This window comes from Micromonospora sp. NPDC005174, from assembly GCF_040608495.1.
Classification (GTDB): Bacteria; Actinomycetota; Actinomycetes; order Mycobacteriales; family Micromonosporaceae; genus Micromonospora.
On the sequence record NZ_JBEXIJ010000004.1, the window covers coordinates 283,439 to 340,697 of the forward strand.

At 70.4% G+C, this 57,259-nt stretch carries 51 protein-coding genes and 1 pseudogene (1 of these 52 only partly in view); 26 read left to right on the forward strand and 26 right to left on the reverse strand.

What is annotated here, in order from left to right:
- Positions 1 to 340 carry the final stretch of a hypothetical protein gene (locus tag ABZU91_RS07785; protein WP_355235546.1) on the forward strand. It extends 467 nt beyond the left edge of the window, so the window shows 340 of its 807 coding nt (coding positions 468-807); its start codon lies beyond the left edge, outside the window; its stop codon occupies positions 338 to 340.
- 565 nt (positions 341 to 905) lie between these two features.
- Here the strand turns inward: ABZU91_RS07785 and ABZU91_RS07790 are convergent.
- Positions 906 to 1,448, reverse strand: coding sequence for a kinase (locus tag ABZU91_RS07790; RefSeq protein WP_355235549.1), 543 nt, complete (start codon positions 1,446 to 1,448; stop codon positions 906 to 908).
- Positions 1,448 to 2,263: an AAA family ATPase gene (locus ABZU91_RS07795; protein WP_355235552.1), complete on the reverse strand. Its 816-nt coding sequence runs from the start codon at positions 2,261 to 2,263 to the stop codon at positions 1,448 to 1,450. The genes ABZU91_RS07790 and ABZU91_RS07795 overlap by 1 nt, the downstream gene beginning before the upstream one ends.
- 239 nt (positions 2,264 to 2,502) lie before the next feature.
- Between ABZU91_RS07795 and ABZU91_RS07800 the strand changes: the two genes are divergently transcribed.
- The 13 genes from ABZU91_RS07800 (at position 2,503) to ABZU91_RS07860 (ending at position 11,858) form a co-directional block, all read left to right on the forward strand.
- A complete protein-coding gene (locus tag ABZU91_RS07800) occupies positions 2,503 to 2,823 on the forward strand; it encodes a hypothetical protein (protein ID WP_112681382.1) in 321 nt (106 codons plus the stop codon).
- A 237-nt stretch (positions 2,824 to 3,060) separates the two neighbouring features.
- The gene (locus ABZU91_RS07805; protein ID WP_355235554.1) at positions 3,061 to 3,984 is read left to right on the forward strand and encodes a hypothetical protein; all 924 of its coding nucleotides are present in this window, start codon (positions 3,061 to 3,063) and stop codon (positions 3,982 to 3,984) included.
- Positions 3,985 to 4,068: 84 nt separating this feature from the next.
- The gene (locus ABZU91_RS07810; RefSeq protein WP_355235557.1) at positions 4,069 to 4,932 is read left to right on the forward strand and encodes an FtsK/SpoIIIE domain-containing protein; all 864 of its coding nucleotides are present in this window, start codon (positions 4,069 to 4,071) and stop codon (positions 4,930 to 4,932) included.
- Complete coding sequence (locus ABZU91_RS07815) at positions 4,929 to 5,138, forward strand: hypothetical protein (protein ID WP_355235560.1); 210 nt, start codon at positions 4,929 to 4,931, stop codon at positions 5,136 to 5,138. The genes ABZU91_RS07810 and ABZU91_RS07815 overlap by 4 nt, the downstream gene beginning before the upstream one ends.
- 83 nt (positions 5,139 to 5,221) lie before the next feature.
- Positions 5,222 to 5,662: a hypothetical protein gene (locus tag ABZU91_RS07820; protein ID WP_355235561.1), complete on the forward strand. Its 441-nt coding sequence runs from the start codon at positions 5,222 to 5,224 to the stop codon at positions 5,660 to 5,662.
- Positions 5,659 to 5,961 (forward strand): hypothetical protein, encoded by a 303-nt coding sequence (locus ABZU91_RS07825; RefSeq protein ID WP_355235564.1) that lies wholly within the window; start codon positions 5,659 to 5,661, stop codon positions 5,959 to 5,961. Before ABZU91_RS07820 ends, ABZU91_RS07825 begins: the two co-directional genes overlap by 4 nt.
- Positions 5,958 to 6,362 carry an RRQRL motif-containing zinc-binding protein gene (locus tag ABZU91_RS07830; protein WP_355235566.1) on the forward strand — a complete coding sequence of 135 codons (405 nt, stop codon included), beginning with the start codon at positions 5,958 to 5,960 and terminating at the stop codon, positions 6,360 to 6,362. Before ABZU91_RS07825 ends, ABZU91_RS07830 begins: the two co-directional genes overlap by 4 nt.
- The gene (locus tag ABZU91_RS07835; protein ID WP_355235567.1) at positions 6,362 to 7,069 is read left to right on the forward strand and encodes a hypothetical protein; all 708 of its coding nucleotides are present in this window, start codon (positions 6,362 to 6,364) and stop codon (positions 7,067 to 7,069) included. The genes ABZU91_RS07830 and ABZU91_RS07835 overlap by 1 nt, the downstream gene beginning before the upstream one ends.
- Complete coding sequence (locus ABZU91_RS07840; RefSeq protein WP_355235570.1) at positions 7,066 to 7,332, forward strand: hypothetical protein; 267 nt, start codon at positions 7,066 to 7,068, stop codon at positions 7,330 to 7,332. Before ABZU91_RS07835 ends, ABZU91_RS07840 begins: the two co-directional genes overlap by 4 nt.
- Entirely contained in the window at positions 7,332 to 9,131 is a 1,800-nt protein-coding gene (locus tag ABZU91_RS07845) for a replication initiator (protein WP_355235573.1), read from the forward strand. The genes ABZU91_RS07840 and ABZU91_RS07845 overlap by 1 nt, the downstream gene beginning before the upstream one ends.
- Before the next feature lie 29 nt (positions 9,132 to 9,160).
- Positions 9,161 to 9,433, forward strand: coding sequence for a helix-turn-helix domain-containing protein (locus ABZU91_RS07850; protein WP_355235575.1), 273 nt, complete (start codon positions 9,161 to 9,163; stop codon positions 9,431 to 9,433).
- Positions 9,433 to 10,704 (forward strand): site-specific integrase, encoded by a 1,272-nt coding sequence (locus tag ABZU91_RS07855; protein WP_355235577.1) that lies wholly within the window; start codon positions 9,433 to 9,435, stop codon positions 10,702 to 10,704. Before ABZU91_RS07850 ends, ABZU91_RS07855 begins: the two co-directional genes overlap by 1 nt.
- A gap of 350 nt (positions 10,705 to 11,054) precedes the next feature.
- Positions 11,055 to 11,858, forward strand: a complete 804-nt coding sequence (locus ABZU91_RS07860) for an HAD-IB family hydrolase (RefSeq protein WP_355235580.1) — start codon at positions 11,055 to 11,057, stop codon at positions 11,856 to 11,858.
- A gap of 61 nt (positions 11,859 to 11,919) precedes the next feature.
- Here the strand turns inward: ABZU91_RS07860 and ABZU91_RS07865 are convergent, their stop codons facing one another.
- Positions 11,920 to 12,666 carry an oxidoreductase gene (locus ABZU91_RS07865; protein ID WP_355235582.1) on the reverse strand — a complete coding sequence of 249 codons (747 nt, stop codon included), beginning with the start codon at positions 12,664 to 12,666 and terminating at the stop codon, positions 11,920 to 11,922.
- A 292-nt stretch (positions 12,667 to 12,958) separates the two neighbouring features.
- Between ABZU91_RS07865 and acs the strand changes: the two genes are divergently transcribed.
- The 5 genes from acs to ABZU91_RS07890 all read left to right on the forward strand — a co-directional run bounded on the left by acs (position 12,959) and on the right by ABZU91_RS07890 (position 22,358).
- Positions 12,959 to 14,923, forward strand: a complete 1,965-nt coding sequence (gene acs, locus ABZU91_RS07870) for an acetate--CoA ligase (protein WP_355235585.1) — start codon at positions 12,959 to 12,961, stop codon at positions 14,921 to 14,923.
- A 244-nt stretch (positions 14,924 to 15,167) separates the two neighbouring features.
- A complete protein-coding gene (locus tag ABZU91_RS07875) occupies positions 15,168 to 17,960 on the forward strand; it encodes an immune inhibitor A domain-containing protein (RefSeq protein WP_355235588.1) in 2,793 nt (930 codons plus the stop codon).
- Between the two features lie 333 nt (positions 17,961 to 18,293).
- Positions 18,294 to 20,726: an immune inhibitor A domain-containing protein gene (locus tag ABZU91_RS07880; RefSeq protein WP_355235775.1), complete on the forward strand. Its 2,433-nt coding sequence runs from the start codon at positions 18,294 to 18,296 to the stop codon at positions 20,724 to 20,726.
- Positions 20,727 to 20,931: 205 nt separating this feature from the next.
- Positions 20,932 to 21,357: a hypothetical protein gene (locus ABZU91_RS07885; RefSeq protein ID WP_355235591.1), complete on the forward strand. Its 426-nt coding sequence runs from the start codon at positions 20,932 to 20,934 to the stop codon at positions 21,355 to 21,357.
- Between the two features lie 68 nt (positions 21,358 to 21,425).
- Positions 21,426 to 22,358: an alpha/beta hydrolase gene (locus ABZU91_RS07890; protein ID WP_355235594.1), complete on the forward strand. Its 933-nt coding sequence runs from the start codon at positions 21,426 to 21,428 to the stop codon at positions 22,356 to 22,358.
- Between the two features lie 4 nt (positions 22,359 to 22,362).
- Here ABZU91_RS07890 and ABZU91_RS07895 read toward each other — a convergent pair whose 3' ends face one another.
- Together ABZU91_RS07895 and ABZU91_RS07900 are read right to left on the reverse strand one after the other, a co-directional pair.
- Entirely contained in the window at positions 22,363 to 22,728 is a 366-nt protein-coding gene (locus ABZU91_RS07895) for a hypothetical protein (RefSeq protein WP_355235597.1), read from the reverse strand.
- Positions 22,725 to 25,586: an SseB family protein gene (locus ABZU91_RS07900; RefSeq protein WP_355235600.1), complete on the reverse strand. Its 2,862-nt coding sequence runs from the start codon at positions 25,584 to 25,586 to the stop codon at positions 22,725 to 22,727. The genes ABZU91_RS07895 and ABZU91_RS07900 overlap by 4 nt, the downstream gene beginning before the upstream one ends.
- A 152-nt stretch (positions 25,587 to 25,738) precedes the next feature.
- Between ABZU91_RS07900 and mycP the strand changes: the two genes are divergently transcribed.
- Complete coding sequence (gene mycP, locus ABZU91_RS07905) at positions 25,739 to 26,962, forward strand: type VII secretion-associated serine protease mycosin (RefSeq protein WP_355235603.1); 1,224 nt, start codon at positions 25,739 to 25,741, stop codon at positions 26,960 to 26,962.
- 85 nt (positions 26,963 to 27,047) lie between these two features.
- Here the strand turns inward: mycP and ABZU91_RS07910 are convergent, their stop codons facing one another.
- On the reverse strand, positions 27,048 to 27,341 hold the full coding sequence (locus ABZU91_RS07910) for a WXG100 family type VII secretion target (protein WP_355235606.1): 294 nt from the start codon (positions 27,339 to 27,341) through the stop codon (positions 27,048 to 27,050).
- Positions 27,342 to 27,361: 20 nt separating this feature from the next.
- Positions 27,362 to 27,682: a WXG100 family type VII secretion target gene (locus ABZU91_RS07915; RefSeq protein WP_355235608.1), complete on the reverse strand. Its 321-nt coding sequence runs from the start codon at positions 27,680 to 27,682 to the stop codon at positions 27,362 to 27,364.
- A gap of 535 nt (positions 27,683 to 28,217) precedes the next feature.
- Between ABZU91_RS07915 and eccE the strand changes: the two genes are divergently transcribed.
- The 4 genes from eccE to rarD all read left to right on the forward strand — a co-directional run bounded on the left by eccE (position 28,218) and on the right by rarD (position 31,931).
- Entirely contained in the window at positions 28,218 to 29,933 is a 1,716-nt protein-coding gene (gene eccE / locus ABZU91_RS07920; RefSeq protein WP_355235778.1) for a type VII secretion protein EccE, read from the forward strand.
- Between the two features lie 88 nt (positions 29,934 to 30,021).
- A complete protein-coding gene (locus ABZU91_RS07925; RefSeq protein WP_355235611.1) occupies positions 30,022 to 30,408 on the forward strand; it encodes a phage holin family protein in 387 nt (128 codons plus the stop codon).
- A 111-nt stretch (positions 30,409 to 30,519) separates the two neighbouring features.
- A complete protein-coding gene (locus tag ABZU91_RS07930) occupies positions 30,520 to 30,996 on the forward strand; it encodes a GNAT family N-acetyltransferase (RefSeq protein WP_355235614.1) in 477 nt (158 codons plus the stop codon).
- Positions 30,997 to 31,013: 17 nt separating this feature from the next.
- A complete protein-coding gene (rarD, locus tag ABZU91_RS07935) occupies positions 31,014 to 31,931 on the forward strand; it encodes an EamA family transporter RarD (RefSeq protein WP_355235617.1) in 918 nt (305 codons plus the stop codon).
- A gap of 179 nt (positions 31,932 to 32,110) precedes the next feature.
- Here the strand turns inward: rarD and ABZU91_RS07940 are convergent, their stop codons facing one another.
- Together ABZU91_RS07940 and ABZU91_RS07945 are read right to left on the reverse strand one after the other, a co-directional pair.
- Entirely contained in the window at positions 32,111 to 32,833 is a 723-nt protein-coding gene (locus ABZU91_RS07940) for a zf-HC2 domain-containing protein (RefSeq protein ID WP_355235620.1), read from the reverse strand.
- On the reverse strand, positions 32,830 to 33,345 hold the full coding sequence (locus ABZU91_RS07945) for a sigma-70 family RNA polymerase sigma factor (RefSeq protein ID WP_355235781.1): 516 nt from the start codon (positions 33,343 to 33,345) through the stop codon (positions 32,830 to 32,832). The genes ABZU91_RS07940 and ABZU91_RS07945 overlap by 4 nt, the downstream gene beginning before the upstream one ends.
- A 215-nt stretch (positions 33,346 to 33,560) precedes the next feature.
- Between ABZU91_RS07945 and ABZU91_RS07950 the strand changes: the two genes are divergently transcribed.
- Positions 33,561 to 35,687 (forward strand): PhoX family phosphatase, encoded by a 2,127-nt coding sequence (locus ABZU91_RS07950; protein WP_355235622.1) that lies wholly within the window; start codon positions 33,561 to 33,563, stop codon positions 35,685 to 35,687.
- A 111-nt stretch (positions 35,688 to 35,798) separates the two neighbouring features.
- Here ABZU91_RS07950 and ABZU91_RS07955 read toward each other — a convergent pair whose 3' ends face one another.
- Positions 35,799 to 36,581 (reverse strand): IclR family transcriptional regulator C-terminal domain-containing protein, encoded by a 783-nt coding sequence (locus ABZU91_RS07955; protein ID WP_355235625.1) that lies wholly within the window; start codon positions 36,579 to 36,581, stop codon positions 35,799 to 35,801.
- A gap of 154 nt (positions 36,582 to 36,735) precedes the next feature.
- Here ABZU91_RS07955 and ABZU91_RS07960 point away from each other — a divergent pair, with 154 nt between their 5' ends.
- Positions 36,736 to 37,920: an MFS transporter gene (locus tag ABZU91_RS07960; RefSeq protein WP_355235627.1), complete on the forward strand. Its 1,185-nt coding sequence runs from the start codon at positions 36,736 to 36,738 to the stop codon at positions 37,918 to 37,920.
- Between the two features lie 246 nt (positions 37,921 to 38,166).
- Here the strand turns inward: ABZU91_RS07960 and ABZU91_RS07965 are convergent, their stop codons facing one another.
- From ABZU91_RS07965 to ABZU91_RS08040, 16 genes and pseudogenes are all read right to left on the reverse strand, one after another.
- Positions 38,167 to 39,252 (reverse strand): polyprenyl synthetase family protein, encoded by a 1,086-nt coding sequence (locus ABZU91_RS07965; RefSeq protein ID WP_355235630.1) that lies wholly within the window; start codon positions 39,250 to 39,252, stop codon positions 38,167 to 38,169.
- A gap of 90 nt (positions 39,253 to 39,342) precedes the next feature.
- Complete coding sequence (gene nuoN / locus ABZU91_RS07970) at positions 39,343 to 40,896, reverse strand: NADH-quinone oxidoreductase subunit NuoN (RefSeq protein WP_355235633.1); 1,554 nt, start codon at positions 40,894 to 40,896, stop codon at positions 39,343 to 39,345.
- A gap of 115 nt (positions 40,897 to 41,011) precedes the next feature.
- Positions 41,012 to 42,547 (reverse strand): NADH-quinone oxidoreductase subunit M, encoded by a 1,536-nt coding sequence (locus tag ABZU91_RS07975; protein WP_355235636.1) that lies wholly within the window; start codon positions 42,545 to 42,547, stop codon positions 41,012 to 41,014.
- A gap of 64 nt (positions 42,548 to 42,611) precedes the next feature.
- Complete coding sequence (nuoL, locus tag ABZU91_RS07980; RefSeq protein ID WP_355235639.1) at positions 42,612 to 44,537, reverse strand: NADH-quinone oxidoreductase subunit L; 1,926 nt, start codon at positions 44,535 to 44,537, stop codon at positions 42,612 to 42,614.
- Positions 44,538 to 44,548: 11 nt separating this feature from the next.
- Positions 44,549 to 44,848 carry an NADH-quinone oxidoreductase subunit NuoK gene (gene nuoK / locus ABZU91_RS07985; RefSeq protein ID WP_030486270.1) on the reverse strand — a complete coding sequence of 100 codons (300 nt, stop codon included), beginning with the start codon at positions 44,846 to 44,848 and terminating at the stop codon, positions 44,549 to 44,551.
- A 58-nt stretch (positions 44,849 to 44,906) separates the two neighbouring features.
- Positions 44,907 to 45,680: an NADH-quinone oxidoreductase subunit J gene (locus ABZU91_RS07990; protein ID WP_355235642.1), complete on the reverse strand. Its 774-nt coding sequence runs from the start codon at positions 45,678 to 45,680 to the stop codon at positions 44,907 to 44,909.
- Positions 45,677 to 46,318, reverse strand: a complete 642-nt coding sequence (gene nuoI, locus ABZU91_RS07995; protein ID WP_007454597.1) for an NADH-quinone oxidoreductase subunit NuoI — start codon at positions 46,316 to 46,318, stop codon at positions 45,677 to 45,679. Before nuoI ends, ABZU91_RS07990 begins: the two co-directional genes overlap by 4 nt.
- Position 46,319: 1 nt before the next feature.
- Positions 46,320 to 47,672, reverse strand: coding sequence for an NADH-quinone oxidoreductase subunit NuoH (gene nuoH, locus ABZU91_RS08000; RefSeq protein ID WP_355235644.1), 1,353 nt, complete (start codon positions 47,670 to 47,672; stop codon positions 46,320 to 46,322).
- Positions 47,669 to 50,161 carry an NADH-quinone oxidoreductase subunit G gene (locus ABZU91_RS08005; RefSeq protein WP_355235647.1) on the reverse strand — a complete coding sequence of 831 codons (2,493 nt, stop codon included), beginning with the start codon at positions 50,159 to 50,161 and terminating at the stop codon, positions 47,669 to 47,671. Before ABZU91_RS08005 ends, nuoH begins: the two co-directional genes overlap by 4 nt.
- Positions 50,161 to 51,477, reverse strand: coding sequence for an NADH-quinone oxidoreductase subunit NuoF (gene nuoF / locus ABZU91_RS08010; protein ID WP_355235650.1), 1,317 nt, complete (start codon positions 51,475 to 51,477; stop codon positions 50,161 to 50,163). The genes ABZU91_RS08005 and nuoF overlap by 1 nt, the downstream gene beginning before the upstream one ends.
- Positions 51,478 to 51,884: 407 nt before the next feature.
- Positions 51,885 to 52,667 (reverse strand): annotated as a pseudogene (gene nuoE / locus ABZU91_RS08015) (NADH-quinone oxidoreductase subunit NuoE); the annotation flags it as partial.
- Positions 52,664 to 53,989 carry an NADH-quinone oxidoreductase subunit D gene (locus ABZU91_RS08020; RefSeq protein WP_355235652.1) on the reverse strand — a complete coding sequence of 442 codons (1,326 nt, stop codon included), beginning with the start codon at positions 53,987 to 53,989 and terminating at the stop codon, positions 52,664 to 52,666. The gene ABZU91_RS08020 and the pseudogene nuoE, both read right to left, overlap by 4 nt.
- Positions 53,986 to 54,723, reverse strand: coding sequence for an NADH-quinone oxidoreductase subunit C (locus tag ABZU91_RS08025; RefSeq protein WP_355235655.1), 738 nt, complete (start codon positions 54,721 to 54,723; stop codon positions 53,986 to 53,988). The genes ABZU91_RS08020 and ABZU91_RS08025 overlap by 4 nt, the downstream gene beginning before the upstream one ends.
- A complete protein-coding gene (locus ABZU91_RS08030; RefSeq protein WP_030486262.1) occupies positions 54,720 to 55,397 on the reverse strand; it encodes an NADH-quinone oxidoreductase subunit B in 678 nt (225 codons plus the stop codon). Before ABZU91_RS08030 ends, ABZU91_RS08025 begins: the two co-directional genes overlap by 4 nt.
- Positions 55,398 to 55,411: 14 nt before the next feature.
- Positions 55,412 to 55,777, reverse strand: a complete 366-nt coding sequence (locus ABZU91_RS08035; RefSeq protein WP_074316036.1) for an NADH-quinone oxidoreductase subunit A — start codon at positions 55,775 to 55,777, stop codon at positions 55,412 to 55,414.
- Positions 55,778 to 55,912: 135 nt separating this feature from the next.
- The gene (locus ABZU91_RS08040) at positions 55,913 to 57,190 is read right to left on the reverse strand and encodes a geranylgeranyl reductase family protein (RefSeq protein ID WP_355235659.1); all 1,278 of its coding nucleotides are present in this window, start codon (positions 57,188 to 57,190) and stop codon (positions 55,913 to 55,915) included.
- Positions 57,191 to 57,259: the final 69 nt, after the last annotated feature.

Here is a 57,259-nt window from a genome sequence, read left to right on the forward strand (position 1 = left end):
CACGCGGTTTGCGCCACGCGTTGCCGATCTAGTGGAGTCCTGCGCATCGCCCTTCGCCGAAGCGGAGCTAGCCGAGGAATGGAACACTCAACTACTGATACGCAATGACCAGCTCGATCCCCTCAACCGGGATGAGATTCTTCTTCGCGCTGCTAAAGAGTTCGATGAGGTTCTGAGCGAGCTTCGGCGGGCACCGTCCGCAAATGGGAAGAAGCAGATGCAATACAGGTTGCGGGACGATCTGGGTCTCCCAAAAAAGAGGCCAGGGGTGCGACGAGAAATCACGAGGATCATTAAGCAGCGACAAGCCGAAGATGATCAAAAAACTACGCAGCGATAGAGGATTTCCGCTTCAGGGATGCTGCCCATCCCGTCTGCCGTCGGCCCGCCCTCCTGGGGAGCAGGCCGCCGCCCGACCCGCCACGTCAAGCGGACCTTGACGGCTCGTACGCACGCTGGCGGGTCGGGCGGTGGTCTGCTCGGCTTGCCCGGGTCGATGGCAGACGGGATGGCCTACCGCAACCACCCACGGACCGTGACGCGCCGACGGTGCCCGGCCATCCTGGAGCCGGAGCGCCCCCGCCGGAGGCGTAGTAAGTGCAGCCCCGCAACCACCGCCAGCTCGCCAACGCAGCCGGCGTGCGCTCTCCTACGCCGCGCGGGCTCGTGACCGCGCGGCCCGGCCGGCTGCCGGCCCACCACCACCCGGTCTGCCGCCTGTCGTTCTGCGGCGGCCCCTTGGGCTTCCAGCTTCCGCGCCAGCCGCCGGGCGTGTTGCGTGGACGGAGTCGGAGCGCCAGCGGAGCGACGGACGCGCGCCCAGGCGGCGGCGCGTGCGGCCCGTTCAGGGCCGCCTTGAAGACGTACAGAAACTTTGAACAACCATGCCGGCAGTCGGCCGGTCGCTACCCCGCTGCTGCCTGGCTGTGTCGGACCGCTTGGTCGACCAACCTAGCGGCGACATCGGGGGAAGACCTGGACGTGTCGATGGTCAGATCGACGGTAGCGACCGTCTCTGTCTCGTCCCATACCCTGAGGCGTTCCGCCGAGTCGCCGGTCTGGCGTTCAACGATGCGTCGTTCCGCCACGTCTCTGGGGCAGGTAAGAGCAACCACGATCCACCGAACGTCGGGGAAGGCCTGGCGGACAGCATCAACCGCGTTGACCTGGCCAACGTGCACCACGGGGATTTGTCGGTGGAACTGCTGACGTAGCCCGGGTGCGTCGATGACGTACACCGAGCCATACCGTCGGTTCTCCCACACCACGCCGCCCGAGGCGCGCAGTGTCGCCAGTTCGGCATCGGTGCTCATTCGGTAGCCTGCGGTACGCCCACGTCCGACTTTCAGGCGTCGGAACTGCTGGTACTGGCTGTGAAGCTGATGTAGGGCTGCGGTCACCGTGTCCTTGCCAGATGCCGGCGCACCGTAAAGGATCACACCCTGCATCAGTCGAGTTCCAGCCCCATCAACGACTTCACAAGTGCTTCGGCCTGGTCCTGTAGCGGCCTGGCCGAGGTGCAGTTGTTGATGACGACGTGCTCGACCAGCGGGCGAGAATCAGGGGCGATGCGCCCGAGGTAGCCAGCCCAGTCCGCCAACTTCGCCGCATCTCGGGCCGCTCCTCGCCTGCGGATGTAGAGGTTCATCGTGTCCGGGTCGCAGTACACCCACACCACGCTCACGGATGCGCCCATGTCGGCGAACCGGGCTCTGGTCCGATCCAACCACTGAGCATCCTGGAACTCCGCGATGAACGGGGCCGTCACGATCGCGCTGTTCCCGCACTGCACGTTCTCTTCTGCCGCGCTACTCAACGCCTCGTACTCTCGGGGCCGTACGACCTTCATGTAGGTCTCTGACTCCCGGTCGTTCGGAGACTGGCCCAGGATTTCTAGTGCTGCCTCAACGATGGGCCGCGTCAAGGTGTCCTTGTCGAGCATCGGCCAGCCGGTGGCCCGTGCCAGGATTCGGCCCAGCTCGGTCTTGCCGCTGCCGGCGTATCCACCGATGAGGACGACGCGCGGCTTGGGCAGCCGTACAGGTCCGCGCCGTTCCTGGTTCGGCACCCGCACAACCCGCTTTGAGCGGGACTTGCTCTCGATGAACCCTTCCGCCTCCAGCACCTTCATTGCCGAGGTGATGGTGAACGCACTTGTATCCCACTCCGCTGCCATCTCGCGGCTGGACGGGAGGACGTCGCCGTCTCGGCGGATCCCCGCTGCGATCTCGGTGCGGATGTGCCGCGCGATCTGCTGATGCATGGACTCACCCCGGGTCAACCGAGGTCGGGGCGATGACATGGGCATCCTCACGGTAGGCGTAGCCAACTACCAGATCCTACCAGTTGCCTAACAGCGACCCGTGCTCGTAACTGCACGTCAAGACCCTGTTTCAGATTGTGCACACCTATCAGTTGCTATGGATGCCAATCAACTGTTAGCGTCAGCACATCGAGCACACGTCCACAGGGGACGCGCTCAGATCCAGGAAGGACGCAGCTATGAAGCTGTATGTCGACACCCAGAGCAAGCAGGTTCAGGTGACGAAGGACCCGGAGCCGAAGAACGACCAGAACGGCAATCAGCGGTCGGAGAAGAACACTGGCCGGCTCATGTGGTCGACCCAGGTCTTCGTGCTCGACGAGACTGGCGGCGAGATCATCACCATCACCACGGCGGGTGAGAAGCCGGGCGTGACGGTGGGACAGCTCGTCGCTGTCGAGCAGTTGGAGGCCATTCCGTGGGCGACCAACGGGCGCAACGGCGTCGCGTTCCGTGCGATCACGCTGAAGCCGAAGGCTGGTAACTCGGCGGCGAAGTAGGTCCTCGCTCACCGCGCTGTGTGAGCCCTGGTGTCTGACGCACGAAGGCGGCCTGATGGTCCGCTGATCTGAGATCCAAGGTCCGGGAGTGGTTCCGACTCCTACATTCCCGGCCCGTCACCACCAGTGGTGGTGGCATCCCCGCAAGAGCTGGCGCGGGGTCGGTCCGACTCCTACATCTGCCGACCCCGTGCCCTCCAACTCATCCACCCCAACTCGCGATTGGGAGGACTCGTCGTGTCTAAGTCTAGCCCCCGCCGTCCCTTCGGCCGGAACACCGGAACGGTGACCGTCATCGAGGCCAAGGTCCACCGTTCCTCGGCCCGCAACGCCCGATTGGCGTTCGTCCTCACGGCGGTCATCGTCGGCCTTCTGTCGGCCGTGGTGGCCGCTTCGTCCGTTCACCCCATCCTGGGCCTGTTCATCGGCGCGGCCATCGGCATCCCTTGTGGTGCGCTGGCCTGGCTGCTGGTGCGGATCTGGCCGGTGATCCGGCTGCTGTGGTGGTGGAGCACCGAAATCGTGCTCTCGGTCCTGCTGCTCACCTTCTGGGTGCAGCTCGCCAACCACACCCCCACCGTGGTGACCCTGCTCGTGGTCGCCCTGGTCGTCGGCGTCCCCGCCGCCATCCCCGCCGCCCGCCGCCAGGTCATCGCCTGGACATGGTGCCTCGTCGTCCGGCACCGGCTGCGGGTCTGCTTCGCGCAGTTCATCATCGCCAACCAGTCCGGCAGCCTGCCGCTGATCCTGTGGGCACGCCCCACCCCGGTCGGTGAGCGGGTCTGGGTCTACCTGCGCCCCGGCCTGTCCATGGCCGACCTGGAAGGCCGCCTCGACAAGATCGCCGTCACCTGCCACGCCTCGACCGCCCTGGTCGAACGCGCCTCCGACGGCAACGCCGCCTACCTGCGGTTCGACATCAAACGCCGCGAAGTCCTCACCGCCCAGGTGAACTCGCCGCTGGTCGACGTCATCAACCCGGACACCCCCACCGCCGACCGACCCACCCCGGTCATCCCCACGGCGCTGGACCTGCCCGACGTCGACGCACCCACCATCACCCTGCCGGCCCAGCCCAAGAAGCCGGTCACCACCGCCAACGGCAGCAAGCCCGCGGCTTCCTCGGCACCTGACGCCGAAGACGTCTCCGACTGGATCTAACCCACCCCACTCCTGGACGCGGGGAGCCATTGCGGCTCGTTCGTGTGGCTCTCCGCGCCCACCTATCGCCCAAGGAGGGCACTCATGACCACCACGACACCCGCCGCTGTCGGCGCGGTTCCGGTGGGGCCTGGCCTGTCGATGTTCGACCCCATCTTCGTCGGCATCGACGAGTTCGGTCAGCCCGTCTACATCACCCTCGCCTACCGCAACCTCCTCGCCGGAGGCGAACCCGGCGGAGGCAAAAGCGGCCTGCTCAACGCCATCGCCGCCCACGCCGCGTTGTGCGTGGACTCCCGCCTCGTGCTGCTCGACGGCAAACTCGTCGAACTCGGCCAGTGGGAAGACTGCGCCGACGCCTTCATCGGCCCGGACATCATCGCCGCCCTGACCGTCCTTCGACGGCTCCAGCAGGTGATGAACAACCGCTACGCCTGGCTACGCGCCCACGGGCGCCGCAAACTCACCGCCGCCGACCGCCTGTCGGTCATCACCGTCCTGGTCGACGAGATCGCGTTCTACTCCGCGACCGTCGGCAGCAAGCAGGAGCAGGAAGAGTTCGTCGCGCTCCTGCGCGACCTGGTCGCCCGGGGCCGCGCCGCCGGCATCCCCGTCGTCGCCGCGACCCAGCGGCCGTCCTTCGACATCATCCCCACGTCGCTGCGGGACCTGTTCGGCTACCGGGCCGCGTTCCGGTGCACGACCCCGAACAGCTCGAACATCGTGCTGGGTCATGGGTGGGCTGAGCAGGGCTACTCCGCTACCGACATCTCGCCCAGCAACCAGGGTGCGGCGTACCTCATCGCCGAAGGCGGCGTCCCCCACCGCATCAAGGTCGCCTACCTGTCCGACGCCCAGATCGCGGGCATCGCGGACTACGCCGCCTGGATCCGCCGACCCGGCGGACTCACCATCCCCACGTCCACCGAGTGGGAGGCCGTGGCATGACTACCCGCGAACGCGCCTACGCCAAGGCCAACAACCAGCGCGCCGCCCAGTTCACCGAACTGTGGATCGTCGGCCGTCCCGAGGACATCGCGGTGATGGTCCGCGCCGCCTCGGCCAGCGGCCGACTCGTCTACCTGTCCCCGCCGACCCCAATGGGCGGCGACGACACCCGCCACCGCCGCTACCTGCGGCTACGCACCAACTGATCGGCCGACAGGACCGGATCTGCCTCGCAAGCTCGCCGGTCCTGCCGACCTCCACCAACAGCCCTCGAAAGGACGTGGTTGCCATGAAGGCTACCCAAAACCCACCCGCACAGGTCCAGGTCACACCTGCTGATCTGCTGCGGATGGCTGCCCTCTACCTGCGCCGGCACGGCTGGCACCAGGGCACCTACTACGCCAAAAACCCCGACACCCTCACCCCGCCGGCCTGCGCCGCCGGGGCCATCGGCATCGCCTGCGCCGGACACCGCGTCGAGCACTTCTCCCAACTCGACCCCGACGCCCTCGCCGACTACCTCGCCGCCCTCGGCGTGTTCGTCGACTACCTCGACACCACCGCACCCATCTTCTTCATCGACGAGGACGGCTACCTCCTCGACGAGCACACCTCCCCCTACTCCTGGAACGACGACCCCACCCGCACCGCCGAGCAGGTCACCCGCGCCCTTGAGGCCGCTGCCACCGAGTGGGACTCCCTGCGCACTGCCGGAGGTGAGATCGCATGAGCACCGTCAAGAAGCCCTTGACGCCCAACCTGCCCCGACAGCGGCGTCGGGACGTCGTCGAGAACGACGCCTTCGCCTCGTTCGCTCGGCGCATCATCCGCGCCCACGGCCGCCGCGTCGCCACCGGCGACGTCGAAGCCCTGCGCGACCTCATCGCCCTCTCCAGCGTCATCGACGACGCCATCGGAGAGGCCGTGATCGGCCTGCGCGCGTTCGGCTACTCCTGGGCCGAGATCGGCTCCCGCCTCGGCATCTCCCGCCAGGCCGCGCAGCAGCGCTGGGGCGGTGACAAGCCATGACTGACCTGCGTGCCGTCGACCTCGATGATCTGGCCGAGCGCACCGGTATCCGGGTCGAGTTCTACGACCCGCTCGGCACCCGCTACGGGTTCCCCACCTTCCCCTACCACTGCGCACCTACCGGCCTGGCCACCCTGCGGCAACTCCGCGCCGCCGGCCTTCGCCCCGGAGGACATGACCCGGTCGCGCAGATCTATTGGCGACACCGCAAAGACCGTCGGGTCGCCTACCTCTACCGAACCGACCTCGCCGCGCCCAAGCGCACCGCCACGCCCGCCCAGCGGAAGGCCATCGCCAAAGCCCTGCTCGCCCGGCGCACCTGTCGGCACTGCGAGCAGGTGAAGCCCTACTACATCCCCCGCCGCTACGGCTGCTGCCTCGACTGCCACGGAGGCCACTGATGCCTGCCAAAACCCCGACCACCGGCCCTCGCCTGGAGGGTGTCGCCCTGGTCCTCATCCTGCTCACCGTCGCCGGCTTCGCCGGAGCGGCCTCGTTCACCCACGTCAAAGACTGGACCCTCGCCAACTCTCCGACCGGCACGGGCGAGTGGTTCGGCTGGGCTAACGCCGTCATCTCTGAACTCGTCCCCATCGCGGCCCTGCTGACCATCCGCCGCCGTCAACGCGTCGGCGCGTCGATCACCTACCCGATGCTGCTGCTTATCGGCTCCGCCGGTCTCTCTCTCGCAGCGCAACTCGCGGTTGCCAAGCCTGGCCCGTCCGGGTGGCTCCTCTCGGCGGTTCCCGCGCTGGCGTTCATGGCCCTGGTCAAACTCGTCCTCGCCCCCGCTACCACCTCGGAGCACATCGCGCCGACTGCTGCGCCGGTCGAGCCGATCCGGGTTCAGGTGGCCGAGCAGGTCACCACCGAGCCGGCACTACCGGCAGCCATCACCCCGGCACCCGAGCCGGAGCCTGTCGCAGTGTCGGCCTCCGAGCCGGTCGACGTCCCCGCCCACCTGCTGCCCACCGCCCGCTTCGCGGCGATGCAGCACGAACAGGCCACCGGCCGACCCATCACCACCGCCGAGCTGGTCGACCGCCTCGACGTCACCCCGGCCATCGCCGGACAACTCCTCACCACCATCAACGGTGGTGCCCGATGACCATCGTCTTGGTCGACATCGAGCAGGTCACCCACACCTGCCCCGCCCACCCCGACGCCCACCCGTTCGACACCCGCCGAACCCTCATCAACGTCATCCCCGGCGGACCCTGCCGGACACCGGTCACCATCCGCTGCGGCGACACCACCGCCACCATTGCGTGCCGTCGGCACGAACCGGCCAAACGCCAATGCGGCGCCTGCCGAGTCATCGTCACCGAACACACCATCACCACCCATCACCTCACCGAGGTCGGCGGCTGATGGCCTCGACGCTGGACCTCACACCCCGAACCGCTCTGGCCCGGGGTGTGGGCTCGAACGCCGACACCATCCCCGTCCACGACTACACCGCCGAAGGCTCCGCCTTCACCCGCGCCACAAAGCCCGACTACTTCGGCTGGCTGGAACACGTCCGCGCCGCCGCCGGCTGCACCCGCCCCATCCGCCTCGCCGGCCAACTCCTCACCGTCGAACAGTCCACCGGCCGGATCCTCGATCAGCGGCACACCGACGCCATGCCCGACGCCGCGATCTACACCGCCTGCGGCAACCGCCGCGCCACCGTCTGCCCCGCCTGCGCCCACACCTACCAACGCGACGCCTACCAACTCCTGCGCGCCGGCCTCATCGGCGGCAAAGGCGTCCCCGACACCGTCACCCATCACCCGGCCGTGTTCGCAACCTTCACCGCACCCTCGTTCGGCAGCGTCCACACCCGCGCGGTCAAGCGGCACACCTGCGGCAACCGCAAACGCTGCGACTGCCGACCCGACCCGTGCCACGCCCGCCGCGCCACTGGTCTGTGCGAGCACGGCCAACCGGCCGTCTGCTGGGCACGACACGAGTCCGGGGACCAGGTGCTCGGGCATCCGTTGTGTCTGGACTGCTACGACCACACCCACCAAGTGGTGTGGAACCTGTTCTCCGGCGAACTGTGGCACCGCACCAAGCAAGCCGCGGAGCGCTGGCTCGCTAAACTCGCCCGCCGTCGAGGTGTCCCCCGCGTCCAGGTCGTCACCGCCTCGGGTCGCGTCCGCACCGTCCCGCCGGTCCGGATCTCGCACGGGAAGGTGGCCGAGTTTCAGGCACGCGGCGCGGTGCACTTCCACGCCCTGGTGCGCCTCGACGGTGTCCACCCCGACGACCCCACCGCCATCGTGCCACCACCGGCCGGGTTCACCGTCGCGGACCTGGACGAGGCGATCCGGGCCGCCGTCGAGCAGGTCGCCTTCACCACCCCCACGCACCCCGACCAGCCGGGCGGTTGGGCGATCGCCTGGGGTGACCCGGGCAAGGGCCTCGACATCCGCCCGATCAGCCTGACCGGAGGCGGTGAGGTCACTGACAGCATGGTCGCGGGTTACCTTGCCAAGTACGCCACCAAGAGCACCGAGGTAACTGGGCACCGCTCCGTCAGGCTCGACGCCGACTCGATCGGCGACTACGCCGACCCCGACGGCGACCACACCGCCCGCCTCATCGACGCCTGCTGGCACACCGGCCGACCGACCGGCACGCCCGTCCCGCTCTCGGAGCGGCCCCGGGACCACCGGCCCACACCCGGCTTCGTCGATCGCTGGGAGTGCCCCGACTGCGGCACCCACACCCGATACGCCGCCTGCCCCGTCTGCATCGCCCAGCGTCAAGCCGCCCTTGACACCGAACCGACGAAACCGGTGACAGCCAACCCCTACGCCCGGCTGCGCCGGTGGGCGCACATGCTCGGCTTCGGCGGCCACTTCCTCACCAAAGCCCGCCGCTACTCCGTCACCTTCCAACTCCTGCGCGACACCCGCGTCACCTTCCGACGCCACGAACACGAGCGACGGGCCGAGGAGCAGCCCGGCACCCTTCGCGCCGTCGACCACCTCGACGAAGACGACACCACGCTCATCGTCGGCACCCTCACCTTCGCCGGCGTCGGCTGGCACACCACCGGAGACGCGCTGCTCGCCAACACTGCCGCCGCCATGGCACGAGAGCGGCGGACGACCGGCCGCGAAGAACTCGCCCACGAACTCGGCACCACCCCGGCCGGCACCGTGTCGGCCGCTGCCTGACCCCGACAGACCTGAGGAGGTCGCCCGTCATGAGCACCATCGCCCGACCCAGCCCGGTTGTTCGGCTCGTCCCTCGCACCGGGGCAGTCGTCGTCGAGCCGGTCACTTACACCGTCCGGGAAGTCGCCAAGCTGCTCGGCCTCTCCCTTGGGAGCACCTACGCCCTCGTCCGCGACGGCACGATCCCCGCGACTCGCCTCGGCGGTCGTTGGCTCATCCCACGCAGCCGGTTTCACGCCTGGCTCGACGGCGTCACTGAGCAACCCGCCGCCACCGGTACCGAGCACGGGCGGAGGCACTGATGGGCTTCGTCCGCAAGACTCCGGCCGGCACCTTCCGCGCCTGCTGGCGTGACCCTGCCGGTGACCAGAAGTCCAAGAGCTTCCGCACCAAGCGGGAGGCCAATGCATTCCTGACCGAGGTCGAGAGCGGCCTGAACCGAGGCACCTACGTCAACCCACACGCCGGCCGTACCCGCTTCGGCGAGTTCGCCCAACAGTGGCTCGCGACTCGGACCGTCGAGGCGCGCACCAGCGAGCGCACCGTCTCCATGCTCCGTACGCACGTCCTACCGAAGTGGGGTGACTGGCCGCTCGGCAAGGTCGACTTCATGTCGGTACAGGAGTGGGTGACCGGCCTGGGTCGGGACCTCGCCCCCGCCACCGTGGCCAAGTGCTACCAACTGCTATCGATGATCCTCAAGACGGCGGTTCAGGCAAGACTGATCGCCACCAACCCGGCCGAAGGGGTGAAGCTGCCCCGTGACCGGTCCCGCGACGTCAAGCCGGTCACGATCAGCCGGGAGGACTTCCTCGGCCGGCTGCTGCCCGCCGTCCCACCTCGGCACCGGGGAATCGTCTCCGCCGCCGCTGGGGCCGGTCTGCGCTGGGGTGAGTGCGCCGGGCTGATGTGGTCGTCGGTCGACCTCGACCGGGCATCGCTGCGCGTGGTCCAGGTGGCCGAGGAGACGCACGCCGGGATCGTCCTGCGCCCGTACCCGAAGAGTCGCGCCGGAGTGCGGACCGTGCCGATGCCCGGCTTCCTCCTGGCCGCGCTCCGCGAGCTGCACACCGCCGCCGACGACCCGGACCCGCGCACGCTCGTCTTCCGCGACCGGGTAGGGCGCCCGCTGCGCCGGTCGAACTTCCGCCGCCGGATCTGGCTGCCCTCGCTGGTCCGCGCCGGGCTGCTCGGCCAGGTCGCCACCACCGGTCCGCACCGGTACCGGGCTACGTGGCCGGATCGGGAGGGCATCGAGTGGTCGGCAGAGTTCACCACTGAACGGGAGACCGTTGCCTGCGTTGCGGCCAAGGCTGCCGGCGGGATGCGGTTCCACGACCTGCGACACGCCTACGCCACCTGGCTGGTCACAGACGGCGTCCCGATCAACCTGGTGCAGCGGGTCATGGGCCACGAACAAGCGTCCACCACGCTCAACCGGTACACCCACACCCCGGACGACTACGCCGCCCGCGTCCTGGAGGCATTCGACGGTTCTGCTGCCTCCCTGCTGCCTCCGGTCGCAGAAACGCCGTCCCTGGACGGCCTGGACGGGCAGGAAGACGACCTATGACCTGCGGTGGCGCGCTCCCACGGGAAAGGGACGACCCCCGTCGGGGGGAGACGGGGGTCGTCTACGGTTCGGCTCCGGGGGGGTCGAGCCGAACCACTCAGCGGTCACGGGGGGTGCAACCGCCGAGGGTCTGTCTGTTTCGGGGATGTGAAAGCACGTCGTGCGGACAAGTCTGCCTGAGCGGACCCGTCACGTCGAGTGTTGTTCACTCCACTCTGCGCGAAAATCTCCTCGCGGAATGTGAGCACGGTCACGCTGAACGGTGGTGGGGGCACCCGTCCGCAGGTCCAAGGGGTGGCCTGACCCCGGGCACCCGCCGACGATAGACCATCCGGCTAGACTTTCGCGCCGTGGGCCGAAGTGCCGCTTTCTTCGATCTGGACAAGACCGTCATCGCCAAGTCGAGCGCCCTGGCGTTCGGTCGGCCGTTCTACCGGGACGGGCTGATCACTCGGCGTGACGTCGTCAAGTCGGCGTACGCGCAGCTGATGTTCCGGCTGGGCGGCACCGACGAGCAGACCATGGCCCGAACACGGGACTACCTGGCCACGCTCTGCAAGGGCTGGCAGGTGGAACAGGTCCGCCAGATCGTCGCGGAGACACTCCACGAGCTGATCAACCCCTACGTGTACGCCGAGGCCGCCGCCCTGATCGAGGAGCACCAGGCGGCCGGGCGGGACGTGGTGCTGGTGTCGGCGTCCGGCGAGGAGATGGTCCGGCCGATCGGCGAGCTGCTCGGGGTGACCGACGTGATCGCCACCCGGATGACGGTGCGGGACGGCCGCTACAGCGGTGAGGTCGAGTTCTACGCGGCCGGTCCGAGCAAGGTCGAGGCGGTCACCGAGTTGGCCGCCGCCCGCGATTACGACCTGGCCGACTCGTACGCCTACTCCGACTCGTACAGCGATCGTCCGCTGCTGGAGTGCGTGGGGCACCCGAGCGTGGTCAACCCGGACCGGCAGTTGCGCAAGCTGGCCTCCGAGAACGCCTGGCCGGTGCTGGAGTTCCGGCATCCGATCCCGCTGGGCCGCCGTTGGCGGGAGCGGCCCGCCGTCCCGGTGGCCGCGGCTGCTCTGGGGGTCGGTGTGGGCGTGGCCATCGGCATCGCCTGGTACGGCCGGCACCGTCGGACCCGCGCCGGCGCCACCGCCTGACCCGCGCCGCCAGCAGACCCGCGCCGGCGCCACCGCCTGATCCGCGCCGCCACGCAGCTGGTCAGGCGGCGGCGAGGATGTCGTCGCCGATCGTGGTGAGCTGGCCCGCGCCGACCTCGACGGCCGCCATGTAGTGACGTAGCCACGAGCGCAGCCCGTCCGGGGTGCCGGTGGCGAAGGCGCCGGCCGAGCCGACGTACTCGGGTTCGCGTTCGGCGTGCCCGAGGTCGACGCCGAGCAGGCCGCGCGGGTCGAGGCCGCTGGCGAGCAGCACCAGCCGGGCGGCGCCGCGCGCCACCACGCCGGACGGTCCGGCGAACGGGCGCAGGTTGAGCAGTTCCCCGTGTACGACGGCGGCCAGCACCAGCGGGGACACCTTCGTCCCGCCGGCCACGAGACCGGCGAGCCCGTCGAGGCGGGCGGCGACCACCGGGTCGGCGACCGGGCGACCCAGCTCGGCCTCCGGCACGATGTCGCGGGCGGCGAGGACGTGCAGCCGGGCGAGAGCCTGGCGGGGCGCCTTCGGCCAGAGTTCGCTCAGGCCGGGCAGGGCCCCGGCGACCCGTAGCGCCCCCTGGAGGACCGGCTCGGTGATGGTGCCGGCCCGGACCTCCTCGCGCTCGTGCACGACGCCTTCGAGCGCCGCGCTGGCCACCGCCGACCGGAGGCTGACCTCGGCCGCGACCTGGCCGCCGTTGCGACGCAGGGCGCGGTGCCCGAGCGCCTGGTCGAAGCGTTCGCGGGCCCGGTCGACGGCGGTGGCGATGTCGGCGAGCGCGAGCAGCGGGGCGAGCGGGTCGGTGGTCACCCCGCCACGCTAGCGAGCCGCCCGGGCCGGTCAGCCCACACCCGCCCGGAACGCGAGCCTGACCACCCGACCCAGCCGGGACACACGACTTCGCCGAAGTGGGGGCATAAAGCCGCTCGGATACCCCCACTTCGCCGATTCCGTGTCGATCAAGCAACGAGCGGTGGGCCGTCGGGCGCGTGGCGGGGGCCGCTCGGCGCGACGGGGTGGGCAGCGGTCGCCGGCCGCCGGACCCGCGACTACCCTCGTGCCCATCGAGACGCAGGTCACCCCGAGGACGAGGAGTCACGGCATGAGCGAGGCATTGGCCAATCTGCTGAACGAGACGCGCCAGTTCCCCCCGCCGGCCGAGCTCGCCGCGCACGCCAACGTCACCGTCGACGCGTACGCCGAGGCGCAGGCCGACCGGCTCGCCTTCTGGGCGAAGCAGGCCGACCGGCTGGTCTGGTCGAAGAAGTGGGACGAGGTGCTCGACTGGTCGAACCCGCCGTTCGCGAAGTGGTTCGTCGGTGGCCAACTCAACGTGGCGTACAACTGCCTGGACCGGCACGTCGAGGCGGGTCGGGGCGACAAGGTGGCGATCCACTGGGAGGGCGAGCCGGGCGACACGCGGACCATCACGTACGCCGAGTTGCACGCGCTGACCTGCCGCGCGGCGAACGCGCTCACCGACCTGGGCGTGACGGCCGGCGACCGGGTGGCGATCTACCTGCCGATGATCCCGGAGGCGGCGGTGGCGATGCTGGCCTGCGCCCGGATCGGCGCGGCGCACAGCGTGGTCTTCGGCGGATTCTCGGCCGACTCGTTGAGCAACCGCATCCAGGACGCCAGCGCCAAGGTGGTGATCACCGCCGACGGTGGTTACCGGCGGGGCAAGCCGTCGGCGTTGAAGCCGACCGTGGACGAGGCGGTGGCGAGCTGCCCGTCGGTGGAGCACGTGCTGGTCGTCCGGCGTACCGGTGAGGACGTGGCCTGGTCGGAGAAGGACCACTGGTGGCACGAGACGGTCGAGACCGCGTCGGCCGAGCACACGGCGCAGCCGTTCGACGCGGAGCACCCGCTGTTCATCCTCTACACCAGCGGCACGACGGCCCGCCCGAAGGGCATCCTGCACACCACGGGTGGCTACCTGACGCAGGCGTCGTACACGACGCACGCGGTCTTCGACCTGAAGCCGGAGACGGACGTCTACTGGTGCACCGCCGACATCGGCTGGGTCACCGGCCACTCCTACATCGTGTACGGCCCGCTCTCCAACGGCGCCACCCAGGTCATGTACGAGGGCACCCCGGACACCCCGCACAAGGGCCGGTTCTGGGAGATCGTCGACCGGTACAAGGTCAGCATCCTCTACACGGCTCCCACCCTGATCCGGACGATGATGAAGTGGGGCGAGGACATCCCGGCCGGCTTCGACCTGTCGTCGCTGCGGCTGCTGGGCAGTGTCGGCGAGCCGATCAACCCCGAGGCGTGGATGTGGTACCGGCAGCACGTCGGTCGGGGTGAGCTGCCCATCGTGGACACCTGGTGGCAGACCGAGACGGGCGGCATCATGATCTCGCCACTGCCGGGAGTGACGGCCACGAAGCCGGGCTCGGCGATGGCCCCACTGCCCGGCATCGTCGCCGACGTGGTCGACGACCAGGGCCAGTCGGTGCCGAACGGTGGTGGCGGTTACCTGGTGCTACGCGAGCCGTGGCCGTCGATGCTGCGCACCATCTGGGGTGACGACAACCGCTTCATCGAGACGTACTGGTCGCGGTTCGAAGGAATGTACTTCGCCGGCGACGGGGCGAAGAAGGACGACGACGGGCACATCTGGCTGCTCGGCCGCGTCGACGACGTGATGCTGGTGTCCGGGCACAACATCTCGACGACCGAGGTCGAGTCGGCGCTGGTGTCGCACCCGTCGGTGGCCGAGGCAGCGGTGGTCGGCGCGACCGATCCGACCACCGGCCAGGCGATCGTGGCGTTCGCCATCCCGCGCGGCAGCACGGACATCGCCGGCGAGGCGGGTGAGAAGCTCATCACCGACCTGCGCAACCACGTGGCGAAGACGCTCGGCCCGATCGCCAAGCCTCGGCAGATCATGCTGGTGGCCGAGCTGCCGAAGACCCGCTCCGGCAAGATCATGCGCCGGCTGCTGCGGGACGTGGCCGAGAACCGCTCGCTCGGTGACGTCACCACCCTGCAGGACTCCTCGGTGATGGAGCTGATCTCCTCCGGGATGAGTGGCGCGAAGTCCGACGAGGACTGACGACAGACGTACCTCATCGGTGGGTGATGGTCCGTTCGGACCGTCACCCACCGTCCTCTTTTGTGGACTTGCGACCGCCCCGGGCACCCATCGTCGACAGGTCGGACGGATAACGCCTGCATCACGGTCCTGTTGTTCAGCTGGATTCTCATTTAGTTTCACGATGGTCGGCTGACCTCGACGCGACGCTGCGTGCCCTGGAGTCTGCCGGCTTCCTCCGCCCATGCCCGAGAAACGGAGCGGCATGAACAGAAACTCCCATCAGGGGTCGCGCCGACGACTACTCGTCGCGCTGCCCGTCATCGCCCTCGCGGCCACATCACTGACCGTGAGTGGCAGTGCGGCGGCACAGCCGTCCACCACCCCTCGGGCGGTGATCGGGGCTGACGAGTACTACATGAACTACGCCGAGCCCGAGGTGCAGACTGACACCACCGGCCGTGAGGTCAAGGGCAAGAACGGCATCTACACCCCCGCGGTCGACTCCGCTCGCGCGTTCGACCAGAAGCACGCGCGGGGCAACCCGGTGACCGCGCGCCAGCTCGCGCAGATCGAAGCCAAGTCGATCAAGACGGGCAAGAGCCCGCGGCAGATCAAGCAGTCGCCCACCACGCAGACGGCGAAGCTGTTGACGCTGCTTGTCGAGTTCAACGACAAGGCGAACGACGACTTCACCAACGTGATGGTCCCGAAGACGGTGTTCGAGGACCGGACCTGCGTCCCCGGCACGGTGCAGAACGGGCCGAAGCACAACAAGATCCCGGACCCGTCGCGGCTGCCGCACGAGGACAACAACTCGTTCTGGGTGCCGAACTTCTCGCCGTCGCACTACGACAAGATGCTGTACAGCAAGAAGGGCATCACCGAGCGGGTTCGCAAGGACCTGAAGGGCCCGGACGGCAAGAAGGGTGTCGACATCTCCGGTCGCACCATGCACAACATGTACCTGGAGATGTCCAAGAACGCGTACACGGTGGACGGGCAGGCCAGCCCGTGGATCAGCGTGCCGCACTCCGAGGGCTGGTACGCGGCCAACCGCTGCACCCAGGACGAGGACGGCAACTGGGTTCCCGGCCGGGAGCAGTCGATGAACGGCCACCCGGACAACCCGGCCGGCGCGGGCCGACTGGCGACCGACGCGATCGACGCGCTCGCCGCCAAGGACCCCAACTTCCCGTGGGCCGAGTACGACAAGGAAGACCAGGCCGACCGCGACGGTGACGGCAACCTCTTCGAGCCGGACGGCGTGATCGACCACCTCGTGCTGGTGCACGCCGGCCAGGGCAAGTCGCGCGGCGGTGGCGACCAGGGCGTGTACGCCGTGTGGGCGCACTCCTCCTCGGTTCCGGGTGGCTACACCATTCCGGGCACCGGCCTGAAGGTGTCGAACTACATCGTTCAGCCGGAGGACGCCGGCGTCGGCGTCTTCGCCCACGAGTTCGGTCACGACCTCGGTCTGCCGGACCTCTACGACACGTCCGGCAACGCCGACTCCGACGTGGACTTCTGGGACCTGATGGCCTCCGGTTCGCACTCGGGTGAGGTCTTCCAGGCGCTGCCGACGCACATGGGTATCTGGGACAAGTGGGTGCTCGGCTGGGCCGACCCGCTGACCATCCGTCCCGGCTCCAACCCGCGTGAGGTGAAGCTCGGGCAGACCTCGCGTACGCCGATCGACTCCGAGGACGGCATCAAGGTCGACCTGCCGGACAAGGTGACGGTGCTGGCGACCCCGCACAGCGGCACGAAGATGTGGCACAGCAACAACGACCAGAGCTGGGCCGACGTCAAGCTGAGCCGTTCGGTCGACGTGCCCAACGCCGCGGACGCCAAGTTCTGGATGTGGAACAACTACATCATCGAAGAGGACTGGGACTTCGGCTTCGTCGAGCTGTCGACCGACGGCGGCACGACCTGGACCGAGCAGAAGGTGTACGCCGAGGGTGGCGCGGTGGTCACCACGCCGGACAACTACGGCGACCCGAACGGCCGGATGAACGACTTCGGCGGCAAGAAGTACGGCCTGACCGGCAGCACCGACGGTTGGCGTCACGACTACGTCGACCTGTCGGCGTACGCGGGCAAGACCGTCCAGGTGCGACTGCGCCTGGCCACCGATGAGGCGTTCGAGGAGCGCAACTGGTTCGTCGACGACTTCTCGGTCACCGGCGGCGGCGCGACCACGTGGAGCGACGACGTCGAGGGCGGCGACAACGGCTGGACGACCAGCGGCGGCACCTTCGTCGACACCACCGGCGCGGGCTGGAAGGTCTCCGGCGGCACCGAGGTCCACGCGCAGTACTACCTGGCCGAGTGGCGCAACTTCGACGGCTTCGACAAGGGCCTGAAGTACGCCTACGACACCATCTACTCGCACGAGGCGTGGAAGGTCGACCGGATCTCCTACAACGCCCCGGGCATGCTGGTGTGGTACCGGGACAGCGCGCTCGGCGACGTCAACCACGTCACCGGGCAGATGACCGCGCTGCCCAGCTACGGCGCGAAGGGCGGGCTGCTCATCGTCGACTCGCACTTCGACCCGCTGCGGCGTACCGGCACGGCGGCCGAGAAGGACCCGTCGGTGACGGACAACCTGCCGAGCCGTCCGCAGTCGTCGAACGCGGCCTTCACGCTCCAGAAGACGTACCCCTTCACGGAGTGCCTGGAGGCGGCGGACGAGCCGTACAGCGCGTACTGCACCAAGTTCAAGGCGCAGGCGCCGGTGAAGAGCTTCACCGACGCCAAGGGCTGGTACCCGGGCATCGAGATGCGTGACGGGGCTCCGTACGCGCGGGACAACGACGCCTCCGTCGTGGTGCCGTCGCGCGGCGGTGCGCCGTACACCACCCGGGTGACCAACCCGGACGGCAGCCCGGCACCGGAGTTCTACGGCGTCACGCTGGGCGGCGGCGCGATCGTGCTCGGCACCGGTAACCCGGGCGACGCGGGCGTGCAGAACGGCGTCTCGTTGACGATCCGGAAGACCGCGAAGGACAACTCGTCCGCCACGATCTACGTCACCCCGGCGAAGAAGTGACGGTTTAGCGGGTTCGGCAACTGATGGTGGGGCCGGTGGCGGGAACGCCACCGGCCCCACTGTCGTATCAGCTGATCTTATTGATCGAAATGCATCGCTGCGGACGATGCCGGCTGGTCCGCCCCGGTTCGAGCGCAGATGAAGCGCGGGGGTGTGACGGCGAAAAGCGTTCTCAACAAAATCTTGCAACAAATCGACGCGCACATCTTCCCACCCGTCGCAGCAGTGTCTATGTTCACCATTGGTCCCACTAGTGGGATCGATCTATCACCGGCCCCGACCCCCGTTGGGCCGGTTCCCTCACACCGGAGGTACCACGTGCGCAAAGTCGCAGTGGGTCTGCTCGGGCTTTCACTGACGGCGACGGGGCTGGCGTTCGGACCGTCCGCCAGTGCGGCGCCGCAGCCGAAGTTGCCGGCCGCTCCCTCGGTCGCCGAGCCCGCCCTTGCCGACCACGACCTGCCGAACCCGCTGGAGGACAAGCGGCGTGCGCTGCGCCAGGAGGGCCTCAGCAAGGTCCTGTCCGGCAAGGCCAAGGCCGAGAAGATCAACGGCAGCACGGTCGTCAAGGTCGGCAAGACCCAGTCCGACGGGGCCGCCGCTCGCACCGCCGGGGCGGGTACGGCGCAGACGGAGGACCAGTACGTCGAGCTCGCCCGTCAGCAGACCGACAAGATCTTCGTGATCCTTGCCGAGTTCGGCAACGAGCGGCACCCGAACTACCCGGACAAGAACATCGACCCCGACACCGCGGGGCCGACCAAGTTCGACGGGCCGCTGCACAACCAGATCCCGGCGCCCAACCGGGCGGTGGACAACTCCACCGTCTGGCAGCCGGACTACACCGCCGACCACTACCGGCAGCTCTACTTCGGCACCAACCCGGGCGACGAGTCGCTGAAGCAGTACTACGAGGCCCAGTCCTCGGGTCGCTACAGCGTCGAGGGCGAGGTCACCGACTGGGTCAAGGTCAAGTACAACGAGGCCCGGTACGGGCGCTCCGACGACCCGATCGCGGACGACGACACCGCCAACCCGGCTAACGACCCGGCCGTTTGCGACAGCAATGTCTGCGACAACACCTGGGATCTGGTCCGGGACGCCGCCAACCAGTGGGTCCTCGACCAGAAGGCCGCCGGTCGCACCGACGCGCAGATCGCCGCCGACGTCAAGTCGATGGACCAGTACGACCGGTACGACTACGACGGCGACGGCAACTTCAACGAGCCGGACGGCTACATCGACCACTTCCAGATCGTCCACTCCGGCGGCGACCAGGCCGACGGCGACCCGAACCAGGGTGAGGACGCCATCTGGAGCCACCGCTGGTACGCGTACGCCTCGGACCAGAACAGCACCGGTCCGGGCACCTTCCTCGGTGGTGGCACCCAGATCGGTAACACCGGCGTCTGGATCGGTGACTACACGATCCAGCCGGAGAACGGTGGCCGGAGCGTCTTCTACCACGAGTACGGCCACGACCTCGGTCTGCCGGACGACTACAACGTCATCAACGGTGGCGACAACAACAACGAGCACTGGACCCTGATGGCCCAGAGCCGGCTCGGCGCCAACAACGACGGTGGCATCGGCGAGCGCGGCGGTGACCTCGGCGCGTGGAACAAGCTCCAGCTCGGCTGGCTCGACTACGACACGCTCGGGCCGAACGAGAAGCGCGACGTGGTTCTCGGCCCGCAGGAGTACAACTCGCCAGAGGCGCAGGCCGCCGTGGTCAACCTGCCGCCACGCGAGTACACCTTCTCGAACGGCGCGCCGTTCGAGGGCAGCAAGCAGTTCTTCACCGGCAACGAGGACAACCTCAACAGCACGATGACCCGGACCCTGGACCTCACCGGGAAGTCGTCGGCTGCCCTGACCATGAAGGGCCGCTACAACATCGAGGCCGGGTTCGACTACCTGTTCTTCGAGGCCTCCACCGACGGTGGTAAGACCTGGGCGACCCTGCCCGGCACCGCCAACGGCAAGGCGTTGAAGGAGATCTCTCCCGGGCGCTTCGCCCTGGACGGCTCCAGCGGCGGCAAGTGGGTCGACGTCAACATCCCGATGAACTCCGCGGCGGGCAAGGTCGTGCAGTTCCGGCTGCGCTACCAGACCGACGGCGGCGTGTCCCGGGGCGGTTTCTACGGTGACGCGATCACCGTGACCGCCGACGGTCAGACCGTGTTTACCGACGGCGGCGAGAACGGTGCCAACGGCTGGACCTTCGGCGGGAAGTTCGAGATCGCCGAGGCCACCTACAAGAAGGCGTTCGCGAACTACTACATCGCGGGCACCCGGTCGTACACCTCGTACGACAAGTACCTCAAGACCGGCCCGTACTACTTCGGCTACCAGAACACCCGCCCGGACTACGTGGACCACTACGCGTACCAGGAGGGTCTGCTGATCTCGTACTGGAACCTGCGGTGGTCGGACAACGACACGTTCGCGCACCCGGGTGAGGGTCGGAACCTGATCATCGACGCGCACCCGCGGCCGCTGTACAACCTGACCGGCGCCCCCTGGCGGGCCCGAGTCCAGGTCTACGACGCGCCGTTCAGCCTGAAGAAGGCGGACTCGTTCACGCTGCACATCAACAGCCAGGCCCAGTACGTCCGTGGCCAGGCGGCGCAGCCGCTGTTCGACGACACCCAGCAGTACTGGTACCCGGAGCTGCCGAACCACGGCGTCAAGGTCCCGGCTACCGGCCGGAAGATCCAGGTTCTGTCGCAGGACGGCATCTACACCAACGTCCGCTTCTCCTGATCCTCGGTAACAGGCAACACCCGCACCTCCGCGATGCCCGGGCAGGTCACCTGCCCGGGCATCGCTCTTTCCGGGGAACGCCGACCGGGTGACGCGCGTCGGATCATCCGTGCAACCGCAAACCCGCACCACTTCGATTGGCGCCGCTCTGGCCGCCCTGCTGGCGCTCGCCGGCTGCGCCGAACCGCGACACGAAGGAGCGACCGTGTCCGCCGAGCAGACGCCCTCCGACATCCCCTCGACCGGCGCGCCGAGCGGTCCCGTCGAACCCACGCCGTCGCCCTCCGGCGCGCCGACCGGGCCCGTCGAACCCACGCCGTCGTCGCCGGCCGGCCGTCCGTCGCGCTCGCAGACCCCGCTACCCACCCTGCGCCCACCGACCGGCCCGCCGCGCAGGCCGACCGACGCCCGCCGGGCCAACGCACTCGCCGGGCGGATCACCCGGGGCGGCGACGGGCCCTGCTACGGCCTCGTCACCGACGACGGTCGGCAGTACGCGCTGCACGGCACCGGCAAGGGCACCTTCGCCGTCGGCACGACCGTCCGGGTGACCATCGGCCCGGCCGACCCGGCCGCCGACTGTAGCCCGGGCGTTCCGGCCACCATCGTCGACATCAGCCCGGTCGTCTGACCCTCCCTGCGCGTCACGGACGGGCCGGCGGAACGGTTGCCTGCTGACGGGGTCCTAGGCTGTCAACCATGACCGACCAGCGCGGCGGAGCCGTCGACGAGTCCTGCGTCCTCACCGAAGGGCCGTGGACGCACCGCTTCGTCGGCGCCAACGGCACCCGGTTCCACGTGGTCGAAGCCGGCGCCGGCCCGATGGTGCTCTTCCTGCACGGCTTCCCCGAGCACTGGTGGGCCTGGCACCAGATGCTTCCCGCAGTCGCCGACGCCGGCTTCCGCGCGGTCGCCGTGGACCTGCGCGGCTACGGTGCCAGCGACAAACCACCCCGGGGGTACGACGGCTACACCCTCGCCGCCGACATAGCCGGCCTGATCCGGGCTCTCGGTGAGCGCTCGGCGACGCTCGTCGGCAGCGGCGTCGGCGGCATGGTGGCCTGGACGGTGGCGTCGTTCCACCCTGCCCTGGTCCGCCGGCTGGTGGTCCTGGGAGCACCCCATCCGCTGCGGCTGCGCGCCGCCATCTTCGCCGACCCGCGCGGGCAGTTCGCCGCCTCCACCCCGGCGTTGAAGTTCCAGCTCCCCCGCTACGAACACGTGCTCACCAGGGACGGCGCGGCGGCCGTCGAAGAGATCCTGCGCCGCTGGGCCGGCCCGCGCTGGGCCGCCAGCGCGGACTTCGAGGCGTACGCCGATCGGTGCAGGGAGGCGATGCGCATCCCGCAGGCCGCCTTCTGCGCGTTGGAGGGCTATCGCTGGGCCTTCCGTTCCGCGCTGCGGCTACACGGCTACCGGTTCGTCCGCCTCATGCAGAAGCCGCTGGTCACCCCGACTCTGCAACTGCACGGCGCGGCCGACGTCGCCGCCCTGCCCCGGACCGCTCTGGGCTCCGGTCGGTACGTGGTGGCGCCCTACGAGTGGCGTCTACTCGACGGGGTGGGGCACTTCCCGCACCTGGAGGCCCCCGAGGTGGTGCTCGGCGAGATCCTGCGGTGGGCCAAGTCGTGACCCGTCAGACCCGCTTCTCGCGCAGGTCGCTGACCTCGGCGGCCGGTGCCCAACCCTGGTAGACGCCGAAATCGAAGACCTCCAGCCGCATCGCCTCGGCCACCGGCCAACGGCCACCGGTGTACTCGACGCGCAGCCAGGCATCGTGCTCGCCGAGCACGATGAACGGCTGACCCTTCCAGGTGCAGGTGGTCCGCACGTACGCCAGGTCCTCGATCTCACTCACCGGCAGCACCCGCACGTAGCGGCCCGCGCGGACCTCCTCGAAGCCCTCGCCCGGCTCGGGCTGGTAGAGGCGGATGTCGTCGCCGTCCGGACTGGCCTGGTACTCCCGGCCCTGCCAACGGGCCACGTAGCCGTCGCGCATCACTCCTCCGGAACCCGTCGCCAATTCACCGTGTCCGTGTCGAGCACCGCGACCACCCGCTCGCTGCCGTCCCCGCCGATGCGCCAGAGCTGCGCGCCGTGCGGGAGGCGGGCGCTGTCCACCTTGAACTCGGCCACCACGTCACTGCTCTCGCCCGGGGCGAAGCCGTTGCCCCGGAAGGGCGGACGCTCGATGACCCAGCCCTCCATGGCCCGCATCGCCGGCTCGTTCTGGCCCCCGTACGGAATCCGGTAGAGGCTGGGCCGGTGCGCCGGCCACCGCAGCACGTAGATCTCCTCGGCGTCCCGCTCGAACGGCGAACCGGGATAGTTGAGGCCCAGCGCGCCGTGCAGCTCGGCCGGCGTGGTCAGGTGTGCCAGCTCACCGGCCCGGTGCACGAAACCGGAGACCCGGTCGTACCCCCGCTCCAGGTAGTACGCGAGTTGGCTGGGCGCGACCGCCTTCTGCATGACTGTCGGCCGGGCCGGGTCGACCGCCGCCGGGGCGTATCGGGGACGGGCCGTGGGCTCGGCCTCGGCCGCCGGCTCCACCGGGTCGACCTCCAGATCGTCGCCGAGCCCCACCTCGGCGGCCCAGTTGGCCAACGCGACGATCTGGTCGCCGGGCAATTTCGCACCGACGGGAGTGCCCGGGTTGACGGCGAACGACCAGTCCTCGTCCGGCCAGCGCCGGATCAGCTGGGCGAACTTCACCCGGACGGTGTCGACGGCGCCCTCGACGTGGTCGGCGAGGCGTTCCGGGGACGTGTAGACCACCACGTACGTCTCACCGTCGATCTGGGCGGTACGCCAGACGAAGCCCGGGTCGCCGGGGCGACTGCCCCGCGCCGAGTTCGCCTCGGCCGGCAACAGCACGCGGGCCAGCAGCAGCGTGGACAGGAACGTGTCGGTGCTCCCGGCCCCGGCAGCGCCGAGCAGGTCCTCCTCGACGGTGTTCGCCGGCTGGAACTGCGGCGACGCCGGTTCGTCGGGCGCCGGAGGCTCGCTGTACACGAACGCGGGTTGCGCGTCGGGGTCGGTGCGCACCGGCTCGGGCTCGTAGCCCGCCGAAGATCGGGACAACCAACTGGCGTCACTGCCCAGGCCGGCGTCACTGCCCAGGCCGGCGTCACTGCCCAGGCCGGCGTCACTGCCCAGGCCGGCGTCACTGCCCATGACTGGGCCGGCCAGGAGGGGGTCGCTGTCCGGAGTGACGGCGGGCGGATCGAGCAGGCTCGCTCCACTGGTCGCCGCAGCGGGGACAGCGGGGTCGGGCATACCCGGATCGGGCACGGATGGGTCGGGCACGGCCGGGTCGGGCACGGCCGGGTCGGGCACGGATGGGCTGAACGGTGGCGGGGCGGTGGTGGTCGGGTCGGGCCGCCGCGTCGTGTCGAAGAAGGGGCCGACCTCGGTCGGATCGAGGAGGTCCCGGGATTCGATGATGGTGCCCTCGATGACGATGGGCGTGAAGCCGCGACGCGGCGCGGGCGGACCGGAGACCGGTTCCGCTACCGAGGGCGGCAGCTCCTCCACCGGTTCGAAGCGCCGCCGGTCACCGGGACGGCCACGCGGGATCGCCTGGGTCTCGTCCGCCGAGGGCACCGGCCCCCCAGTGCGGATCGGTGGCGGTTCACCGTTGACCGGACCGGGCACCCGGAACGCGTGGGTGGGTTCCTCGGCCAGCGGGTTGGGCCGACGCGGCGACAGCGGCTGCGTCGCCTCGTCGCCGGCCGAAGGGGCTCGTACCACCCGGGACGCGCCCAGGTCGCCTGCTGGCGGCCAGGGCCCTCGGCTGGCGTCCGGCGCGGGCATCGCGAAGGCCTGGGCGCTGTCGCCGCCCGGCGCGTCGGCGGGCCGCCGGCGCGGAAAGGGCTGGCTGCCCCGCCCGAACCGCGACGGTGGCACGGCCCGGTCGCCCGACCGACCATCGCCCGGGGGCAGGCCCGACTTACGACCGGACGTCGGTTCGAAGAAGGAGCGCCGACCGTCCTGGGTGCTGCCGTCGCCGGCGGCCGGGCCGTCACCGTCGCTGGCCGGTCGGCTCACGGATGGACGGCCCGCGCGGGCGACCGGCTGGTCGGCCGGGGCGGCGTTGGTGCGATCGGCGGCCAGGGGCACGTACCGGGACGGGGCGGTACGGCCCACACCCGGCACGGCACCGGCGCCCGGCTGGGCGCTGCGCGGCGGGTCGGTCAACTGTCGTGGGGCGGCGGCGGGCGTGCCCTGGGCGCCGGAGGACCGGTGCGGCGGGTCAGACGGGCCGGGCGAGCGCGGGGGGGTTGCAGGGGGCGGGCCCACCGGAGGCGTAGTGCCCCTCGGCCCAGGCCGAGCGGATGATGCCGGGTCCGATACCGGCGGTGCGGGCGGCACGAAACCGGCGGCGGGCGGGGCGTCCCGGCCGGTCGTACCCGCTCGGGACCGGGCCAGGGTCTCGGCCCGCTCCAGCCGGGCACGGGCGCCCATGGCGCGGCCCGGCAGCCGGACGTCCCCACGGGAGAGCTGGGACACGAACCAGGACGGCAGATACCCCTCGACGGGCAACCCGGGGTTGACCGCCAGCCACCACTCGTGGTTGGGCCAGCCGAGAGCGAGGTCGGTGAACGGGACACGCCGATTGGTGCCGGCGTGCTCGCCGAGGCAGGCCCGCAACGCCGAGGCGGAGGTGAAGGCCAGCACGTGCGTCCGGCCGCCGGTCGTCCAGGTGCCCCAGCCGGCGGCCTGACCGGGCGGCGCCGGAGTGGAGACGGGCAACAGCAGATCGGTACGGGACAGGAGACGGAAGTAGAGCTCCTGGTCGTTGGCGCGCAGCGCGTCCCGCATCGCCACCTCGGCCTCCGTGGCCGGCTCCCATTCGGTCACGGCCACCTCTCCTCCCGAGAACAGGCCACAGGTATCGCGTACAACCTACAAGGTGGCTTCAAGATCACAATGGCTGGCCGGCGGCGGTCCGCCGGGGCGGCGGCGAGGCGATAACATCCCGTTCCGGAGCCGACACGATACGGAGGCTGTCGATGTCCCGGTCGATTGCGCGCCCGGTCCTGGCCGGTCTGGCGGTCGCGCTGCTGACCGGCGCGACCGGTCCGGCCGTCACCGCCGGCGCCGCGCTCCGAGGAGCCCCGGCCTGCGCGGCCCCACTGGCGCCCGTCCGGCCGGTCCAGGCCACACCCTGGCCCCAGCAGCGGTACGACCCCGCGCGGCTCGCGTCCCTGACCACCGGGGCGGGGGTCACGGTCGCGGTGGTCGACTCCGGAGTCGACCGGGCGCACCCCCAGCTGGCCGGGCGGGTGCTGGCCGGTACCGACCTGCTCGAACCGGGCGGGGACGGCAGCCGGGACTGCGCCGGGCACGGCACCGGTGTGGCGAGCATCATCGCGGCGGCACCACGGCCCGACGTCGCCTTCCACGGGCTGGCACCGGCCGCCCGGATCCTGCCGGTACGAGTGAGTGAGCAGCAGGTGGTGCAGGGCCGGGAGTCGGGCCGCACGATCAGCGCCGGCGAGTTCGCCCGTGCCATCCGTTGGGCGGTCGACCACGACGCCGACGTGGTGAACCTCTCCGTGGTGCTGTACGCCGACGACCCGCAGGTCCGTTCGGCGGTGCGGTACGCCGTCGAGCGGGACGTGGTGCTGGTGGCCGCCGTGGGCAACCTGCACGACAGCGGCGACCCGCGCCCGTTCCCGGCCGCGTACGAGGGGGTGCTCGGGGTGGGTGCGATCGGGGCGGACGGGGCTCGGGCCACCTTTTCCCAGACCGGCCCGTACGTCGATCTGGTCGCCCCGGGCAGCGAGGTGCTGGTCGCCGCACCCGCTCAGGGTCACCAGCGCGTGGAGGGCACCAGTTACGCCGCGCCCTTCGTGGCCGCCACCGCGGCGCTGCTGCGCGCGTACCGGCCCGAGTTGACCGCCGTCGAGGTGATGGAACGGATCCTCGCCACGGCCGATCCGGCTCCCGGCCCGGGACGCGGCGGCGGGTACGGCGCCGGCGTGCTGAACCCCTATCGGGCCGTCACCGAGACCGGCGGTGGTCAATCTGGTGGTCCCCGGCCGGTTGCCGCGCTCGCCGACGACCGGGCCGATCCGGCGGCGCTCGCCCGACAGGCTCGCCGCGCCTCCGCCCGGAACCGGGCACTGGTGACCGGCGCGGTGATCGGCATGACAGCTGTCGCCGTGGTGGTGCTGGCCCTCGTGCTGCCCCGGGGCGCGCGCCGACGTTGGCGACCGGCCGAGCCGGCCTGACCCGACCCGGTCGCCTCGACGGCCCTCGTCAGAGGGTGGCCGGGACGCCGACGCGGGCATGGTCAGCGCTCCCGGCTCACCGACATCACTGGAACAGCCCGGTGTTCTTCTTTTCCGTGTCGAGATAGTCGGCGGCGGAGTCGTCCACCGCCAACTTGATGGCGCGCAGCATGGCCTGCAGGTCCTGCGAGGCGGACCGCCAGCGCGCCTGGCGCTGCTCGTACGCGACGCGGGCGTCACCGGCCCAGGCCGACACCAACGGCGCGGCGTCGCGTTCGAGTTGGCCGAGCTGCGAGTCGAGGGTGTTCAGCGCCCTCTGAATGTCCGCGCCGGCCTGTTGCAGCGCGGCGAAGTTGACGACGAGCACACCATTGTCCATCGGAACGCCCTCCCGGCAGGTCAGAGCGGCAGCTGGATGCCGCCGCGATTGGTGCCGGCAACCCGGCTGGCCGCCTCGTCGTCCGAGACGTCGTAGTGTCGGCCGGCGGTACGGATCGCCCCGGCGGTCTCCCGCAGGGCCCGGTGCAACGCCGCCTGATCGTCTGCCCACTGCCGCTTGACCTGCTCGAACGATCGCCCACCGGCGCCGCGCCAGGCCTGCTGCAGCACCTCCAACTCGGCCAGCAGGCCGGTCAGCATGGACTGCAACGACTGATCCACCTGCTCGAACTTTCCGGCGGTCTGCCTCATCACCGCCGCTTCTGCCTGGGTCTGGGACACCCGGACGTCACCTCGTCTCCTCGGTCGTGCCTGGCTGTCAGCGCGCCCGCGGTGGGAGCGCACCGCTCGCGATGCCCGGTCGACGAGCTTGGATCGGACGCGGGTCCGCGATGAACTTCGTGGCTGACGGTAGCGGTCCGGTAGCGGTTCTGCTACCCCACCGTCCTCCCCTGTGGACAACCACGGCAGCCATCGGTCGCCTACGATGTGCGGCAGTCCCGTCGCACCGCGTGACGGGCAACCGGGGCCGTCGGCCACCGGGCACGTCCACACTGGTCGAGGAGGCGCGGTGCCGCCGATCACCGCCGGAGACGCGCAACCGGCGAGCCACGCCGCGTGGGGCCCGACCGCCACCTCCCCGACGACCGGGCCGGGCGCCTCCGCCGCCACCTCGACAGGCGCCGCGCCGGGCATCGGCACCGGATCGACCACCGCCGACGGCAGCGCGCCGAGCACCCTCGGCCCCGCCGACGACGGCGTGCTCCGTCGACGATCCACCGGGCGCAGGGCCGCTGTCGGTCGGCTCGCCAGGGGGATGCGCGCGGGCCAACTGGTCACCGGACAGGTCGCCGTCGCGGTCGTTCTCGCCGGCCTCGGCCGGGGCACCCCGGTCACGATCGCCGCGCTGCTGGTCGCGGCGCTGCTCGTGGCGGTCGTCTGCGTCCGGGTCCGCGGCCGGTGGCTCTTCGAGTGGCTGGGCACCGCCGCCGGCCACGGGACACGGCGTCGCGGGCTGGGCGAGCGGACCGGCCCGGACGAACTGCTCGGCCTGGTCGCCCCCGGCACCGCGGTCCGCCCGATCGAGTTGTCCAGCGGGCCGGCGGCGGTGCTGGAGGACACCGGCGGGATGGTGGTGCTGCTGGAGCTGGGCGACCCCGGCGACGTGCTCGGCGACACGTCCCGGGCGATCCCCGCGCCGTCCGCGCTGCTGCCGACACCGGGGCCGGAGGTGCCACCGGTGCGGGTCCAACTCCTCCTCACCGGGACGCCGGCACCCGCGCCGGCGGCGGGCGGCACCGTCGGGACCTCGTACCGGCAGCTCACCGACGGACGCCTCATCGGGCGGGAGCGGGCGGTGCTGGCGGTCCGGGTGCTACGGGCGGACGGCTGGACGCAGGAGGCGCTGCGCAGGGCGCTCGCCGGCACGATTCGCCGGATCGTCCGCCGGCTCGGACCGCTGACCGCCCGGCCACTCGGCGTACCCGCGGCGCTGCGTGTCCTGGGCGAGCTGGCCCACCACGACGGCCAACCGGTACGCGAGTCGTGGCCGGCGCTGCGCACCGGCCCTCTGGTCCAGGCCACGTTCCGGCTGGTCCGCTGGCCGCAGGCGGCGGGCGGGCGGCGGCTGGTACCCCGGCTGCTGGCGTTGCCGGCGACCGCGACGACGGTGTCGCTCTGCGTGGGACCGCCACCGGGCGGTGGCACCGACGGGGCCGTGACCGAGCTGACCGTACGCGTGGCCGCCGCCTCGACGGCCGAACTGACCGTGGCAGTCGACGCGCTGCGCCGCCTCGTCGAGGGCGTGGGCGGGGAACTACGGCGGCTTGACGGGGCGCACCTGACCGGACTGGCCGGCACGCTGCCGCTGGCGCTCATCGCCGCCGGGCGACCGGAGGTGACGCTGGACGACTGGGAGTTGACCCTGGGCGAGGCGGGGATGATGGTCGGCACCAACCGGCACGGCGGCGCGGTCACCGTGCGGTTGTTCCGGCCGGAGAGCACGCGGGTGCTGCTGGTGGGCGGGGTACGCGCCGCTCAGCTCGTCGCGTTGCGGGCGATGGCCCTGGGAGCACTGGTGGTGGTGCAGACGGCGCGACCGCGTTCCTGGGAACCGTTCGTGCGGGGCGTGGGCGCGCCGGGCGGCACGATTCCGCTGATCCCGCCGGGTCGGCCGGTCGCCGAGTCGGTCGGCACCGCGCTACGGCCGTTGCTGCTGGTGGTCGACGCCGGCCCGGTGCCGGTCGAGACCGAACCCGGCCCGGCGTGGCGGTCCACCCTGGTCGTGCGAGACGAGCTGACGCCGGCCGACGTGGACACGTTGAGCCGTGCCGACCTGGCGGTGCTGCAACCGCTGCACCCGGCGGAGGCGGCACTGGCCGGCTCGGCGCTGGGCCTGGGCCCATCGGCCGACTGGCTCACCCGGAGCCGGGACGACATGGTGGCGGTGGTGAACCGCCGTGCGCTGCGGTGGGCGCTGCTCTCTCCGACTCCGATCGAGGCTCAGCTGATCGGCCGGCCGGCGCGGGCCTGAGGCGGCCCACACGCGCGGCGGGCTGGACCGTCCTCGGTGGTCACCCGCCGGGTTACGCCGGGAGATCGTCCGTGGCACGATCCCCGCCATGGGTTTTATGAAAGGGTTGTTGATTCGGCTAGCCACCACGGCACTGGCCTTCTGGTTGGCCACGCTGCTCATCCCGGGCATCGAGCTGGAGTCGACCTCGGCCGTCGAGACGGTCACCACGCTGATCCTGGTGGCGGCGATCTTCGGGGTCGTCAACGCGGTGCTCCAGCCGGTCATCAAGACCGTCGGCTGCGGCTTCTACCTACTCACGCTCGGCCTCATCGCGCTGGTGGTGAACGGGCTGCTGTTCCTGCTCACGAGCTGGATCGCCGACCAGGCCGGGCTGCCGTTCTCGGTGGACGGCTTCTGGCCGGCCGCCGTGCTCGGCGCCCTGTTCGTGAGCATCGTGACCTGGATCCTCGGGGCCGTCCTCGACCGGGACTGACCGACCACCACCGTCCCGGACCGCCCGACCCCGAACGGTCGGGCGGTCCGGTGACCAGAGTTCGGGAATTGGCCGGCTGACGCACCCCTCGGGCCGGTTAGCGTCGCCAGCGTGTTCTCACTGACGCGCGCCGACGGCCACCTGCTCAGCATCGATCCGGCCCGGCTCGACCTGGACCGGGTCCACCACTGGCTGTCCACCGACGCGTACTGGGCGCTCGGGCGCGATCGGGAGACCGTCGTGCGAGCGTTCGCGGGGTCGCTGCCCTTCGGCATCTACCGTCCCGGAGACGACCGCCAGGTCGCGGTGGCCCGGGTGGTCACCGACCGTGCCACCTTCGCCTGGCTCTGCGACGTGTACGTGGACCGGACCGCGCGGGGCCTCGGACTGGGCACCTGGCTGGCCGGCGCGGTCCGCGACCACCTGGCCGAGCTGGGCGTACGCAGGATCCTGCTGTCGACAGGCGACGCGCACGACGTGTACGCGCGGGTCGGCTTCACTCCGCTGGACGTACCCCAGCGGTGGATGCAGCTCGACCGGCGGCAGCCGGTGAGCCGGATCACTGGAAAGGAACAAAGCGGAGATTAACCCCTTACGGTGGAGTCGTGACGCCACTCCGCCTGGGCTACCTCTACGGCATCGGCGCGTACCTGCTCTGGGGTTTCTTTCCGCTCTACTTCAAGCTGCTGCGACCCACCGGCCCGCTGGAGATCCTGGCCCACCGGATCGTCTGGTCGGTGCTCTTCGTGGCCCTGCTGCTCGGCGCGCTGCGCAACATCGGCTTCCTACGGGCGCTGCTGCGCCGGCGCGGGGCGGTCGCCGGGATCGTCGCCGCAGCCGCGCTCATCGCCGTCAACTGGGGCACCTACATCTACGGGGTCAGCTCCGACCGGGTGGTCGAGACCGCGCTGGGCTACTTCATCAACCCCCTGGTCGTGGTGCTGCTCGGGGTGACGGTGCTGCGAGAGCGACTGCGGACCGCGCAGTGGGTGGCCCTGGGCATCGGCGCTGCCGCCGTCGCGGTGCTCGCCGTCGACTATGGCCGGCTGCCCTGGCTGGCCCTGACCTTGGCGTTCAGCTTCGCCGGCTACGGCCTGATCAAGAAGCGGCTCGGGTTGCCCGCCGCCGAAGGGCTCTTCGTCGAGTCGGCGGTGCTGGCACTGCCCGCGCTGGGCTACCTCGCCTGGTTGTCCCGGAACGGCGGGCTGACCTTCGGCCACGTCTCGGCCGGACACACCGCACTGCTGGTGCTGGCCGGCGTGGCCACCGCGATCCCGCTCCTACTCTTCGCCGGGGCCGCCAACCGACTGCCGCTGACCGGCCTCGGCATGATCCAGTACCTGGCGCCGATCCTCCAGCTCGCCTGCGGCGTACTGATCTTCCACGAGCCCATGCCACCGGCCCGGATCGCCGGCTTCGCGCTGGTCTGGCTGGCCCTGGTCGTCTTCACCGCCGACGCCATCCGCCAGGCCCGCCGGCCCCGCAGCACTTCCCGCCTCCCCACACCAGTCCCAACCCCCTAGACCCACCCGCGCACTCCAGCGCCCTCGCCCTACCCCAGCCCAACCCAGCCCAGCCCAGCCCGGCCCGGCGATCTTGCAGTTTCTGTCGCCGGTTTGTCGGCATGTACCCCGGTATGACGCAACAGAAAGTGCAAGATCGCGCGGAAGGGGGGCGCGCGGGGCGGGGCGGGGGACAGGGGTTAGGGGACCGCGTAGGTGAGCAGGGGGGTGCCGTCGGCTCGTTGGAGTTCCACGCTGACCAGTTCCGCGTCGGTGAAGCGGGTGACGCCGGTGAACACCAGGTCGTCGCCGGGCGCGGCGAGCCACGAGCCAATCTGCTCGCTGGTGCCGTTCGGGCCCCGCGCCACCAGGCGGAACGGGTACGCCTTGCCGTAGCTCGTGCGTGCGTCGTACCCGCAGTGCATGGTCACCTCGGTGCCCCACTTGCTGCCGGTCAACCCGATCTCGGCGTGCACCGGACCGGCGAGTGCCACCGGCCGCATGGTGACCATCGAGATCTGCGGGGCGGGCCGGGGCGTGCCCTGCGCGCCCGAGGTGCCCGGTGGGGCGGCCGGCCGGGGCAGCAGCGCTGCCGTGCCGACGCCGACCACCAGGGCCAGCGCTGCGGCGACCAGCGTCGTCAGGGCGTACCGCCGACGGGACGTGGCGCGCTCGCGGCGCCGGCGCGCCCGGGCCTCCTCGATCAGCGCGGGCGCCCGGGGCGGGGACGGTGGTGGCAGGAACTGTTCCAGACCGGCCGGGTCGAGGCGGCCGAGCAGTCCCGGCAGGACGGCGATCTCGGCGACGGCGTCCCGGCAGGAGGCGCAGCCGGTGAGGTGCCGCTCGTAGGCCGCCCGTTCGGCGGGGGCCAGGGCGCCCAGGACGTACGCGCCGTCGTCGTGCGCGAACTCGCACCGGGTCATCCCGTCACCCCCATCTCGGCCAGGACCAACCGTAGTGAGCGCAGCGCGTAGTGGGTGCGTGACTTGACGGTGCCCGGTGGCACGCCCAACCGCGACGCCGCCTCCGCGACCGACCGCCCCTGGTAGAAGCACTCCACCAGCACCTCACGATGGGTCGGGCTGAGCCGGTTCAACGCCTCGGCGACGGTCCACGCCTCCACGGCGCGCTCGGCCTCGTCGACGACGTCGGGCGGCTCGGGAATCTCGTCCGTGAACACCTCGCCGACCCGGGTCGAGCGTCGCCGCCAGGCGTCGATGGCCAGGTTGCGGGCGGTGGTGAAGAGCCAGGCCCGCACGGAGCCGCGTCGCGGGTCGAGGGACTCGGGGTGTCGCCAGGCCCTCAGCAGCGTCTCCTGCACCAGGTCCTCGGCCCGCTGCCGGTCACCGTTGACGAGCCGCAGGGCGTGGGCGTACAGCGCCTCCGCGTGCTCGTCGTGCAGCGCCCGCAGCAGTTGGGCGTCATGGTCGCTGATGGCGGTCTCCTCACTCCCGGCGCGTGTCCGGCGGTGCGTCCGCTCGGGAATACGTGCGGTTACGTCGAACGGTTCAGCCCGAGGTCAGACCGCTGGTGGTCGTGCAGGTGTTCACGACTGGTTCACACTGCGGCCGACGACCGCTCACCGCGTCCTCCTAGCGTCCGGCTGGTACGCCGCCTGTCGTGCCACCGACTTATCTGGAGGCCTCTGAAATGAGCGACCGTCCCCGGCTGCTCCCTCTGTTGACCGGCAACCGCCACGGCACCCGTGACGCCATGACCTGCCTGTACCGCTGCGGCAACGCCTGTGACCACCCGGTACCGAACACGTCCGACAACGCGTACTTCGGTGACGTGGTGGACGCGGAGGTCTCCCGGCGCGGCGTGGTCCGGGCCGGCGCGGTCGGTGCCCTGGTGCTCGGCTTCGGTGGCGCGGCGGCTGGCGCGCTGGCCGGCGCGGCGCCCGCCGTCGCGGCCCCCACCACCCCGGACGTGCCGGAGAGTTTCGGCTTCGGCCGTCCCACCACGGGAGTCGGCAGCGGCGCGTTGACCTTCAAGCCGATCCCGCCGAACAAGCTGGACACCCTGGTCGTCCCGAACGGCTACGACCACGCCGTGGTGATCAAGTGGGGTGACCCGGTGCTGCCGGGTGCGCCGGCGTTCGACCTGCACCACCAGAGCGCCGCCGCGCAGTCGAAGCAGTTCGGCTACAACAACGACTTCGTGGGCGTGCTGCCGCTGGACAAGCAGGGCAGGCGGGCGCTGCTCGTGGTCAACCACGAGTACACCAACGAGGACCTCATGTTCCCGGGCTTCCCCGGCCTGGACGGGCTCTCCGTGGAGCAGCTGCGCACCGCCATGGCCGCGCACGGCATGTCCGTGGTGGAGTTGGAGCGGGTCGGTGGCACCGGCCAGTGGAAGCCCGTGGGCACCGGACGTCGCCCGTACAACCGGCGGGTCACCGCGCTGAGCACCAAGTTCGACCTGACCGGCCCGGCCGCCGGATCCGCCTGGCTGAAGACCGCCGCCGACCCCAGGGGACGTACGGTCGTCGGCACGCTGAACAACTGCTCCGGTGGCGTCACCCCGTGGGGGACCGTGCTCTCCGGCGAGGAGAACTTCAACCAGTACTTCGTCGGCGCGGACGCGGCACCGGCCGAGCTGAAGGCGAAGCTGGACCGGTACGGCATCAGCACCGCCAGCCGCTATCCCAGCGGCAGCCGCAAGTGGGAACGCGCCGACGAGCGCTTCGACCTGGCCAGGCACCCCAACGAGGCGCACCGGTTCGGGTGGGTCGTCGAGATCGACCCGTTCGACCCGGAGAGCCGGCCGCGTAAGCACACCGCGATGGGCCGCTTCAAGCACGAGGGCGCGAACGTCATCGTCGCCAGGGACGGGCACGTGGTCGCGTACATGGGCGACGACGAGCGGTTCGACTACCTGTACAAGTTCGTCTCGGACAAGAAGTTCCTCAAGGGCAACTCCTGGGCCGCCCGTAAGCACAACCTCACCCTGCTGGAGTCCGGCACGCTCTACGTGGCGAAGCTCGACCAGACCAGCGCGGGCGAGATCGACGGCTCGGGCAACCTTCCCGCCGACGGCGCGTTCAACGGTCGGGGTCGCTGGATCAAGCTGGTCAGCGGCAACCGCTCGTTCGTGGACGGGATGACCGCCGCGGACGTGCTCACGTTCACCCGGCTCGCCGGCGACAAGGTCGGCGCGACCAAGATGGACCGTCCCGAGGACGTCGAGCCGAGCCTGCTCACCGGCAAGGTGTACGTGGCGTTGACCAACAACACCGACCGCGGCAAGGCCGGCAAGGCCGCGGCGGACGAGGCCAACCCGCGCAACGCCAACAAGCACGGGCAGATCCTCGAACTGGTCGAGGACCGCAACGACAACACGGCGGAGACCTTCGCCTGGTCGCTGCCGATCGTCTGCGGCGACCCGACCGACCCGTCGACCTTCTTCTCCGGGTACGACAGGACCAAGGTCTCCCCGATCTCGTGCCCGGACAACGTCGCCTTCGACGCCACCGGCAACCTGTGGATCTCCACCGACGGCAACGCGCTGGGCAGTAACGACGGCCTCTTCGCCACCGCCGTCAAGGGTCCGGAGAAGGGCCACCTCAGGCAGTTCCTGACCGTGCCGCTCGGCGCGGAGACCTGCGGCCCGTTCATCACCGGCGACAACCGCTCGGTGTTCGTCGCGGTGCAGCACCCGGGTGAGATCACCGGGGCCTCGGTGGAGAACCCGGCCTCGAACTGGCCGGACGGCGACTACGCCAAGCCGGGCGTGGTGGTCACCTGGCGACTCGACGGCGGCCCGGTGGGCAGCTGACGTTGCCCCCGCCGCCGGCAGGCCGCTGACGTTGCCCTGGCGGTTCGGCGCTGGACCGCCTCCAGAGGCCCTCTCCCAGCCCGGGAGAGGGCCTCTGGCGCGCCGGGCGGGTCAGTTGTCGGCGGCGATGCCGTCGGCGACCGTACGGGCGACGGTGAGCAGCTTGGCGCGTACGACACGAGCCGAGGTCATCATCTCGCTCGCCGGCAGGGCGCAGGCCAGCACGACCCGACGTTCCATGTCCTTGTCGGGCGCGACGAGCACCGCCGCACAGGCCACGCCCTGGCGGAACTGTCCCAACTCCAACTGCATCCCCCGGCGGTCGCCGGCGGCCAGGTCGGCCTCGAACGCCTCGGTGGTGGTCAGCGTGGAACTGGTGAACGGCCGCATGCCGTACTCGCGCAGATAGCGGAAACGCTGCTCGGTGGTCAGGGTGGCGAGCAGGGACTTGCCGAGAGCCGTCGCGTGCGCGCCCTCGTCGAAGCCGGGCACGAGGTCTTCCAGATAGGGCGACCGGTTCCCCTCGGCCACCGCCGTGATGGCGACCTGCCCGCCGACGAAGCGGCCCAGGAAATGGCTGTAGCCGGTGTCCACGGAGGCCCGTCGCAACGTCTCACCGACCACCGGCGGCCCCCGGAAAGCGGTCACCAACTCGCGGTAACGGTCGGCCACCTCAAGGCCCACGATGTACGTGCCGTCCTCGCGACGGATCACGTAACCCTCGTACGCGAGTGTGCGGACGAGGTGGTAGGTGGTGGCCACGGTCAGCTCACACCGTCGGGCGATCTGCTTGACGGTCAGGCCCTTGGGGGCGCGACCGACCGACTCGAGCACCCGCAGTGCTCGGGACACGCTGCGGATCAGGTCCGAGGGTTCTGCCAAGGGGTCGCGCACAACCACCTCCGCCGCCGGGGACTTACACCATATGAAAAACAGGCCGAGTGCGAAATGCCTGTTCGGGTCGAGGATGCCAGATCACCATCCACTCCTCGTACACCAGCGGTCACCAGGAGTTGCCCGAGAGTGACTCGCGTAGGTTTGCCGCACGATGACCGACACCGCCCTCATCCCCGCCCCCGACCGCGCCGGTGCCCGCCCGATCCGGGCCAGCGCCGGTGCCGTCGCCACCACCGTGGCCTGCGTCCTGCCCGTCTTCCTGCTCGGCGGCCTCGCCGTCCAGATGGGGACGGACCTCGGCTTCTCCCCCGCCGGGCTGGGCCTGGCCGTCTCCGTCTACTTCGGCGTGAGCGCGCTGGCCTCGGTGCCGTCGGGTCGGCTCGTCGAGCGGTTCGGGCCGGCCGTCGTGGCCCGTACCGGCATCGTGCTGGCCTCCGGGTCGATGCTGGCCGTGGCAACCCTCGCCCGCTCGTACCCGGTGCTGCTCGCCCTGCTGGCACTCAGCGCCGCCGCGAACGCCCTCGGCCAACTGGCCAGCAACGCCGCGCTGGCCGAGCACGTGCCGCCGCGCAGGCAGGGGCTGTCGTTCGGCGTCAAGCAGGCGGCGATCCCGATCTCCACCCTGCTGGCCGGCGCGGCGGTGCCCACCATCGCGCTCACCGCCGGGTGGCGCTGGGCGTTCGTGGTCGCGGCCGTGGCGGCGCTGACAACGCTGCCGGCCGTACCCCGGCAGGTGCCCGGTCGCACGCGTCGGGCCGACACGACCCGCGCGGGCCGGGCCACGACGGCCCTGGTGGTGGTCGGCGCGGCGGCGACATTGGCGGCGGGCGCGGCCAACGCGCTGGGCACCTTCCTGGTGGACTCGGCCGCCGCCCGAGGTCTCTCACCGGGTCTCGCGGGCCTCACTTTGACCCTGGGCAGCGCGGTCTGCGTCGCCGCCCGGGTGGGGGCCGGCGGTCTCGCCGACCGGCGCGCCAACGGTCACGTCGCGCTCATCGCGGCGATGCTGGTGATCGGGGCGGTCGGGCTGGGCCTGCTCGCGGTGACCGGCCCGGTGCCGCTGGTGGCGGGCGTGGTGCTCGGGTTCGGTCTGGGCTGGGCATGGCCCGGCCTCATGAACTTCGCGGTGGTCCGGCTGCACCCGCAGGCCCCGGCCGCCGCCACGTCGATCACGCAGACCGGGGTGTACGCGGGCGGCTGCCTCGGCCCGCTGAGCCTCGGCCCGCTCGCCGCCCACCTCGGCTATCCGGCGATGTGGGCCACGGCGTCAGTGGCGATGCTGCTGGCCGCAGCCCTGATGCTGGCCGGCAGCCGCCTCCTGCAAACCCACCCCTGACCCCGGCCCCGCACCTCGGCCCCGGCCGACCCCGGCCCCGGCCGCGCCTGACCCCGGCCCCGACCCCGACCCCGACCCGGTGATCATGAAGTTATTGCTCGATCACACGGCGTGTCGAGGCAACAACTTCATGATCAACGCCGCTGGGGGGGCCGGCGCCGCCGGGGGGCCGGCGCCGCTGGGGGCCGGCGCCGCTGGGGGCCGGCGCCGCTGGGGGCGCGCTGGAGGGGGGTGGTGCTGGTGGGGTCAGCTTGTGCGGTCGGCGATGTAGTCGCAGAGCGACTCCAGGGCCTGGCGTGACGGGCTTGCCGGGAGCGGGGCCAGGCAGGCGCGGGCGTCCTCGGCGTAGCTGCGCACGGTCTCCCGGGCACGCTTGAGCGCCGGGCTCTCCCGCAGCAGCCCCAGGGCCTCGGCGTGCAGCGCGTCGTCGGTCAACGGACCCGTCGCCAGGATCTCCCGCAGCCGCACCGAGGAGGCGTCGGAGTCGTCAGCCGCCCGGGCGTAGAGCACCGGCAGCGTCGGGACGCCCTCGCGCAGGTCCGTGCCGGGCGTCTTGCCCGACTGCACCGACTCGGACGCGATGTCCAGCAGGTCGTCGGAGAGCTGGAAGGCGACGCCGATCGTCTCGCCGTAGCCGGCGAGGGCCTCGACGTACTCCGCCGGGGCGCCGGCGAACATGCCGCCGAAACGGGCCGACGTGGCGATCAGGGAACCGGTCTTCTCGGCGATCACGTTCAGGTAGTGGGCGACCGGGTCGTCATCGGCACGCGGCCCCACCGTCTCGGCGATCTGACCGTGGACCAGCCGGGCGAAGGTGCGCGCCTGCAACCGCACGGCCTCCGGGCCCAGGTCGGCCGCGATGTCGGCGGCGCGGGCGAAGAGGTAGTCGCCGACCAGGATGGCGACCGAGTTGGTCCAGCGCGAGTTGGCGCTCGGCGCGCCTCGCCGCACGGCGGCCTCGTCCATCACGTCGTCGTGGTAGAGCGTGGCCAGGTGCGTGAGCTCCATCACCACGGCGGCCGGTACCACCTGCGCGCCCGTGGGATCACCGAACTGGGCGCCGAGCGCCACCAGCAGCGGCCGGAACCGCTTGCCGCCGGCGTCGAGGAGGTGCCGGGCCGCCTCGGAGACGAACGGGTCGGCGCTGGCCACACTGGCACCCAGCTCGACCTCGACCGCTTCCAGCAGGCCCAGCACGGATGCCTCGACGCGAGGATCGGCGAGATGAAGGCCGAGCGCGCCGAACTGACTCATGCTCGCCCGGCCCCGGCGACCGCCGGAACCGGTGGCACCTGAACGCTCGCCAGCCGGAATCACCACACCATCAACCATGCCACACCCGTTCTACCTGCTCCGGGTCGGGGATACGCAGCGAGGGCCGGCACGCCGTCGCGCGCCGACCCCCGATGGTCGAGCCATGTGTCACCGCACGAATTCGGCGGCTCCGTTGGCCAGGTCGAGCAGCGGCGCCGGGGCGACACCCAGCGCCAGGGTGGCCAGCACGCCGATCATCAGCGCGGCGGAGGTGAGCCCACCCGGCACGGTGACGGTCGGCGTGGACTCGCCCGGCTCGGACAGCCACATCATCACCACGACCCGCAGGTACGGGAAGGCCAGCACCATGCTGGTCAGCACACCCGCGATGACGAGCCAGGCCTGACCACCCTCCAGCGCCGGCCCGAAGACCGCGAACTTGCTGGTGAACCCGCTGGTCAGCGGGATACCGGCGAACGCCAGCAGGATGAACGTGAACAGCCCGGCGTAGAACGGCGAACGGCGACCCAGCCCGGCCCAGCGGGACAGGTGGGTGGCCTCACCGTCGGCGTCGCGCACCAGGGTCACCACGGCGAACGCGGCCAGCACCGAGAAGCCGTACGCGACGAGGTAGAACATCGTGCCCGACAGCCCGTCCTTGCTCGGGGCCAGCACGCCGACCAGCAGGTAGCCGGCGTTCGCGATCGACGAGTACGCCAGGAGCCGCTTGATGTCGGTCTGGGTGACCGCGAGCACCGCGCCGACCAGCATCGTCAGCACCGCCACCGCGCCCAGCACCGGCGTGAAGTCCCAGCCGCCACCCTCGAACGCGACGTGGAAGACCCGCAGCAACGCGCCGAACGCGGCGACCTTGGTGCAGGCGGCCATGAAACCGGTGATCGGGGTCGGCGCGCCCTGGTAGACGTCCGGCGTCCACACGTGGAACGGGGCCGCCGCGGCCTTGAAGAGCAGACCGATGGCGAGCAGCGCCATGCCGGCGAAGAGCAGGACCGGGCTGGCCGGCGACTCGCTCACCGCCGCGTTGACCGTGGCGAAGTCGACCCCGGCCGAACGGCCCGGAACGCCGGCGGTGAACCCGTAGATCAGGGCAACCCCGAACAGGAAGAACGCCGAGGCGTACGCGCCGAGCAGGAAGTACTTCATCGCCGCCTCCTGGCTCAGCAGACGCCGGCGGCGAGCCAGCGCGCAGAGCAGGTACAGCGGCAGGGAGAAGACCTCCAGCGCGATGAACATGGTCAGCAGGTCGTTCGCCGCCACGAAGATCAGCATGCCGCCGATGGCGAACGTGACGAGCGGGTACACCTCGGTGAGCCCGTTGCGTCCCTCGGCCTGCTTCCGGTCGTCGGCCGACTCCGCGGTCACGGCGGCCTGGGCGACGAACGCACCGCCCCGTTCGACGGTGCGATCGCCGATCAGGAGCAGCGCCATGGCGGCCAGCACCAGGATCGCACCCTGGAGGAACAGCGTCGGTCCGTCCACGGCGATGGCCTGACCGGCCGTGATGAGCCGGTCGTCGGCGTTGAACACGACCATGGTCAGCGCGGCGAGCACGGCCAGCAGGGACAGCGTCAGCTGCACCAGGTGCCGCGAACGCCGGGGAACGAATGCCTCGACCAGCACACCGAGCAACGCGGTGCCCAGCATGATCATGATCGGGGCGAGCGCCGCGTAGTCGAGCGACGGCAGTTTCAACTCGGTCACTGTGCCGACCTTTCATTCGCGACTGCGGGGCTCCGCTGCGCTGCACTCCTCGCGCTCACCGATGCCGACCTTTCGTTCGCGACTGCGGGGCTCCGCTGCGCTGCACTCCTCGCGCTCACCGGCCTGCCTCCTGGACGGTGCCGCCCACGGACGGCGGGGGGTCGGACCTGCCGATGTCGTCCATGGTCGCCTGGACAGCCGGGTTGATCACGTCAGTGACCGGCTTGGGATAGAAGCCGAGCAGCACGATCAACGCGATCAGCGGGGCGACCACGACCTTCTCGCGCAGGTTGAGGTCCCTGCGCATTCCGTCGACCTCGGTCAGCGTCGGGTTGAGCGTGCCCTGCGTGGTGCGCTGCACCATCCATAGGACGTACGCGGCGGCCAGGATGATGCCGAGCGTGGCGATGACCGCCACCGGCTTGTTGACCGTGAAGGTGCCGATCAACACCAGGAACTCGGAGATGAACGGCGCGGTCCCGGGCAGCGCGAGCGAGGCGAGACCGGCGAAGAACAGCACCCCGGCGAGCACCGGGACCAGCTTGCCGGCCCCACCGAAGTCACTGATCAACGCCGAGCCGCGCCGGGCTACCAGCATGCCCACCACGAGGAAGAGCAGGCCGGTGGCCAGACCGTGGTTGAGCATGTAGAGCACCGCGCCGGTGCCGGCCTGGGTGGTGAACGCGAAGATGCCCACCCCGATGAAGCCGAAGTGCGCGATCGAGGTGTACGACACCAGCCGCTTGAGATCGTTCTGACCGACCGCCAGCAGCGCCGCGTAGATGATGCCGATCACGCCGAGCGCCAGCGCCCAGGGCGCGAACCACTTCGACGCCTCGGGGAACAGCGGCAGGCAGTAGCGCAGGATGCCGAACGTGCCGACCTTGTCGAGCACGCCGACCAGCAGGGCCGCAGCGCCCGCCGGGGCGGCGCCACCGGCGTCGGGCAGCCAGGTGTGGAACGGGAAGAACGGGGCCTTGATGGCGAACGCGAGGAAGAAGCCGAGGAACAGCCACCGCTCGGTTCCGGTGCTGATGTCCACCTGCGACAGCGCCTGCCAGTCGAAGGTCTTGCCGCCGACCACCCAGAGGCCGATCACCGCGGCCAGCATGAACAGGCCGCCGACCAGCGAGTAGAGGAAGAACTTCACCGCCGCGTACTGCCGCTGGTGGCCGCCGTAGCTACCGATCAGGAAGTACATCGGCACCAGCATGACCTCGAAGAACACGTAGAACAGGAAGACGTCGGCGGCGGCGAAGACGCCGATCATCGTGCTCTCGAGGATCAGCAGCAGCGCGAAGTAGACCGGGATGGACCGCTTGGAGGACTCCGCGTCGTGCCAGGACGCGAGGATCACCAGCGGCACCAGGACCGCGATCAGCATGAGCATCACCAGCGCGATGCCGTCGGCCGCGAAGGTGAAGCTGACGCCCCAGTTCGGAATCCAGGTGTACGACTCCCGGAACTGGAACCGGTCACCGCCGGCGTTGAAGCTGACCCACATCACCACCGAGAGCACCAGCACCAGCAGCGACCAGGCGAACGCCACCTGCTTGGCCAGCTCCGGGTTGCGGCGCGGCAGGAAGGCCACCACCAGAGCGCCCACCAGTGGCGCCACGGTGAGCACCGAGAGGAACGGGAAGTTGGACATTATGCGGCCTTACCTCCGTCGTGGATGCGTGGTCCGCCGGCGGGGGCGGGCGCATTGAGGTCGATCACGCCAACCACCCCGCCTGCACCGCGAGGAACGCCGCCATCACCAGCAGCGCGCCGGCCAGGATCGAGGTGGCGTACGAGCGGACGAAGCCGGTCTGCATCCGCCGGAGTCGACCCGAACCACCGCCGACGGCGGCGGCGAGCCCGTTGACCAGCCCGTCGATGCCCCGGTTGTCGAGGAAGACCAGCGCCCGGGTGAGGAAGATGCCCGGCTTCTCGAAGACCGCCTCGTTGACGGCGTCGGTGTAGAGGTTGCGACGGGCGGCGGTGACCAGGATCCCGGCCGGCTGCGGCGCGGTGGCCGTACCGGCCCGGAACAGGAACCAGGCCAGCCCGGCACCGAGCACGGTGACCAGCAGGGACAGCGTGGTGATCACGAGGTGCGAGAGGACCGGCTCGTGCTCCGCGTGCTCGCCGCCCAGACCGGCGGTGGACGTCAGCCAGTCCGGCACGGAGGTGGAGAGCAGGAAGCCGGCGCCGACCGAGCCGATCGCCAGCAGGATCAGCGGGATGGTCATCAGCTTCGGCGACTCGTGCGGGTGCTCGATGTCCTCGGTCCACCGCTTCGGGCCGTGGAAGGTGAGCACGAACAGCCGCGTCATGTAGAACGCGGTCAGGCCCGCACCGAGCAGTGCGGCACCGCCGTAGAGCCAGGCGGTCCAGTCCTCCCGCTCGAAGGCGGCCACGATGATCGGCTCCTTGGAGAAGAAGCCGGAGAACGGGAACATGCCGATGATGGCCAGCCAGCCCATCATGAACGTCAACCAGGTGACCTTCATGTACGACGACAGCCCACCGAAGCGGCGGATGTCCACCTGGTTCTTCATGCCGTGCATCACCGAGCCGGCGCCCAGGAACATGTTGGCCTTGAAGAAGCCGTGCGCCAGAAGGTGCACGATGGCCAGCGCGTACGCCCCACCGCCGAGGCCGACGCCGAGGAACATGTAGCCGATCTGGCTCACCGTCGACCAGGCGAGCACCCGCTTGATGTCGTCCTTCGCCGCGCCGATGATGCAGCCCATCAGCAGGGTGAGCGCACCGACGCTGACCACCACGAGCTGGAGCGTCGAGTTCGCGGAGAAGATCGGGTTGGACCGGGCGATGAGGTAGACACCGGCGGTGACCATGGTGGCGGCGTGGATGAGCGCCGACACCGGGGTGGGGCCCTCCATCGCGTCGGGCAGCCACGCCTGCAGCGGGAACTGGCCGGACTTGCCGGCCGCGCCGAGCAGCAGCAGAAGGCCGAGGACCAGCACCGTGGTGCCGGTCAACGAGCCGACGCCGTTGAAGACCTCGTCGTACTGGGTGGTGCCGAGGGTCGCGAACATGATGAAGATGCCGATGGCGAGGCCGGTGTCACCGACCCGGTTCATCAGGAACGCCTTCTTGCCGGCCGTGGCGGCGCTCGGCCGCCCGTACCAGAAGGAGATCAGCAGGTACGACGCCAGACCGACGCCCTCCCAGCCGAAGTACAGCATCACGTAGTTGTTGCCGAGCACCAGCAGCAGCATGGCCGCGACGAACAGGTTGAAGTACGCGAAGAAGCGGCGGCGGCCCGAGTCGTGCGCCATGTACTCGACGGCGTACAGGTGGATCAGGAAGCCGACGCCGGTGATCAGGAGCACGAAGACGGCGGCCAGCGGGTCGAACAGCAGACCGAAGTCGACCCGCAGGTCACCGACGGCGATGAAGTCCCACAGGCTCAGCTCGACGGACTTGTTCTCCAGACCCCGCAGCTGGAAGAAGGACGCCAGCCCGAGCACGAACGCGGCACCGATGGCCGCAACGCCCAGCCAGTGCCCCCAGCGGTCGGCCCGCCGGCCGAGCAGCAGCAGGACGGCCGCGCTGACCAGCGGGATCGCCACCAGCAGCCAGACGCTGCCGAGCAAGCCCGTGGCCTCTGCGTACTGCACAGTCTCTTCCACTAGCTTGCCCCTTAGTACTTGAGCAGGTTGGCGTCGTCGACACTCGCCGAGCGTCGCGTCCGGAAGATGGACATGATGATCGCGAGGCCGACCACGACCTCGGCGGCGGCCACCACCATCACGAAGAACGCCATGATCTGGCCGTTGAGGTCACCGTTGATCCGGCTGAAGGTGACAAGCGTCAGGTTGGCCGCGTTGAGCATCAGCTCGACACACATGAACAGCACGATCGCGTTGCGCCGGACGAGCACCCCGGCGGCGCCGATGGTGAACAGCACCGCGGCGAGCACCAGGTAGTAGTCGGGCGTCATGACCGAGCCTGCCTTTCGTTCGCGACTGCGGGGCTCCGCTTCGCTGCACTCCTCGCGCTCACCGCTGGTCCGTACCTTTCAGAGTGGTCTCCTGCGCGGTCAGCTCACGCACCGGCAGGATGGCCGGCGTGCTCCGCTCGGTGAGCCGCCCGTCCGGCAGCCGGGCCGGGGTGGCCACCGAGGAGGAGGTCGCGAAGACACCGGGGCCGGGCTTGGGGCCCGGGTAGTTGCCCGGTGCGAAGCGGGCCCGCATGGTCGCCGGCTGGTCCATCTTGTCCTGCTTGCGACGCTCGATGTGCGCGAGCACCATGGCGCCGACCGCCGCGGTGATCAGCAGCGCCGAGGTCAGCTCGAACGCGAAGACGTACTTCGTGAAGAGCAGTCGGGCGATGCCCTGCACGTTGCCCTCCGCGTTGGCCTGGTCCAGGCCGACTGCGGTGGTGCCCTCGACGGCCCGGTAGAGGGCGCCGCCGACGAGGCCGGCGAAGCCCAGCCCCAGGACGATCGCGGCGACCCGCTGGCCGCGCAGCGTCTCGATCAGCGAGTCGGAGGCATCCCGCCCGACCAGCATCAGCACGAACAGGAAGAGCATCATGATCGCGCCGGTGTAGACGATGATCTGCACCATGCCGATGAACGGCCCGGCCTGGAGCACGTAGAAGACGCCCAGGCAGAGCATGGTCAGCACCAGCCAGAGCGCCGAGTGCACCGCGTTGCGGGCCGCCACCATCCCGATCGCGCCGATCAGCGCGAGCGGCGCGAGGATCCAGAAGGTGACCTGCTCGCCGCCGGACACCTCACCGGCCGCGGCCAGCACGTCAGACGTGGTCATGCTCCCTCTCCCTTGCCGGCCGCCGCGCGCTGGGCGGCCTGCTCGGCACCCGGGAACGTCACGCCGGGGTGCTCCTCGACCTGGTAGCGGCCGGGGCCCATCGGGGACGTCTCGGCACCGGCGGAGGTGCCCGGGTTGTCCAGCGCGCCGACGTAGTAGTCCTTCTCGCTGTCACCCAGCCGCATCGGGTGCGGCGGCTGCTCCATGCCCTCCAACAGCGGGGCGAGCAACTGCTCCTTGGTGAAGATCAGGTCCTGCCGGTTGTCCCGGGCCAGCTCGTACTCGTTGCTCATGGTCAGCGAACGGGTCGGGCAGGCCTCGATGCACAGTCCGCAGAAGATGCACCGCGCGTAGTTGATCTGGTAGGTGCTGGCGTACCGCTCACCCGGCGAGAAGCGCTGCTCGTCGGTGTTGTCGCCGCCCTCGACGTAGATCGCGTCCGCCGGGCAGGCCCACGCGCACAGCTCGCAGCCGATGCACTTCTCCAGGCCGTCCGGGTGCCGGTTGAGGATGTGCCGCCCGTGGTAGCGCGGCGCCGACACCGGCGGCTTGAACGGGTAGTCGGTCGTGACGACCTTCCTGAACATGTGCGAGAAGGTGACACCGAATCCCTTGAACGTTCCGGTGATCGCGCCCACGTCACACCTCCCTGGAGTCCGAGCCGGCGACGATGTTGGCCGGCTCCCGCTCGGCGACCACGCGCGTGATACGCGGGCTCGGTGGTACCTGTAGATCCATCGGCGGCAGCGGGAAGCTCCCGTACGGCCGGCTGTCGACCTGCTCCTGCGTGGTCGGCTTCGGTTGCGGCTTCCGGCTCGGCCAGAAGAGCATGGCGAGCAGGAGGATGCCGGCACCGACCGAGGTCCAGATCAGTCGGTCCCGCGGCGCGAAGTCCTCGATGGAGCGCAGGCCCGAGAGGACCAGGATCCAGACCAGGTTGATCGGCAGCAGCACCTTCCAGCCGAAGCGCATGAACTGGTCGTAACGCAGCCGGGGCAGCGTGCCGCGCAGCCACACGAAGACGAAGACCAGCGCGATCACCTTGCCGAAGAACCAGAGCATCGGCCACCAACCGGAGTTGGCGCCCTCCCACAGCGTGATCGGCCACGGCGCCCGCCAGCCACCGAGGAACAGCGTGGTGGTGACCGCGGACATGGTCACCATCGCGACGTACTCGCTGAGCATGAAGAGCGCGAACTTCAACGAGCTGTACTCGGTCATGAAGCCGGCGACCAGCTCGGACTCGGCCTCGGGCAGGTCGAACGGCGCCCGGTTGGTCTCCCCGACGGTGGCGATGAAGAAGATGACGAAGCTGGGCAGCAGCAGGATCGCGTACCAGCCCGGAGCCGGGATCTCGGTGCCGAAGATGGTCAGCCGCGTCGCGTCGCCCTGTGCGGCCACGATCCCGCTGGTGCTCATCGTGCCGGCGGTCATGAAGACCGCCACGATGCTCAGCCCCATCGCGACCTCGTACGAGATCATCTGAGCGCTCGACCGCAGACCGCCGAGCAGCGGGTAGGTCGAGCCGGAGGCCCACCCGCCCAGCACGATGCCGTAGACGCCCATGGAGGAGCAGGCCAACAGCAGGAGCACGGCCACCGGTACGTCGGTGACCTGCAACGGCGTGTGGTGGCCGAAGATGCTCACCATCGGACCGAACGGCACCACCGACAGGGCGGTGACCGCGCAGATCACCGAGATCGTCGGGGCGAAGAAGTAGACGACCTTGTCGGCCGCCTTCGGCAGGATGTCCTCCTTGAAGGCCATCTTCAGGCCGTCGGCGAGGGTCTGCAGCAGGCCCAGCGGGCCGACCTGGTTGGGGCCGGGCCGCACCTGCATGTAACCGACCACGCGCCGTTCGAACCAGACACCGAGCAGGGTGGCCAGCAGACCGAAGGCGAACGCGAAGACAATCTTGCCGAGAACCAGCCACCACGGGTCCCGACCGAAGTCGGCAAGCGTCGGGTCCTGAGCCAGGACGATAGAGTTCACTGGTTACCCCCAGAACTGAGGATGGTCTCGTCGGCCGCCACGCGGCCGGCCGGGATGGCCGTACTCGGTGCGGGGACGGAGATCCGGACGACCGTCCCGGACGCCGCACCTAGGCTGCGTCGCACGGTCGAACCGGGTGAGTTCGTCGGCAGCCAGACCACGCCGTCCGGCATCTCGGTGATCTCTGCCGGCAGAGTCAGGGCGCCCCGGTCGGTGCCGACCGTGACCGCGTCACCGTCGGCGACGCCGAGCGCCTCGGCGGTGCCCTTGCCCAGCCGGACCACCGGCGGACGGGCGGTACCGGCGAGGTTCTCGTCGCCCTCGGTCAGCGTGCCGTTGTCGACGAGCTGGTGCCAGGTGGCGAGCACGGCCTCCCCCGCACCCGCGTGCGGCACGGTGGCCGGAGACACCGACGGCGCGGTCGGCCGGGACATCCGCGTGGCCGGCAGCGAGCCCAGCTCGCGACGGACACTCGGCACGTCGGCGGTGCCGAGGCGGACGTCCAGGAGCGCGGCGAGCGCGTCGAGCACCCGCCCGTCGGTCATCGCGGCGGTGTTCAGCACCGCCTCGAAGGGACGCAGCCGGCCCTCCCAGTCCAGGAAGCTGCCGGCCTTCTCGACCACCGGGGCCACCGGCAGCACCACGTCGGCACGGCGGGTCACCGCGCTGGTCCGCAGTTCCAGGCTCACCAGGAACGGCACCGCGTCCAGAGCGGCCTCGGCCAGTCGAGGGTCGGCGAGGTCCGCCGGGTCGACACCGCCGACCACCAGCGCGCCGAGTTGCCCGTTGGCCGCCGCCGCGAGGATGCCGTCGGTGTCCCGACCAGCCTGGCTGGGAATCACCCCGGCCGGGATGTCCCACGCCTCGCCCAGCTCGGCCCGCGCGGCCGGCTCGGTGACCAGACGGCCACCGGGGAGCAGGTTGGGCAGGCAGCCCGCGTCGACCGCGCCGCGGTCACCCGCGCGCCGCGGCACCCAGGCCAACTTCGCGCCGGTACGCCGGGCCACGTCCGCCGCCGCGGAGAGCCCGCCCGGCACGGTGGCCAGCCGCTCGCCCACGATGAGGATCGCGCCGGGCGCGCTGAGCGCCTCGCTGACCGTGGCGTGCTCGGCGAGCACGCTGGCCTCCTCGCCCGGCACGACCCGGGCCAGCTTGGCGCCGAGCTTCTCCAGGCCGCGGGTGGCGAACGGCGCCAGCGCGTACACCGTCAGGGTCTTCTTCAGGTACGCCTTGCGCAGCCGCAGGAAGAGGATCGGGCACTCCTCCTCCGGCTCCAGGCCCACCAGCACCACCGCCGGCGCGTTCTCCACGTCGGTGTAGGTGACATCGGTGACCCCGGCGACCGAGCTGGCCAGGAAGTCGGCCTCCTCGCGGGAGACCGGCCGGGCCCGGAAGTCGATGTCGTTGGTGTTCAGCGCGACGCGGGCGAACTTCGCGTACGCGTAGGCGTCCTCGACGGTCAGTCGACCGCCGGTCAGCACGGCCGTGCCCTGGCCACCCTCGCGGGCCGCGTGCAGCCCCTCGGCGGCCCGGGTCAGCGCCTCACTCCAGGAGGCCTCCCGCAGCTCACCGGTGCGCTCGTCACGGACCAGCGGGTTGGTGAGGCGGTCGGCGGCCCGGGTGTACTGGAAGCCCCACCGGCCCTTGTCGCAGTTCCACTCCTCGTTGACCGCCGGCTCGTCACCGGCGAGCCGGCGCAGCACCTTGCCGCGCCGCCAGTCGGTGCGCTGCCCGCAGCCGGCCGAGCAGTGCTCGCAGACGCTCGGGCTGGAGACCAGGTCGAACGGGCGGGCCCGGAAACGGTACTGGGCGCCGGTCAGCGCACCCACCGGGCAGATCTGCACGGTGTTGCCGGAGAAGTAGGAGTTGAACGGCACGTCCCCATCGTTGCCCTCTTCGCCATACGCGTCGTCCCGGTAGATGTTGATCTCTTCGGCGGACGACCGGCCCATCAGGTCGATGAACTTGTCGCCGGCGATCTCCTCGGAGAACCGGGTGCAGCGCTGGCAGAGCACGCAGCGCTCGCGGTCCAGCAGCACCTGGCTGCTGATCGCCATCGGCTTCTCGTACTCCCGCTTGTGCTCGTGGAAGCGCGAGTCGGTGCGGCCGGTGGACATCGCCTGGTTCTGCAGCGGGCACTCGCCGCCCTTGTCACACATCGGGCAGTCCAGCGGGTGGTTGAGCAGCAGCAGCTCCATCACCCCCTCCTGCGCCTTCTGGGCGACCGGGGAGGTGAGCTGGGTCCGTACGACCATGCCGTCGGCGACGGTCTGGGTGCAGGAGGCGACCGGCTTGCGCTGCCCCTCCACCTCGACCAGGCACTGCCGGCACGCGCCAGCCGGGGCCAGCAGCGGGTGATCGCAGAACCGGGGGATCTCGGTGCCCATCTGCTCGGCGACCCGGATCAGCAGCGCCCCCTTGGGAGCGGTGACCTCGACGCCGTCGATGGTGAGGGTGACGGTCTCGGTCTGCTTGGCTACGTCGGTCATCAGTGCGCCCCTACCAGGGTCTTCTCCGACAGCATCGGAGCTTTACGACCCTCGATGTAGTCGAGGTAGTCCTGCTTGAAGTACTTCAGCGACGAGGTCACCGAGCTGGTCGCGCCGTCACCCAGGCCGCAGAACGAGCGGCCGAGGATGTTGTCGCAGGTGTCCAGCAGGGTGTCCAGGTCCTCGTGGGTGCCCTGGCCGGAGAGGATCCGCCGGTAGACCCGGACCATCCAGTAGTTGCCCTCGCGGCACGGGGTGCACTTGCCGCACGACTCGTGGTGGTAGAACTCCAGCCACCGGTACGTCGCGTAGACCGGGCAGTCCTGGTCGGAGAAGATCTGCGTGGCCGTGGTGCCCAGGATCGAGCCGGCCGCCGCCACACCCTCGAAGTCCAGCGGTACGTCCAGGTGCTCGGCCGCGAGCAGCGGGGTCGACGATCCACCGGGCGTCCAGAACCGCAGGTTGTGACCGGGCTGCATGCCGCCGGCCAGTTCCAGCAGCTCGCGCAGCGTGACGCCCATCGAGCACTCGTACTGACCCGGGTTGACGATCCGCCCGGAGAGCGAGTATATCATCGGCCCGGAGGACTTCTCGGTGCCCATGGACTTCCACCAGTCGGCCCCACCGAGCACGATCGGCGGCACGCTGGCGATGGTGCCGACGTTGTTCACCACCGTCGGGCTCGCGTACAGGCCGTGGGTCGCCGGGAACGGCGGGCGCAGCCGGGGCTGCCCCCGGAACCCCTCCAGCGAGTCGAGCAGCGCCGTCTCCTCGCCGCAGATGTACGCCCCGGCGCCGGAGTGCACCACCAGCTCCAGGTCGTAGCCGCTGCGCAGGATGTTGCGGCCGAGGTAGCCCTTGTCGTACGCCTCCTGGACGGCGTTGCGCAACCGCCGGGCGGCGTGCACGGCCTCACCCCGGATGTAGATGTAGGCGCGGCTGGCCCGGATCGCGTACGACGCGATGATCACGCCCTCGACCAGCGCGTGCGGGTCGTGGGTCATGAGCGGCAGGTCCTTGCACGTGCCCGGCTCGCCCTCGTCGGCGTTGACCACCAGGTAGTGCGGCTTGCCGTCGCCCTGCGGGATGAAGCCCCACTTGAGACCGGTGGGGAAGCCGGCGCCGCCACGACCACGCAGACCGGAATCCTTGATGAGCTGGATCAGGTCGTCCGGGTGGGCCTTGAGGGCCTTGCGCAGCGCGGCATAGCCGTCGAGCTGCTCGTACGTGCCGATCTGCCAGGCGTCCGGCGACAGCCAGCGCTTGGTCAGCACCGGCGTCAGCTTGGCCAGCGTCTCCGGGCGGGGAGTGGTCACTTCTGGGCCCCCGTTTCGCTCGCGGCGGCGGGGTTCGTGCCATCCGCGTCCGCCGACGCTTCGGTGAGGTTGCGCTCCTGCGCGCCGGTCGAGTCACCGGCGGGCTTGCCGTCGCCGGCCGGAGCGTTGGCCGCCGTGCCGGCGGCCTCGGCGGCCTGCGCGTCGCGCGGGGCCGGCGGCGACGTCTCCGCCGGCATCTTCGTGCCGGGCGCGTCCGGCACGGCCGTCTGCGCGTCGGGCTGCCGGGTCTCGGCGGTACGCACCTGCGGCGACTTGTCGTCGGGTGCCTTGACGTCCGGCGCGGTGCTGCCGGTGGCCGCCTCGGGCCTGGTGGTCTCGACGGCCGTCGGCTCGGCCGCGCCGGTCGTCCCCGTCGGCGCGGACGCCCCGTCGCCACCCTTGACCGGGGCCGCGGTGGCCTCGGCGGGCGCCGGCTTGGCGGCCTCGGCATCGGCCTTCGCCCGGTCCGCGTCGGCCTTGGCCTTCGCCGCCGCCTTGTCGGCCTCGGCCTTGCTCCGGATCGGGGTGTTCGGGTCGAAGCCCGGCACCGAGACGCCGTGCTCCTGTGCCAGCCGCAGACCCCGCAGGGTCGGCTCACCCGGCCCGCCGTCGGCAACCGCGCCCTCGCGCTCGTCGGCGAAACCGGCGAGCTGGACAGCCATCTCCTTCAGCGTGCACAACCGCGCGCCGCGCGTCGGCATCGGCCGGCCGCCCGCGCGCAGGTCGTCGACCACACCGACCGCGGTGGACGGGTCCACGCCGTCGAAGAAGTCGTAGTTGACGGTCATCACCGGGCCGTAGTCACAGGCCGCCAGGCACTCGGCGTGCTCCAGCGTGATGGTGCCGTCGGTGGTCGTCTCGTCGTGCCCGACGCCCAGGTGCTCGGCGAGGGTGTCGTAGACCTCCTGGCCGCCCAGCACGTTGCACATCGTGTTGGTGCAGACGCTGACCAGGAAGTCGCCGGTGGGCTTGCGCTTGTACATGGTGTAGAAGGTGGCCACCGCCCCGACCTGGGCCTTGTTCAGCCCCAGCACCTCGGCGCAGAACGTCACCCCGGCCGGGGAGACGTACCCCTCCTCGGCCTGGACCAGGTGCAGCAGCGGCAGCAGCGCCGAGCGGGACCGGTCCGCCGGATAGCGGGCGATGATCTCGCGCGCCCGCTCCCGCGTCTCTTCGGTGAAGACGTTCATCGGTCACACCCACCCATCACGGGATCCAGCGAGGCGCCGCCGGCGATCACGTCGGCGATCAGGCCGCCCTCGGCCATCGCCGGGAGGGCCTGGAGGTTGACGAAGCTCGGCTCCCGGTAGTGCACCCGGTACGGCCGGGTGCCACCGTCGGAGACGGCGTGCACGCCCAGCTCGCCGCGCGGCGACTCGATGCCGACGTACACCTGGCCGGGCGGAACCCGGAAGCCCTCGGTGACCAGCTTGAAGTGGTGGATCAGCGATTCCATCGACTGACCCATGATCTTCGCGACGTGCTCCAGCGAGTTACCCATGCCGTCGACGCCGATGGCGAGCTGCGCGGGCCACGCGATCTTGCGGTCGGCGACCATCACCGGGCCCGGCCGCAGCCGGTCCAACGCCTGCTCGACAAGCTTCATCGACTCGCGGATCTCGGCGAGCCGGACCTGGTACCGGCCCCACACGTCACCGTCGGGGTGGGTCGGCACGTCGAACTCGTACGTCTCGTAGCCGCAGTACGGCATGGTCTTGCGCAGGTCCCAGGCGAGCCCCGCCGAGCGCAGGACCGGACCGGTGATGCCGAGAGCCACGCAGCCGGTGACGTCCAGCACCGCGACGCCCTTCGTCCGCTCGGTCCAGATCGGCTGGCCGGAGAGCAGGTCCTCGTACTCCTTGAGCTTCTTCGGCATCATCTTCAGGAAGTCACGGATCTTGCGGACCGCGTCGTCCGGAACGTCCTGCGCCACACCGCCCGGACGGACGTACGCGTGGTTCATCCGCAGGCCGGTGATGGTCTCGAAGATGTCGAGGATGTACTCCCGCTCGCGGAAGCCGTACAACATGATCGAGATCGCGCCCAGCTCCATGCCGGTGGTGGCCAGCCAGACCAGGTGCGACGAGATCCGGTTGAGCTCCATCATCAGCACGCGGATGGTGGTGGCCCGCTCGGTGACGTCCTCGGTGATGCCGAGCAGCTTCTCCACGGCCAGCGCGTAAGCGGTCTCGTTGAAGATCGGGGCGAGGTAGTCCATCCGCGTCACGAACGTCGAACCCTGTACCCAGTTGCGGTACTCGAGGTTCTTCTCGATGCCCGTATGCAGATAGCCGACGACCGAGCGGGCCTCGCGGACCGTCTCGCCCTCCAGCTCGAGGACCAGTCGCAGCACCCCGTGGGTCGACGGGTGCTGTGGACCCATGTTGACCACGATGCGCTCGTCGTTGATCGGGTCGGTGCCCGACACGACCGTGTCCCAGTCCCCACCGGTGACGGTGAAGACCCTGCCCTCGGTGGTCTCGCGTTCGGTCGCGTAGTTCGACGTGGTCACTGGTAGGACCTCCTACGGTCCGGCGGTGGAATTTCCGCACCCTTGTACTCGACGGGCACACCACCGAGCGGGTAGTCCTTGCGCTGCGGGTGGCCCTCCCAGTCGTCCGGCATGAGGATCCGGGTCAGGTTGGGGTGGCCGTCGAAGACGATGCCGAACATGTCGTACGCCTCCCGCTCCTGCCAGTCGGCCGTCGGGTAGATGGCCGTGACGCTGGGCAGGTGCGGAGAATCGACCGGGACCGCGGCTTCCAGCCGGACCCGACGCCGGTACGTCATCGAGGTGAGCAGGTAGACCACGTGCAGCCGGCGCTCGTCGGCGCCGAGGTAGTCCACCCCGGACACCGAGGAGCACAGCTCGAACCGCAGCGCCATGTCGTCGCGCAGCACCTGGCAGACCTCGGCGATCCGCTCCGGGCGTACGTGCAGGGTCAGCTCACCCCGGTCGACGACGACCTTCTCGATCGCGTCGCCAAAGGCGGGGTACGCCTCTTCCAGCGCGTCGCGGACCTCGTCGAAGTACCCGCCGTACGGCCGGGCGGCCTCCTCGATCGGCTGGCGCGGGCGGACCAGGCCGCCGTAGCCGGACACGTCGCCGGTGCCCTGGTTGCCGAACATTCCGCGACCCGCCGGGCTGGCCGTCGGGTACTCGGCTCCGGCGGTGCTGCTCGCGCCGGGCGGCGTCACCGGCACCGGCACCCCGCCGTCGTTGGTCTTGTCCGTGGGAGACGTCATTTCGGGCCTGCCTGCGGGTGGAGATGGTTCTGGGCGTTCATCCAGTTCTCAATCCGCAACTGCTCCTCGCGCCCCTCGCGGACCGCCCGGGTCCACTCGGCACGCCGGGCCTTGTCGCTGCGGTAGGAGGACGGCATCGAGCCGTACGGCACGACGGGAACGTCGCCGCGCTCCTGGCGGGCCGCCAGCATCTTGCGGCCGTTCGGGCCCAGCGGCTCGTACATGATCTTCTCGCGGAGCTTGAGGATCGCGTCGATGAGCATCTCCGGCCGGGGCGGGCAGCCGGGCAGGTACATGTCGACCGGCACCACGTGGTCGACGCCCTGCACGATGGCGTAGTTGTTGAACATGCCGCCGCTGCTGGCGCAGACACCCATGGAGAGCACCCAGCGGGGCTCGGCCATCTGGTCGTAGATCTGGCGCAGCACCGGCGCCATCTTCTGGCTGACCCGGCCCGCCACGATCATGAGATCGGCCTGCCGGGGCGAGGCCCGGAAGACCTCCATGCCCCAACGGCCCATGTCGTAGTGCGGACCACCGGCGGCCATCATCTCGATGGCGCAGCAGGCCAGGCCGAAGGTCGCGCCCCACACGGACGACTTCCGGGACCAGTTGACCAGCTTCTCCACCGAGGTGAGCAGGACGCCGGCGGGGAGCTTCTCCTCGATGCCCATCTGACGTTCCTTCCTCAGTCCCAGTCCAGGCCGCCGCGACGCCACACGTAGGCGTACGCAACGAAGACCGCGACGATGAACAGGACCATCTCCACGAAGCCGAAGATCGGCAGGGCGTCGAACGAGACCGCCCAGGGGTAGAGGAAGATGATCTCGATGTCGAAGACGATGAAGAGCATCGCCGTCAGGTAGAACTTGATCGGGAACCGCCCACCGCCGACCGGCTGGGGGCTGGGCTCGATGCCGCACTCGTACGCCTCGAGTTTGGCCTTGTTGTAACGACGGGGACCGGCGAAGCGGGCGGCGCCGACGGAGAACAGCGAGAACGCCGCGGCGAGGGCGAACAGCCCGATGATCGGTGCGTAAGGCGAGAGCGTCATCGTTTTCTCCTGCTCGTCCTTCCCTGCCGTCAGTGCTTGACGAAAATCACACTATTCACGTCCCTCGCCGTGCCTGCCGGCGGGGGTCGATCTTTGTCGACGCCGGGGCTGTGACCAGCACCGATGCCGTCCTGTCTAGACCGCTGGCGCGGCCTTCGTCAGCGCATTGATGACCCGGTCCATCGCGTCCCCACCTCGGGGGTCGGTCAGATTGGCCAGCAACTTGAGCACGAATCGCATCAGCGTCGGATGGGGCATGCCGTGTTTGGTGGCGATCCGCATGATCTCCGGACGGCCGATCAGTTTCACGAAGATGCCGCCGAGGCGGTAGTAGCCACCGAGGCGGGCCTTCAGCTCGTTCGGGTACGCCAGTAGCGCCCGCTCCCGCTCCGGACCGGCCGGACGCGCGAGGGCCTGCACCGCCACCTCGGCGGCCAGCTCGCCGGACTCCATGGCGTACGCGATGCCCTCACCGTTGAACGGGTTGACCATGCCGCCGGAGTCGCCGACCAGCAGAACCCCGCGGGTGTAGTGCGGCACCCGGTTGAAGCCCATCGGCAGCGCGGCGCCGAGGATCGGGCCGTCCGCGTTGGTCTCGTCGGTCATGCCCCACTCGGCCGGCGTGTTGGCCAGCCAGTCGGTGAGCAGCCGGCGGTAGTTGGTCTTGCCGAACGCGGACGACGAGTTGAGCACGCCGAGGCCGACGTTCACCCGACCGTCACCGAGCCCGAAGATCCAGCCGTACCCGGGTAGCAGGTTGTCGCCGCTGTCCTTGCTGCGCAGCTCCAGCCACGACTCCAGGTAGTCGTCGTCGTGCTTGGCCGGGGAGTGGTAGTAGCGGCGGACGGCCACACCGATCGGCCGGTCCTCCCGCTTGGTGAGCCCGAGCGCGAGCGGGAACCGACCGGAGACCCCGTCGGCGGCCACGACCAGCGGTGCGTGGAAGGTGGCGGGCTCCTTGCCGGGGCCCACCTCGGCCTCGACGCCGGTCACCCGACCGTCCTCGTCGAGCACCGGGCCCAGCACGTTGACGTTGGTGCGCAGTTTGGCGCCGGCCGCGACCGCGCGCTGGGCGAGCAGGTCGTCGAAGTCGAGGCGGGTGCGGACCAGGCCGTAGTTGGGGAAGCTGGCCAGCTCGGGCCAGTCCAGTTCCAGCCGTACGCCGCCGCCGATCACCCGCAGGCCCTTGTTGTGCAGCCAGCCAGCCTCGGGCGAGGTGTCCACGCCCATCCGGATGAGCTGACGCACCGCACGCGGGGTCAGTCCGTCGCCGCAGACCTTCTCCCGGGGGAACTCGGTCTTCTCCAACACCAGGACCCGTACGCCGTGCCGAGCCAGGTGGTACGCAGTCGCCGATCCACCGGGACCGGCGCCGACGACGATGACATCGGCGTCATGTTCCACCGCGGTCATTCGCGCCTCCTCCCGCACGCTCGTGAAATGCTTCACAAGCCAGACGGGACGAGTGTATGACCGGCGTCA

Excerpts from the sequence above, each read along its gene's own strand:
- ABZU91_RS07800 (WP_112681382.1), top strand. The coding sequence starts at position 2,503 with ATGAAGCTGTATGTCGACACCCAGAGCAAGCAGGTTCAGGTGACGAAG.
- ABZU91_RS07960 (WP_355235627.1), top strand. The coding sequence starts at position 36,736 with ATGACCGACACCGCCCTCATCCCCGCCCCCGACCGCGCCGGTGCCCGC.
- ABZU91_RS07965 (WP_355235630.1), bottom strand. The coding sequence starts at position 39,252 with ATGGTTGATGGTGTGGTGATTCCGGCTGGCGAGCGTTCAGGTGCCACC.
- ABZU91_RS07820 (WP_355235561.1), top strand. The coding sequence starts at position 5,222 with ATGAAGGCTACCCAAAACCCACCCGCACAGGTCCAGGTCACACCTGCT.
- ABZU91_RS07830 (WP_355235566.1), top strand. The coding sequence starts at position 5,958 with ATGACTGACCTGCGTGCCGTCGACCTCGATGATCTGGCCGAGCGCACC.
- ABZU91_RS07795 (WP_355235552.1), bottom strand. The coding sequence starts at position 2,263 with ATGCATCAGCAGATCGCGCGGCACATCCGCACCGAGATCGCAGCGGGG.
- ABZU91_RS08035 (WP_074316036.1), bottom strand. The coding sequence starts at position 55,777 with ATGACGCTCTCGCCTTACGCACCGATCATCGGGCTGTTCGCCCTCGCC.
- ABZU91_RS08040 (WP_355235659.1), bottom strand. The coding sequence starts at position 57,190 with ATGACCGCGGTGGAACATGACGCCGATGTCATCGTCGTCGGCGCCGGT.
- acs (WP_355235585.1), top strand. The coding sequence starts at position 12,959 with ATGAGCGAGGCATTGGCCAATCTGCTGAACGAGACGCGCCAGTTCCCC.
- ABZU91_RS07825 (WP_355235564.1), top strand. The coding sequence starts at position 5,659 with ATGAGCACCGTCAAGAAGCCCTTGACGCCCAACCTGCCCCGACAGCGG.
- nuoK (WP_030486270.1), bottom strand. The coding sequence starts at position 44,848 with ATGACGCCCGACTACTACCTGGTGCTCGCCGCGGTGCTGTTCACCATC.
- ABZU91_RS07875 (WP_355235588.1), top strand. The coding sequence starts at position 15,168 with ATGAACAGAAACTCCCATCAGGGGTCGCGCCGACGACTACTCGTCGCG.
- mycP (WP_355235603.1), top strand. The coding sequence starts at position 25,739 with ATGTCCCGGTCGATTGCGCGCCCGGTCCTGGCCGGTCTGGCGGTCGCG.
- ABZU91_RS08030 (WP_030486262.1), bottom strand. The coding sequence starts at position 55,397 with ATGGGCATCGAGGAGAAGCTCCCCGCCGGCGTCCTGCTCACCTCGGTG.
- ABZU91_RS07855 (WP_355235577.1), top strand. The coding sequence starts at position 9,433 with ATGGGCTTCGTCCGCAAGACTCCGGCCGGCACCTTCCGCGCCTGCTGG.
- ABZU91_RS07925 (WP_355235611.1), top strand. The coding sequence starts at position 30,022 with ATGGGTTTTATGAAAGGGTTGTTGATTCGGCTAGCCACCACGGCACTG.
- ABZU91_RS08025 (WP_355235655.1), bottom strand. The coding sequence starts at position 54,723 with ATGACGTCTCCCACGGACAAGACCAACGACGGCGGGGTGCCGGTGCCG.
- ABZU91_RS07810 (WP_355235557.1), top strand. The coding sequence starts at position 4,069 with ATGACCACCACGACACCCGCCGCTGTCGGCGCGGTTCCGGTGGGGCCT.
- ABZU91_RS07790 (WP_355235549.1), bottom strand. The coding sequence starts at position 1,448 with ATGCAGGGTGTGATCCTTTACGGTGCGCCGGCATCTGGCAAGGACACG.
- ABZU91_RS07975 (WP_355235636.1), bottom strand. The coding sequence starts at position 42,547 with ATGTCCAACTTCCCGTTCCTCTCGGTGCTCACCGTGGCGCCACTGGTG.
- ABZU91_RS07910 (WP_355235606.1), bottom strand. The coding sequence starts at position 27,341 with ATGGACAATGGTGTGCTCGTCGTCAACTTCGCCGCGCTGCAACAGGCC.
- ABZU91_RS07950 (WP_355235622.1), top strand. The coding sequence starts at position 33,561 with ATGAGCGACCGTCCCCGGCTGCTCCCTCTGTTGACCGGCAACCGCCAC.
- eccE (WP_355235778.1), top strand. The coding sequence starts at position 28,218 with ATGCGCGCGGGCCAACTGGTCACCGGACAGGTCGCCGTCGCGGTCGTT.
- ABZU91_RS07990 (WP_355235642.1), bottom strand. The coding sequence starts at position 45,680 with ATGACCACGTCTGACGTGCTGGCCGCGGCCGGTGAGGTGTCCGGCGGC.
- ABZU91_RS07835 (WP_355235567.1), top strand. The coding sequence starts at position 6,362 with ATGCCTGCCAAAACCCCGACCACCGGCCCTCGCCTGGAGGGTGTCGCC.
- ABZU91_RS08005 (WP_355235647.1), bottom strand. The coding sequence starts at position 50,161 with ATGACCGACGTAGCCAAGCAGACCGAGACCGTCACCCTCACCATCGAC.
- ABZU91_RS07940 (WP_355235620.1), bottom strand. The coding sequence starts at position 32,833 with ATGACCCGGTGCGAGTTCGCGCACGACGACGGCGCGTACGTCCTGGGC.
- ABZU91_RS07890 (WP_355235594.1), top strand. The coding sequence starts at position 21,426 with ATGACCGACCAGCGCGGCGGAGCCGTCGACGAGTCCTGCGTCCTCACC.
- ABZU91_RS07815 (WP_355235560.1), top strand. The coding sequence starts at position 4,929 with ATGACTACCCGCGAACGCGCCTACGCCAAGGCCAACAACCAGCGCGCC.
- ABZU91_RS07840 (WP_355235570.1), top strand. The coding sequence starts at position 7,066 with ATGACCATCGTCTTGGTCGACATCGAGCAGGTCACCCACACCTGCCCC.
- ABZU91_RS07845 (WP_355235573.1), top strand. The coding sequence starts at position 7,332 with ATGGCCTCGACGCTGGACCTCACACCCCGAACCGCTCTGGCCCGGGGT.
- ABZU91_RS07850 (WP_355235575.1), top strand. The coding sequence starts at position 9,161 with ATGAGCACCATCGCCCGACCCAGCCCGGTTGTTCGGCTCGTCCCTCGC.